47 protein-coding genes (1 of these 47 running past the window's edge) are annotated in these 57,671 nt (G+C 70.3%); 23 read left to right on the forward strand and 24 right to left on the reverse strand.

Annotated elements, in window-relative coordinates; all coding sequences use genetic code 11:
- Positions 1–1,448 precede the first annotated feature (1,448 nt).
- From CHC09_RS35715 to CHC09_RS35745, 7 genes are all read right to left on the reverse strand, one after another.
- Positions 1,449–1,886, reverse strand: coding sequence for a CBS domain-containing protein (locus CHC09_RS35715; RefSeq protein WP_089297702.1), 438 nt, complete (start codon positions 1,884–1,886; stop codon positions 1,449–1,451).
- 466 nt (positions 1,887–2,352) lie between these two features.
- The gene (locus CHC09_RS35720; protein WP_342352367.1) at positions 2,353–3,729 is read right to left on the reverse strand and encodes an STM4011 family radical SAM protein; all 1,377 of its coding nucleotides are present in this window, start codon (positions 3,727–3,729) and stop codon (positions 2,353–2,355) included.
- A complete protein-coding gene (locus CHC09_RS35725; RefSeq protein ID WP_089297703.1) occupies positions 3,726–5,021 on the reverse strand; it encodes an STM4012 family radical SAM protein in 1,296 nt (431 codons plus the stop codon). The genes CHC09_RS35720 and CHC09_RS35725 overlap by 4 nt, the downstream gene beginning before the upstream one ends.
- The gene (locus CHC09_RS35730; RefSeq protein ID WP_089297704.1) at positions 5,018–5,821 is read right to left on the reverse strand and encodes an STM4013/SEN3800 family hydrolase; all 804 of its coding nucleotides are present in this window, start codon (positions 5,819–5,821) and stop codon (positions 5,018–5,020) included. The genes CHC09_RS35725 and CHC09_RS35730 overlap by 4 nt, the downstream gene beginning before the upstream one ends.
- Before the next feature lies 1 nt (position 5,822).
- Positions 5,823–6,740 (reverse strand): STM4015 family protein, encoded by a 918-nt coding sequence (locus tag CHC09_RS35735; RefSeq protein ID WP_089297705.1) that lies wholly within the window; start codon positions 6,738–6,740, stop codon positions 5,823–5,825.
- A gap of 88 nt (positions 6,741–6,828) precedes the next feature.
- The gene (locus CHC09_RS35740) at positions 6,829–7,857 is read right to left on the reverse strand and encodes a M4 family metallopeptidase (RefSeq protein WP_089297706.1); all 1,029 of its coding nucleotides are present in this window, start codon (positions 7,855–7,857) and stop codon (positions 6,829–6,831) included.
- Between the two features lie 222 nt (positions 7,858–8,079).
- Positions 8,080–9,000: a siderophore-interacting protein gene (locus CHC09_RS35745; protein ID WP_089297707.1), complete on the reverse strand. Its 921-nt coding sequence runs from the start codon at positions 8,998–9,000 to the stop codon at positions 8,080–8,082.
- Between the two features lie 135 nt (positions 9,001–9,135).
- Here CHC09_RS35745 and CHC09_RS35750 point away from each other — a divergent pair, with 135 nt between their 5' ends.
- Both CHC09_RS35750 and CHC09_RS35755 read left to right on the forward strand, forming a co-directional pair.
- On the forward strand, positions 9,136–9,588 hold the full coding sequence (locus CHC09_RS35750; RefSeq protein WP_089297708.1) for a response regulator: 453 nt from the start codon (positions 9,136–9,138) through the stop codon (positions 9,586–9,588).
- Between the two features lie 119 nt (positions 9,589–9,707).
- Positions 9,708–11,207: a PP2C family protein-serine/threonine phosphatase gene (locus CHC09_RS35755; RefSeq protein ID WP_089297709.1), complete on the forward strand. Its 1,500-nt coding sequence runs from the start codon at positions 9,708–9,710 to the stop codon at positions 11,205–11,207.
- A gap of 473 nt (positions 11,208–11,680) precedes the next feature.
- On the opposite strand, the gene CHC09_RS35760 is transcribed toward CHC09_RS35755, so the two are convergent.
- From CHC09_RS35760 to glnII, 3 genes are all read right to left on the reverse strand, one after another.
- The gene (locus CHC09_RS35760) at positions 11,681–12,067 is read right to left on the reverse strand and encodes an ATP-binding protein (protein ID WP_089297710.1); all 387 of its coding nucleotides are present in this window, start codon (positions 12,065–12,067) and stop codon (positions 11,681–11,683) included.
- On the reverse strand, positions 12,060–12,398 hold the full coding sequence (locus CHC09_RS35765) for an STAS domain-containing protein (RefSeq protein WP_089297711.1): 339 nt from the start codon (positions 12,396–12,398) through the stop codon (positions 12,060–12,062). Before CHC09_RS35765 ends, CHC09_RS35760 begins: the two co-directional genes overlap by 8 nt.
- 152 nt (positions 12,399–12,550) lie before the next feature.
- Complete coding sequence (glnII, locus tag CHC09_RS35770) at positions 12,551–13,558, reverse strand: glutamine synthetase (protein WP_089297712.1); 1,008 nt, start codon at positions 13,556–13,558, stop codon at positions 12,551–12,553.
- A 282-nt stretch (positions 13,559–13,840) separates the two neighbouring features.
- On the opposite strand from glnII, the gene CHC09_RS35775 reads away from it, so the two are divergent.
- On the forward strand, positions 13,841–14,716 hold the full coding sequence (locus CHC09_RS35775; protein WP_089297713.1) for a universal stress protein: 876 nt from the start codon (positions 13,841–13,843) through the stop codon (positions 14,714–14,716).
- A 94-nt stretch (positions 14,717–14,810) separates the two neighbouring features.
- Here the strand turns inward: CHC09_RS35775 and CHC09_RS35780 are convergent, their stop codons facing one another.
- The 4 genes from CHC09_RS35780 to rho form a co-directional block, all read right to left on the reverse strand.
- Positions 14,811–15,692, reverse strand: a complete 882-nt coding sequence (locus CHC09_RS35780) for a helix-turn-helix domain-containing protein (protein ID WP_089297714.1) — start codon at positions 15,690–15,692, stop codon at positions 14,811–14,813.
- A gap of 39 nt (positions 15,693–15,731) precedes the next feature.
- On the reverse strand, positions 15,732–16,526 hold the full coding sequence (locus CHC09_RS35785; RefSeq protein ID WP_089297715.1) for an SAM-dependent methyltransferase: 795 nt from the start codon (positions 16,524–16,526) through the stop codon (positions 15,732–15,734).
- A gap of 155 nt (positions 16,527–16,681) precedes the next feature.
- Positions 16,682–19,252: a PAS domain-containing hybrid sensor histidine kinase/response regulator gene (locus tag CHC09_RS35790; protein ID WP_143232779.1), complete on the reverse strand. Its 2,571-nt coding sequence runs from the start codon at positions 19,250–19,252 to the stop codon at positions 16,682–16,684.
- A gap of 51 nt (positions 19,253–19,303) precedes the next feature.
- A complete protein-coding gene (gene rho / locus CHC09_RS35795) occupies positions 19,304–20,464 on the reverse strand; it encodes a transcription termination factor Rho (RefSeq protein ID WP_089297717.1) in 1,161 nt (386 codons plus the stop codon).
- Positions 20,465–20,705: 241 nt separating this feature from the next.
- On the opposite strand from rho, the gene CHC09_RS48910 reads away from it, so the two are divergent.
- Positions 20,706–21,107, forward strand: coding sequence for a helix-turn-helix domain-containing protein (locus CHC09_RS48910; RefSeq protein ID WP_179277422.1), 402 nt, complete (start codon positions 20,706–20,708; stop codon positions 21,105–21,107).
- A 39-nt stretch (positions 21,108–21,146) separates the two neighbouring features.
- On the opposite strand, the gene CHC09_RS35805 is transcribed toward CHC09_RS48910, so the two are convergent.
- Positions 21,147–22,007, reverse strand: coding sequence for a L,D-transpeptidase (locus CHC09_RS35805; RefSeq protein ID WP_089297718.1), 861 nt, complete (start codon positions 22,005–22,007; stop codon positions 21,147–21,149).
- Between the two features lie 83 nt (positions 22,008–22,090).
- Between CHC09_RS35805 and CHC09_RS35810 the strand changes: the two genes are divergently transcribed.
- Positions 22,091–23,095 carry an LLM class flavin-dependent oxidoreductase gene (locus CHC09_RS35810; RefSeq protein WP_089297719.1) on the forward strand — a complete coding sequence of 335 codons (1,005 nt, stop codon included), beginning with the start codon at positions 22,091–22,093 and terminating at the stop codon, positions 23,093–23,095.
- Positions 23,096–23,192: 97 nt separating this feature from the next.
- The gene (locus CHC09_RS35815; RefSeq protein ID WP_089297720.1) at positions 23,193–24,860 is read left to right on the forward strand and encodes a methyl-accepting chemotaxis protein; all 1,668 of its coding nucleotides are present in this window, start codon (positions 23,193–23,195) and stop codon (positions 24,858–24,860) included.
- On the opposite strand, the gene CHC09_RS35820 is transcribed toward CHC09_RS35815, so the two are convergent.
- Positions 24,834–25,739: a PfkB family carbohydrate kinase gene (locus CHC09_RS35820; protein ID WP_089297721.1), complete on the reverse strand. Its 906-nt coding sequence runs from the start codon at positions 25,737–25,739 to the stop codon at positions 24,834–24,836. The genes CHC09_RS35815 and CHC09_RS35820 overlap by 27 nt on opposite strands.
- On the reverse strand, positions 25,736–26,368 hold the full coding sequence (locus tag CHC09_RS35825; RefSeq protein WP_089297722.1) for a TetR/AcrR family transcriptional regulator: 633 nt from the start codon (positions 26,366–26,368) through the stop codon (positions 25,736–25,738). Before CHC09_RS35825 ends, CHC09_RS35820 begins: the two co-directional genes overlap by 4 nt.
- A gap of 85 nt (positions 26,369–26,453) precedes the next feature.
- On the opposite strand from CHC09_RS35825, the gene CHC09_RS35830 reads away from it, so the two are divergent.
- From CHC09_RS35830 to CHC09_RS35840, 3 genes are read left to right on the forward strand one after another with little or no spacing between them, the layout of a single operon-like run.
- Positions 26,454–27,602: an acyl-CoA dehydrogenase family protein gene (locus CHC09_RS35830; RefSeq protein WP_089297723.1), complete on the forward strand. Its 1,149-nt coding sequence runs from the start codon at positions 26,454–26,456 to the stop codon at positions 27,600–27,602.
- 20 nt (positions 27,603–27,622) lie between these two features.
- Positions 27,623–28,372 (forward strand): 3-oxoacyl-ACP reductase FabG, encoded by a 750-nt coding sequence (gene fabG, locus CHC09_RS35835; RefSeq protein WP_089297724.1) that lies wholly within the window; start codon positions 27,623–27,625, stop codon positions 28,370–28,372.
- 26 nt (positions 28,373–28,398) lie between these two features.
- Positions 28,399–29,556: an acyl-CoA dehydrogenase family protein gene (locus CHC09_RS35840; protein WP_089297725.1), complete on the forward strand. Its 1,158-nt coding sequence runs from the start codon at positions 28,399–28,401 to the stop codon at positions 29,554–29,556.
- A gap of 387 nt (positions 29,557–29,943) precedes the next feature.
- On the opposite strand, the gene CHC09_RS35845 is transcribed toward CHC09_RS35840, so the two are convergent.
- The gene (locus tag CHC09_RS35845; RefSeq protein WP_089297726.1) at positions 29,944–30,795 is read right to left on the reverse strand and encodes a polysaccharide deacetylase family protein; all 852 of its coding nucleotides are present in this window, start codon (positions 30,793–30,795) and stop codon (positions 29,944–29,946) included.
- A 119-nt stretch (positions 30,796–30,914) separates the two neighbouring features.
- Between CHC09_RS35845 and CHC09_RS35850 the strand changes: the two genes are divergently transcribed.
- The 3 genes from CHC09_RS35850 to CHC09_RS35860 all read left to right on the forward strand — a co-directional run bounded on the left by CHC09_RS35850 (position 30,915) and on the right by CHC09_RS35860 (position 36,988).
- Entirely contained in the window at positions 30,915–31,535 is a 621-nt protein-coding gene (locus CHC09_RS35850; RefSeq protein WP_089297800.1) for a CG0192-related protein, read from the forward strand.
- Between the two features lie 207 nt (positions 31,536–31,742).
- The gene (locus tag CHC09_RS35855) at positions 31,743–35,021 is read left to right on the forward strand and encodes a S8 family serine peptidase (protein WP_373871997.1); all 3,279 of its coding nucleotides are present in this window, start codon (positions 31,743–31,745) and stop codon (positions 35,019–35,021) included.
- Positions 35,022–35,089: 68 nt separating this feature from the next.
- Positions 35,090–36,988 carry a S9 family peptidase gene (locus CHC09_RS35860; protein ID WP_089297728.1) on the forward strand — a complete coding sequence of 633 codons (1,899 nt, stop codon included), beginning with the start codon at positions 35,090–35,092 and terminating at the stop codon, positions 36,986–36,988.
- 29 nt (positions 36,989–37,017) lie between these two features.
- On the opposite strand, the gene CHC09_RS35865 is transcribed toward CHC09_RS35860, so the two are convergent.
- Entirely contained in the window at positions 37,018–37,497 is a 480-nt protein-coding gene (locus CHC09_RS35865) for a carboxymuconolactone decarboxylase family protein (RefSeq protein WP_089297729.1), read from the reverse strand.
- Positions 37,498–37,682: 185 nt separating this feature from the next.
- On the opposite strand from CHC09_RS35865, the gene CHC09_RS35870 reads away from it, so the two are divergent.
- Positions 37,683–38,600, forward strand: coding sequence for an RNA polymerase sigma-70 factor (locus CHC09_RS35870; protein ID WP_089297730.1), 918 nt, complete (start codon positions 37,683–37,685; stop codon positions 38,598–38,600).
- 9 nt (positions 38,601–38,609) lie between these two features.
- Here CHC09_RS35870 and CHC09_RS35875 read toward each other — a convergent pair whose 3' ends face one another.
- Both CHC09_RS35875 and CHC09_RS35880 read right to left on the reverse strand, forming a co-directional pair.
- Entirely contained in the window at positions 38,610–39,269 is a 660-nt protein-coding gene (locus CHC09_RS35875; RefSeq protein ID WP_089297731.1) for a class I SAM-dependent methyltransferase, read from the reverse strand.
- A 56-nt stretch (positions 39,270–39,325) separates the two neighbouring features.
- The gene (locus CHC09_RS35880) at positions 39,326–39,916 is read right to left on the reverse strand and encodes a DinB family protein (protein WP_089297732.1); all 591 of its coding nucleotides are present in this window, start codon (positions 39,914–39,916) and stop codon (positions 39,326–39,328) included.
- A 207-nt stretch (positions 39,917–40,123) separates the two neighbouring features.
- Here CHC09_RS35880 and CHC09_RS35885 point away from each other — a divergent pair, with 207 nt between their 5' ends.
- From CHC09_RS35885 to CHC09_RS45695, 4 genes are all read left to right on the forward strand, one after another.
- Complete coding sequence (locus CHC09_RS35885) at positions 40,124–40,537, forward strand: hypothetical protein (RefSeq protein ID WP_089297733.1); 414 nt, start codon at positions 40,124–40,126, stop codon at positions 40,535–40,537.
- Between the two features lie 1,044 nt (positions 40,538–41,581).
- Positions 41,582–41,950 (forward strand): hypothetical protein, encoded by a 369-nt coding sequence (locus CHC09_RS35890; RefSeq protein WP_089297734.1) that lies wholly within the window; start codon positions 41,582–41,584, stop codon positions 41,948–41,950.
- Between the two features lie 652 nt (positions 41,951–42,602).
- The gene (locus CHC09_RS45690; protein WP_143232780.1) at positions 42,603–43,319 is read left to right on the forward strand and encodes a hypothetical protein; all 717 of its coding nucleotides are present in this window, start codon (positions 42,603–42,605) and stop codon (positions 43,317–43,319) included.
- A 143-nt stretch (positions 43,320–43,462) separates the two neighbouring features.
- Complete coding sequence (locus CHC09_RS45695) at positions 43,463–43,729, forward strand: hypothetical protein (protein ID WP_143232781.1); 267 nt, start codon at positions 43,463–43,465, stop codon at positions 43,727–43,729.
- Between the two features lie 507 nt (positions 43,730–44,236).
- On the opposite strand, the gene CHC09_RS35895 is transcribed toward CHC09_RS45695, so the two are convergent.
- Together CHC09_RS35895 and CHC09_RS35900 are read right to left on the reverse strand one after the other, a co-directional pair.
- Entirely contained in the window at positions 44,237–46,291 is a 2,055-nt protein-coding gene (locus CHC09_RS35895; RefSeq protein WP_089297735.1) for a hypothetical protein, read from the reverse strand.
- A 66-nt stretch (positions 46,292–46,357) separates the two neighbouring features.
- On the reverse strand, positions 46,358–47,719 hold the full coding sequence (locus CHC09_RS35900; protein ID WP_089297736.1) for an FAD-dependent oxidoreductase: 1,362 nt from the start codon (positions 47,717–47,719) through the stop codon (positions 46,358–46,360).
- Between the two features lie 138 nt (positions 47,720–47,857).
- Between CHC09_RS35900 and CHC09_RS35905 the strand changes: the two genes are divergently transcribed.
- The 6 genes from CHC09_RS35905 to yicI all read left to right on the forward strand — a co-directional run bounded on the left by CHC09_RS35905 (position 47,858) and on the right by yicI (position 57,617).
- Entirely contained in the window at positions 47,858–50,755 is a 2,898-nt protein-coding gene (locus CHC09_RS35905) for a glycoside hydrolase family 3 protein (protein WP_089297801.1), read from the forward strand.
- Positions 50,756–50,931: 176 nt separating this feature from the next.
- Complete coding sequence (locus tag CHC09_RS35910) at positions 50,932–51,948, forward strand: LacI family DNA-binding transcriptional regulator (protein WP_089297737.1); 1,017 nt, start codon at positions 50,932–50,934, stop codon at positions 51,946–51,948.
- Between the two features lie 142 nt (positions 51,949–52,090).
- Positions 52,091–53,407: an extracellular solute-binding protein gene (locus CHC09_RS35915; RefSeq protein WP_089297738.1), complete on the forward strand. Its 1,317-nt coding sequence runs from the start codon at positions 52,091–52,093 to the stop codon at positions 53,405–53,407.
- Between the two features lie 57 nt (positions 53,408–53,464).
- On the forward strand, positions 53,465–54,364 hold the full coding sequence (locus CHC09_RS35920) for a carbohydrate ABC transporter permease (RefSeq protein WP_089297739.1): 900 nt from the start codon (positions 53,465–53,467) through the stop codon (positions 54,362–54,364).
- An 89-nt stretch (positions 54,365–54,453) separates the two neighbouring features.
- Complete coding sequence (locus CHC09_RS35925; RefSeq protein WP_179277425.1) at positions 54,454–55,335, forward strand: carbohydrate ABC transporter permease; 882 nt, start codon at positions 54,454–54,456, stop codon at positions 55,333–55,335.
- 32 nt (positions 55,336–55,367) lie between these two features.
- Complete coding sequence (yicI, locus tag CHC09_RS35930) at positions 55,368–57,617, forward strand: alpha-xylosidase (protein ID WP_089297740.1); 2,250 nt, start codon at positions 55,368–55,370, stop codon at positions 57,615–57,617.
- Between the two features lie 38 nt (positions 57,618–57,655).
- Here the strand turns inward: yicI and CHC09_RS35935 are convergent, their stop codons facing one another.
- On the reverse strand, positions 57,656–57,671 hold the 3' portion of the coding sequence (locus CHC09_RS35935; RefSeq protein ID WP_143232782.1) for an NACHT domain-containing protein. Its footprint extends 3,281 nt past the window's final position; the window shows 16 of its 3,297 coding nt (coding positions 3,282–3,297); its start codon lies off the right edge, out of view — the gene reads right to left on this strand; the stop codon is at positions 57,656–57,658.

The following is a 57,671-nucleotide window of genomic DNA, read 5'->3' on the forward strand; positions in this document are numbered from 1 at the left end:
ATGGTACTGCACTCGGGAGGGTGTGGGAGAGTAGGACGCCGCCGGACTTAACTTGAAGAAACGCCCACCCCTCGCGGGGTGGGCGTTTCTTTTTTATGCCCGAAATTCGTCGGGAACTACACGGCAACCGGGGTAGCGGTGCCTTGGGTAAACGCAGAACACCCCGTCCGGGACGGCGATTCTTTTGCTGCCTGGAGATGGGTGGTTCGCGAGCGGGGGCGGTTCGGGCGGGGAGGGCCATTCGAAGGCCGTCAGGCTTGATACCTTCGAATGGCCCTCCCCGCCCGAACCTTGCCTACTTGCCGGGGCTGCCGCGGCTTCAGGTAGTTGGGCGAGGCCGGCCGGGACGCTTTCGAGCATCCGGGAGACGGCCAGGCGCCGTGATGCAAGTAGCCGTAACCGGTCAAGTTCGAGCCCAGGGTGGGGCTGCCACGGGTTCAGGTAGTTGGGCGAGGGCAGGCCGGGACGCTTTCGAGCGTCCGGGAGGCGTCCGGGCGCCGTGATGTAAGCAGCCGCAACCGGTCAAGATCGCGCTCAAGGCGGGGCTGCCGCGGGTCAAGGGTCTGTGGTTGCCGTAGATCTGCAGAGGCGTTGCATCGCACATGCCTCCGCGCCGCCCGGCCCGCCGGCGACTCACATCTGACCTGGCTGGCCCTAGCGCTTGGATCAGCCGTCTCGATACGCGCCTGGTGTCCCGCCAAGCTGGTTCAGCTGGACACCACGCTCGTATCACCAGCCCATGGACCCTAGCCGGGCTGGTTCAGCTGGGACCACGCTTGTATCACCAGCCTCCTGATGGCCATGGGCCCCAGCTGAGCCGGTTCAGCTGGTTGTCATGTTTGTATTGCCAGCATCTCGACAGCCATGGAGTACAGCCGAGCGGGTCCGGCTGGTTGCCGTGGTGGTATCGGCGCCGGCTGATGCCACCGCCCTGGCCAGGCGAGCGCCTGGCGTGGGCCGTCGCCAGGTGGACGCGGAAACCCGCGCATGCGCCACGGCGTCGTATGCCTCCGGAAGCCCGAAGCACCTCTGTGCCGGGACCGTCACCGGGGCTATACGTCCACTTGCCGGGACCACCGTTTCGCCGAAAGCCCACATCCCGGCCCGGCTGGCCCTGGCGCTCGTGTCAGCAGTCTCGATACGAGCGTGGTGTCCAGCCGGGTGGGCTGGGTCGGATTGGGTTGGGCTGGGTCGGGTTGTGGTGTTGGTGGACTGGGTGGGGCTGGGCGTCCAGCTGGGTTGGGTGGGGCTGGGCGTCCAGCTGGGGGGTTGGGTGGGGCTGGGCGTCCAGCTGGGTTGGATGGGGCTGGGCGTCCAGCCGGGTGGGTTGAGGCTGGGCGTCCAGCCGGGTGGGTTGGGCTGGGGGTCGTTGTGGTGTCGGTGGGGCGAGACCACGGGGGTGTGCAGCCGGGCCGGGCTGGGCCGGGCTGTGGCTGGGGTGGGCCGGGTTAGGTGCGGTCGCCGGTGATGTAGTCGGCTAGGGTGCTGCGTTCGGTTTCGAGTTCGTCGATTCGGTTCTTGACGACGTCGCCGATGCTGACGACGCCGGAGAGGCGGCCGTTGACGACTACTGGGACGTGCCGGAAGCGGCGTTCGGTCATCAGGCGCGCGACGTCCTCCAGCTGGGCCTCCGGTGAAACCGTCCGCACCTGGGTGGTCTGGATCGCGCTGAGCGGCTCGCTGAGTACGGCCGGGCCTCGTTCGGCGAGGGCTCGGACCACGTCCCGTTCACTGACAATGCCTTCGACCACGACGCCGTCGCGGGACACCACCGCGGCGCCGATCCGATGCCGGGCCAGCTCGCTGACCAGTCCCTCTACCGGCATGTCCGGCGGGACGGTCACCACGCTGCCGCCTTTGATACGCAGAATGTCTATGATCCGCATTTGCCCCTCCTGTATCGGTCGGCCCCGTGCTCCCCGTGATCTCTCCTGCCTTCTATGCCCAAAAACACCCTCCGAAGTCAAGGGTCTTCGATGTATGCCGAATCAGGCGGACGCTACTGGCGGACAAGGTGGCGCCCCCGCCGGGACGAGGGCAGCGTCGGGTGCTATGCCGTGCTTTATACCCTTCGCAGCTAGAATCCTACCCTTGATGTGACCGAACGTAATCGCACAGTTATTCCGAGCATCCCTTGAAAGCGACAGAATGGACAATGCTGGCAGACGCGGCGGATCCGGCAGTGCTTACGGCGGCGGCAGAAGTGACGGCACCAGCGGAAGCGGCGGGGCCGGCAGAAGCGGCGGGACCGGCGGAAGCGGCGGGGCTGGCGGAAGCGGCGGGGCCGGCGGAAGCGGCGGGGCCGGCGGAAGCGGCGGGGCCGGCAGAAGCGGCGGGACCGGCGGAAGCAGCTTAAGCAGCAGGACCAACGGAAGCGACGGGACCAGCGGAAGCGGCAGGGCTGGCGGAAGCGATGGGACCGGCGGAAGCGGCAGGGTTGGCGGAAGCGGCGGGACCGGCGGAAGCGGCAGGGTTGGCGGAAGCGGCGGGACCGGCGGAAGCGGCAGGGCTGGCGGAAGCGACGGGACCGGCGGAAGCGACGGGGCTGGCGGAAGCGGAGCCGACAGGGCTGGCAGGGGTGCCAGGACCTGCGTTTTCGGCAGGGTGGGCTTGGAGCGGCCAGCCGGCGGGAATCCGTTCCAGCACCCCGCCGGCGAAGACGTCACGCAGGCCGAGCGGTTTCAGGTGGACATACCCGATGTGGCAGTCGCAAATGGAGTTTACGCAGGTCCGGGGCTTCAGGGCGGTTCGCCACGAACCGTCGTACAGGTTGCCGAGATCTTCCTCGATGAAGTGACAACGCCGGACCGTGCCGTCGCCGCGCACCGAGATGGCGGTTTCGCCGGCGTGGCAGGGGCGGTCGAGTGACAGGTGCGGCCGCACGCTGTAGCCGAAGAGCGGGTCCAGGGCGGTCCACTCCGCCTCCTCCGCCGGGGTGTACCGCTTGCCCTCGGCGGCGTTGATCCATAGGTACACCCGCTCCGGAAGCGCGGCGCGCAGAGCCCGCGCCTCGTCCAGATGTTCCGCGAGACCGACAATGCCCACCGAGAACCGCACGCCCAGCCCCAGTAGCGCCGCACAGCGGGCCAGGAAACGCTCCCGGGTGACCTGACCGGGGTGGTAGGTGGCCCAGAGCGCGGCCTTGGCCGGGTCGGCCTCGGCGAGCCAGTCGGGACGGGCGGCCAGGTTCGTCTGAATCGCCACCCGTTCGACGTGCGGCAGGTGTGACAGCGACACCATCGCGTCCCGGTACCAACTGCGGGTGAGGCCCTCGCCCCAGGGGGTGAAGAGAACCGAGAGGCGTACGTCGGTGGTGACGGTCGCCCAGCCGGTGAACCGTTCGAGGGCGGCGCGGTCCTCCCGGAGCAGCTCCGGTGGATCGTGCCGCTTCGCGAACGGGCAGTAGGGGCAGTCGTAGTTGCAACTGGCCAACGGCCCCCGATAAAGCACAGCGAGCGCGGACCGGGGCGCGCCCACCGGGCCTGGCATCCCGATATCGCGCGGCGCGCTCATCGGGCCTGGCGTTCCGCCGTTGTGCGGTGTGGTTACTGGGCCTGGCGTCCCGCCATTGCGTGGCGCGCTCATCGGGCCTGGTATCCCGCCGTCGTGCGGTGTGCTTACTGGGCCTGGCGTCCCGCCATTGCGTGGCGCGCTCATCGGGCCTGGTATCCCGCCGTCGTGCGGTGTGCTTACCGGGCCTGGTATCCCGCCGTTGTGCGGTGTGCTCATCGGGCCTGGTATCCCGCCATTGCGTGGCGGACCGAGACCGAGGTCAGCCAGGGACCGATCGCGTCCGAGCGCTCCAGGCCGGCGGGTGTGAGGCGTAGGCCGTCAGGTTCCGCCAGGCCGGCCGTGGTGAGCTGGGCGAGCTGCGGGAAGTCCTCCTCCGGGCCGGTGCCGAACTGCTTGCGGTAGGCGGACGCGTCGACTCCCTCCGCCCGCAGCAGCGACTTGATCAGCCAGCGGCGCCGTTGTTCGGCGTCGTCGAGCCGGAAGCCGACCTCGGCGTACCCGAAATCGGCCGGAGGCCGGCTCAGGTAGTCGTCGAGGACGGCGCGGACCTCACCGATCCCGACCGCGTAGTCGAACGAGTAGTGCAGGTCGCGTGTGTACGACCGGGCGCCGCAGCCGAGCCCGATCATGCCGTCGTCCTGACAGGAGTAGTCCGGCCCGTCGTCGCGCACCGAGGGGAGCCGGAACTGCCGCATCGACTCCTGCCGGTAGCCGGCCGCCAGTAACGCGTCCCGGCCCTGCCGGTAGAGGGTGAGCCGCTGGGTGTCCCAGTCGTCGCGGCTCACCGCTCGGCGGCCCAGCCCGGTGAGCGGGCGTACGTAGAGCGGGTAGAGGAAGATCTCCTCGGGTCGCCAGGCGAGCGCGGCATCGAGGCTGAGCTGCCAGGACTCCGGGGTCTGCCCGTCGATGCCGTAGATCAGGTCGAGGTTGAGCACCGGCACCCGGGCGTCCCGGATCGCGCCGAGCGCGCGCTCCACGTCGGCGCGGCGTTGTGGCCGGCCGGCCGCGTGTGCCTCGGCGTCGAGGAAGCTCTGCACGCCGATGCTGACCCGGGTGGTGCCGTGCGCGGTCAGCACCGCCAGACGGTCCGGGGTGGCGGTGGCCGGTGACGTCTCGACCGACAGCGGGATGCCGGGCAGGCGGGCGCCCAGCACGGACGTACAGATGTCGAAGAGGTCGGCGAGTTCGTCGGCCTCGAGGTAGGTGGGTGTGCCCCCGCCGAACGCGGCGCGGGCGAAGGTGGCGCCGTCGAAGGCGAGGTGGGCCGCCTGGCGGCGAAGCTGGCGCAGATAGTCGGTGACCATCGAGGCCGGGGCGTTCGCGCGGGTGAACAGGTTGCAGAAGCCGCAGCGCATCTCGCAGAACGGCACGTGGACGTAGAGGAAGAGGGCGTCGAGCGGCTCGTCGCGCCACACGTCGGCGAGGGCGGGCCGCGGCTCCAGCGGCCGGTACGAGGTCTTGTGCGGGTAGGCGTAGAGATAGCCCTGGTAGGGCGAGCCGTCGATCATGATGCTCCCGGAGCCAGGACGAACTGAGCGTAGGGCACGGTCCAGACGATCTCGTGCCCGAATCGGTGACCGGTGTGGCCGTCCTCCCCGTACGCCGTGCCGTGGTCGGAGCAGAGGATCGTGAGGACCGGCCGCCCGCGCCCGCTGACCAGCTCGAAGAGGCGGGCCATCCGCCCGTCCACGTATTCGAGCGCGGCGGCGTGGCTGTCCCGCCCGTCGGAGGGGCAGCCGGGCAGGTAGTGCCGGTTGGGCTGGTGCATCGCGGCGACGTTGAGGAACGTGAACAGCGGCTGCCCGGCGGGGACCGCGGCGATCGAGCGGGACAGGCGATCGAGCTGGGCGCCGAGACAGTCCGGTGCCGTGACGCCGAACGACGGCTCCCAGTGCGCCTCGGTGAACAGGCCCGGCAGCACGTCGCCGAGCGCCGTGCGCCGGTTGAAGAAGCCGACACCGCCGAGGCAGAGCGTGTGATAGCCCTCCTTCGCCAGGGCGGTGGGCAGGTCGGGCGCGTCGAAGACCCAGGTGTCGGGGCCGGCCGTCTCGCTGCCGGGGAACGCCGCGGCGTAGAGCCGCTCGTGGCCGCCGGGAGAGTCGGGGGTGGGCAGGAAACCGGCGAAGAACGCGTGGTGGGCGGCGTAGGTGAAGCTGGCCGGGGAGTGCCGGCGCTCCCAGCGGCCACCGGGCAGGACCCGGGCCAGGGCCGGCGTGCGGCCGGTCGCGGCCAGCTCGGCGGCCACGTCGTAGCGCAGCGTGTCGAGCGTGACCATCAGGATGTCGTGGCTGCCGATCAACGAGCGCATGTCACTCGGACACCTCGGTGTAGCGCTCGCCCTCGTCCTCCTCCTGCGGGTCACTCACGTCGACCTGGACCTCCGGCAGGGCGGCGACCACGGCGGCCGCGACCTCCTCGGACATGTAGTGGTGGGCCAGGTTGAGCTCTTGCAGATGGGTGAGGGGCTGGCCGGCCAGCAGCGCCGCAGCGCCCTGATCGCCGAGGGTGCCCATCGAGAGGTCGAGCGACTCGAGCCGGGCGACGACCGGGGCCTGGGCGACCGCTGCGGCGATCTCGTCGGCGTTCTCGGCGTTGCGCAGTCCGAGCCGGCGCAGTCGCGGGAAGAGTTTGCCGTCGAGCAGCGGCCGCAGGTCGGCGACCGTGGTGTCGCCGCCGTACTCATCCGTCCCGAGCCACAGCTCCAGATCGGTGAGGGCGGGGAACCGCGACGCCAGCACGGCCGTGGTGAAGGACGCCGGTAGGCCGCCGCTCTGCACGACCAGCCGGCGCAGGTTTTCGCTGCCGACCGGGCTGAACCCGAAGTCCTCGCCGCCACGCACCTGCAGCGTCTCCAGCTCCGGGAACGCGGTGATCAGCGGGCTGACGTCGCCCACCTTCATCCAGGAGATCTCGCACTCGTGGAACGGGATGTCGCCGACGAACAGGGACCGCAGCCGGGGCAGGCGCGGGGCGGAGTCACAGAGCTGTTGCAGCGGCGCCGGGCGAAAGGCGGCGTAACCCCACGCGCCGATGACCAGTGCCTCGACGGTGGCGCCCCGGTCGGCGACGAACTCCTCGAACGCGGCTCGGAACTCCTCGGACAGCTCGTCCTGGTGGTCGTCGTCGTCCCGGTAGGCGACCCGCCAGGCGGTCCCGCCGGGTTTGTCCGACGGGTATTCGACGACGGTCTGACCGGCGAAGGTCTCGGCGTGGCTGTTGAAGGTCATCGGCGGCCCCTGTCTCCCGTTCGAACCAGCGGCGCGACCGTAGCAGGAGCCACCGACACAAGTCCGGGGCGACCGCGTGAGCGACGGGTCAGGCGATCCCGACCTCGCGGAACGCCGCGCGGACGGTCTGCGGGGCGTGGCGGCCCACCTTACCGTCCCGGGCCAGGATCCGGGCCTGTTCGGCGCAGAGGTACGCGCAGTCCCGGAACTGCGCCTGCGGCCACAGCCCGAGCAGCGCCGCGTAGAAGACCTTCGCGGCCGGGAACGAGCCGAGGTCGTTGGCGATCAGGTAGAACGCGCGGTTGACGATGCCGCTGTTGATGTGCGGGTCACCGTCCGGCACGTACTGCGACATGTGCGCGGCCTGCGGGTCCTTGCCGAGCACCGGGTTGTCGTAGGCGGTGCCCGGGTGGGCCATCGAGCGGATCGCCTCGCCGTACATCTGCTCGGCCATCACCTCCTCGCCGATCAGCCAGTTGTGCTCGCCTGCGTCCAGTTTCTGCACGTACTGGTCGACGCAGGCGCCGAAGATGTCGGAGAACGCCTCATTCATCGCGCCGGCCTGGTCCGTGTAGATCAGGCCGGCGGTGTACTGGGTGACCCCGTGCGCCAATTCGTGCGCGCAGACGTCCACGTCCCGGGTGAAATCCTGAAAGATTTGACCGTCACCGTTGCCGAAGACCATCCGGGTGCCGTCCCAGAAGGCGTTTCCGTATTTGTCGCCGAAATTGACGTCACCCTGCAGGGTCAGCCCGGCATTGTCGATCGAGTCGCGGCCGAGCACCTCCCGGAAGAAGTCGCGGGTCGCCCCCAGGCCGTCGTAGGCGGCGTTCACGTTCGCCGCCGGGGCCGGCTCGTCGCCCTCGCGGCGGACCAGTCGCACCCCGGTCTCGAACCGGTTCTCGTCGTCGAAGATCTGCCGGTCACCCTTGCCCGGCAGGGGCGCTGTCACCGCGCTGAGGCTGGTCGTGGTCAGCGCGCGGCGCTGTTGCCGTAGGGCCGCCGAGGCCACCGCGGTGCGCTGCGCGGCCTCGGCGTCGAGCCCGAGACGACCGGCGCTCCGTGCGATGTGGTCGGTGATGTGCGATGGAATGTAGAAACAGATCGGTCCGGACATGTTCCCCCCTCGGCTGGGCCCGCGGCTGATGCGCGGACCTCTTCCGGCTGGCCGGCTTTCCGCAGAGATTGGCACCGCTCCGACAGGGTGTCTGTCGATTCTTGAGCAGATACGGGTGCTTTTCTGGGAGAAGGCTATCCGTGCGTCTTCCGCCGCGAAATCACACGATCGCGGCGAATCGAGGGAAGATCCGGAATAGGACCGGAAATGATCGCCGGGTGGTCAGCACTCCGCCTTGCCGAGGCGCCAGTAGCCCATGAAGGCGACCGCGCGGCGGTCGACGCCGCAGGTGGCGACAAGGTGGCGGCGGAGGGTCTTGATGACCGCGGCCTCGCCGGCCAGCCAGGCGTAGAAGCCGTCGGTGGCCGCGCTGCCGTCCGGGACCTCCCAGAGCATCTCCTGGTCGACGTCGACGTCCTCGAGGTCGGCGCAGGTGGCACCGGCGGCGTCGCCGAGCAGGTGGGCGGCGGCGGCCTGGACGGCGGGGATCAGCTTGACGCCGTGGTCGGCGCCGTCGCGCGGCAACCAGGTGACCCGGACACCGGCCGGGACGTCGAGGAGCAGTTGGTCCCCGCTCTCCGGGACCTCGAGCAGGGCCTCGCCGCAGGCGTCGGCGGGCAGGCAGGCGAGGATCGAGGCGATCGCGGGGACGGCGGTCTCGTCGCCGACCAGCAGGACACGGTCGGTGCCGGCCGGCGGGTGGAAGTCGACGCCGCCGTGGTCGCCGGGGAACTCCGCGTTCGGACCGAGCAGGCACGCGATCGAGCCGGGGCGGGCCTCGACGGCCCAGCGGGAGGCGGGGCCGCTCACGCCGTGCAGCACCATGTCGACGTCGACCTCGCGCAGGTGGGCGCGGACGGCGCGGACCGTGTACGTCCGGATCGGGTTGCGCCGGTCGTCGGGCAGCGAGCGCCACTCGGTGAACCAGTCGGCGCCGGTGGGCAGGTGGTCCAGGCCGCAGCCGGCGAGCGGCGGGATCAGCTTGCAGCGCTGGTCGAAGCCGTTGGCGGCGAACTTGTCCAGGTCGTCGCCGGTGAACGTGACGCGCAGGAAGTTGGGGCTGAGCCGGGTGACGCGGGCCACCTCGACCGGGAAGAACCGGAACGGCGCCGTTTGGATCGACGGAACTGCGGTCTGGGTCACGGCGGCCTCCCCGGCGTTTGGTTTGGTAACCCTAACCTAAGCCGCCGGTGGTCTCGCAACCTCCCCGCAACGGCTGAATTCCTGAATGCGGCGGACCGGCTGACGATCCTAGGGTCCTAGCGGAAGGAGTCGGGAATGCAGATCTCGACCACGGCACTGACCTTCAGCGACGCGGAGGCCGCGCTGTCCTGGCCGATGGACGACTGGTCCGCGGCGCTGGAGCCACCGACCGTGTTGATCGCCGGTGCCGGCGAGGACGTCCGTGAGCGGATCGGTAACCGGCTGCGGGCGGAGGGCTACCGGGTCCTGGTCACCTCGGACGGCCGGACCGCGATGTCCCTGGCGGTCGGGGAGCTGCCCCAGCTGGTGCTGCTCGGCATGGGCATGCCCGGGCTGGACGGGCTGGGCTTCTGCTACGAGCTGCACTCGTCCCCGCAGACCGCCGACATTCCGGTGATCCTGATCAGCGGCCGGGACGAGCCGGCCGATATGGACCTGGCCCGGGTGGTCGGCGCCGAGGACTACCTGCCCGAGCCGCTGGACCCGAAAGAGCTGCTGCTCCGCGTCCAGCGCCTGCTGGGTCACTGACGACAGCGGGCGCCGGCGGCGCCTCGAGTCGCCAACGGCACCGGAACGACGCCGACGCGGAAGCGGGAGACCTCCCGGCGCGCCTCGGTAAACCCCGGTGGTGCCGGTAAGCTGCGGAGATGGCCGACGAGGACGTGGTCCGGGAGCTGCTCGCCGCAGCACCGGCCGGCTGCAGTTGGCTGCTTCCGATCACCAGCGACGACGGCCGGACCGTCGACTTCCGCATCGCCGCCACCAGCGACCGGATCCGGGACATCTACGGCCGCGGCACCCAGCGGGTCGACAGCCGGCTCAGCGAGCTGTATCCGTCCATGGTGGACGGGCCGCTCTGGCGGCTCTACCTGGAGGTGCTGGAGACCGGGAAACCCGCCACCATGGACGAGTTCCGGTTCGGCGAGACCCGTCCCGGTGTCGTCGCCGAGTCGCGCTTCGAGGTCAGCGTGAACCGGGTGCTCGGCGGGCTGCTGGTCTGGTGGACGCGGGTCGACGAGCATCGCCGCCGGATGGAGAGCACCGAGCTGCTCGGCAGTCTCGGCTGGGCGGAGTACGAGCTGGCCACCGGCCGCTCCGAATGGTCCCCGGGGATGTACCGGATCTTCGAGCGGGATCCGGCCGACGGCCCGCTGTCCCGGGCCGACCAGGCCGCCGCGATCACACCCGAGGACCGCGCGATCGCCGAGGCCGCCTGGCAGACGCTGGACGTCGGGGCCACCTCCGACGTGACCGTCCGGTTCCGCGTCGGCGACGGGGTCAAGCACCTGCGGATCCTCTCCGACCTGGCCCGTGACGCGACCGGCCTGCCGATCAAGATCTACGCGGTGGTGCAGGACGTGACCGCGCGGGTGGCGACCCGCACCGAGATCGAGCGGCTCAGCGACCAGGTGCGGCTCGGCGAGCTGACCGCGCTCGCCGAGCACCGGCTGGCCCGGCAGCTGCAGCAGATGATCCAGCCGGTGCCGGAAGGCTCGTTCGTGCTGGACGGGCTCGAGGCGATGGTCAGCTACCTGCCGGCGGAGAGCGCCCTGCAGGTGGGCGGTGACTGGTACCACGCGCAGGCCCTGCCGGACGGCCGGGTCGCCCTCGCGGTCGGGGACGTCGCCGGGCACGGCATGGAGGCCGCCAACGGCATGGCCCACCTGCGGTTCGCCCTGGTCGCGTGGCTGTCGGTGGGGATCCGCGACCCGGGTCTGCTGCTGCGCCACCTCAACCGGCTCTGCACCCAGCTGGGCATCACCGGCACCGCGGTCGTCGGCGTCTACGACCCCAGCACCCGGCTGCTGCCCTGGGCGCGGGCCGGGCACATGCCGCCGATCCTGAGCCGGGACGGGCGCAGCATCGACCTGGAACGGCCGCCCGGGCTGCTGCTGGGCGCCGAGGCCGAGGCCGAGTTCCCGGTCGCCAGCGCCGAGTTGCACCCCGGTGACCTGGTTCTCTTCTACACCGACGGCCTGGTCGAGCGGCGCGGCGACGTGGCCCGGCGGTCCGCGGAGGTGCGGCGCCACCTGAGCGTGGTCTCCGCGTCGCCGGGCCTCGACCCGCTGCCGCGGATCCACCGGTTGCTGCACGCGCCGAGCCCCGATGACGACACCTGCACCCTCGCCGTCCACGTCCGGCTCTGAGGCCGTCTCCCAAAGATCAAATTCCTTCTCCGGTACGACCGATGGGGCCCCGTGACCAGGCCTTTCGGCCGAGTCGCGGGACAGTCCCGCGCGAGGTCCCGGCCACTCGAGACCACAACGCGCCGCGCGGTCCCCGGGTGGGCGGGGTCGGCTTGTGACGGCAGGGGCCGGGTGTGATCGGCTTCTGGTGGTCAGCTGGGGCGGTGCGGCTGGGTCTCATGGGGTGTGTCGGTGGGTTGGATCGGCCCCTGGTGACCAGTGTGGTGTGGTTTGTGCGGTGACTGACGCGGTCTTGAGGCGCGTCGGCCGGCTCGGGTGGGGCTGACGTCGCGCAAGGGTGCCACGGGGCTTGGGCCGAGAGGCCCGGCGGCGGGACTCCATCGGTCGTACCACGTCAGGATCTTGAATTTGATCTTGGAAGTTCGGAGGGCTGGGCAGACATCTGCAAGCTCAGGGGCCGGGCTCCGGCGGGTTCAGAGGTTGAGGCAGATTCGGACCAGGGTGCCGCCCGGCACCGAGGCGGTGTAGACGGCGTCGCAGACGCGTTCCACGATGGCGAGGCCGCGGCCGCGGATCGCCTCGGCGGACGGCATCTCGCGGCCGAAGGGTCGTTCGCCGCCGCCGTCGACCACGTCGCAGACCAGCCGGCCGTCGTCGGCCCAGACCCGGATGTGGCCGCCGCCGTCGGTGTGTTGCAGCGTGTTGGTGGTCAGCTCGCTGACCGCGAGGGTGAGCAGGTCGATCCGGGCGGCCGGCAGGCCCAGGGCGCGGGCGCGCTCGGCGACGAAGGTGCGGACGGTGCGCAGGTCATCAGGATCGGTGTACGACATGCCGTCGGCGCCGGAGGGCTGCTCAGGCATGGCGCCGCTCTTCGGCCTTCGTGACGGGGGCCTGGAGCAGCGTGTCCAGCCCGGTCAGCTCGAGGACCACGGCGACCGCACCGGCCGCGTTGAGCACGTAGACCCGGCCGCCCCGGGCCAGCGCCGCGTGGTGGGCGGTGACCAGGGAGTGCACACCGGTGGAGTCGAGGAAACCGACCCCGGCCAGATCGACGAAGACCGCGCCGGAACGGCTCACCGCGTCCAGCAGCACCGTGGTGAGCCGGTCTCTGGCGGCGAGGTCGCAGTCTCCGGTCAGGAACACGGTCACCCGGCCCTGTTCGGCGACGGTTCTCGCTTCGAAACTCGCCATCGACCGTCGTACCTTTCCCTGCGGCGCGGAAGCCTGCCCGGCCATCATGACACCCGGCGGCACAAAGCGCGCCTCCGGGAGTGATCCCGGTCCGGAAAAGGAACACGCGCGGGCGCCGTTCGACCGGCACCCGCGCGTATGTCCGATGCTGGTCAGGCCTGGGCCAGCGCCTCGCAGCAGGTGTCGATCAGCAGGCGGGTCACCACGTACGGGTCGACGTTGGCGTTCGGGCGGCGGTCCTCGATGTAACCCTTGCCGTCCTTCTCCACCTGCCACGGGATGCGCACCGACGCGCCGCGGTCGGAGACGCCGTAGCTGTACTCGGTCCACGGGGCGGTCTCGTGCAGGCCGGTCAGGCGCTGGTCGATGCCGGCGCCGTAACCGTCGATGTGCTCCTGGCGCTTCTTGCCGAGCGACTCCGCGGCGGTGATGATCGCGTCGTAGTTGTCGCGCATCGCGTTGGTGGAGAAGTTGGTGTGCGCGCCGGCGCCGTTCCAGTCGCCCTTGACCGGCTTCGGGTCCAGGGTGGCGGAGACGCCGTGGTCCTCGGCGATGCGGTAGAGCAGCCAGCGGGCGACCCAGATCTCGTCGGCGACCTGCGGAGCGGCGACCGGGCCGATCTGGAACTCCCACTGACCGGGCATGACCTCGGCGTTGATGCCGCAGAAGTTCAGGCCGGCCGCCAGGCAGGCGTCCATGTGCTCCTCGACGATCTCGCGGCCGAAGACCTCGTCCGCGCCGACGCCGCAGTAGTAGCCGCCCTGCGGGGCCGGGTAGCCGCCGCCGGCCGGGAAGCCGAGCGGGCGGCCGTCCTTGAAGAACGTGTACTCCTGCTCGATGCCGAAGATCGGCTCCTGGTCGGCGTACTTGGCGGCGACCTCGCGGCAGGCGGCGCGGGTGTTCGTCGGGTGCGGGGTGCCGTCGATCAGCTCGACCTCGCACAGCACGATGATGTTGTTGCCGCCGCGGATCGGGTCCGGGCAGGTGAAGACCGGGCGGAGCACGCAGTCCGACTTGTCACCGGGCGCCTGGTTCGTGCTGGACCCGTCGAAGCCCCACAGGCCCGGCTCGGCGCCGTCGGCCAGGATCTTGGTCTTCGACCGCAGCTTCGCGGTGGGCTGGGTTCCGTCGACCCACAGGTACTCGGCCTTGACTGGCATGAAATCTCCTCAGACGAAAACAGCACCGGACACGGCGTTGCCGGACGACCCTGGCGCGGCGCGAGGAGGCTAACGGCCGAAGATCAAATCCATGTTTCCGATCCCGAACAACGAGAGGCACGACACGGAGGTGCCCGGGCGGGATCCCCGTTCTCGCGGAGGCGGCGATGACCTGCTGCCCGCACGAAGCAATAGTTCATAATGTGACGGGCCCCACAATCTTGCCCGGGGCGAGTCGAGCAACGACGATCAGGGAGTGCAAGCGCGGAAGGAGGCGACGCCGTGCAGACCCAGAAGATCGTGGTGGGCTACGACGGCTCGGCGGAGGCGCGCAAGGCGGCTCGCTGGGCCCTGGACGAGGCCGAGCGGAGCGACGTGCCGGTCGAGCTGGTGTACGCGTACGAATGGCCCAGTTATGTCCCGGCCGCCGCGATGATGCCCGCCGCGGCGGTCTACCCGGACCTCGACACCGACCTGGCGGTCGCCGACATGCTCGGCCGGGCCGTCGACACCGCGACGATCACCCACCCCGGGGTGCGGGTGTGGGCCCGGGTCGAGCACTCGACGGCCGCGGTCGCCCTGATCCAGCGGACGGCCGACGCGTCCCTGGTGGTGATCGGCGGTCGCCGGCTCACCGGGTTGCGCGCCTGGCTCGGCTCGACCAGCGGCTCGGTCAGCGCACACGCCCGCTGCCCGGTGGTGGTGGTCCGCGGTGAGCCGCGGGTCACCGACCCGGTGGTGGCCGGGGTGGACGAGTCGGAGAGCGCCGGCCTGGTGCTGAGCTTCGCCTTCGAGCAGGCCGCGGTCCGGGGCGTGGCGGTCCGCGCGGTGCACGGCTGGACCCCGCCGGACGGGCGGGACCTGCTCTGCGACACGAACCTGCGGGCGGTCGCCGAGGAGCGTGGCCGCCTGGAAACGGTGGTGGGCTGCTGGCGGCGGCGTTTCCCGGGCGTTCCGGTCAGCTCCGAGGTCATGGTGGGCCCACCGGGCGAGGTCCTGGCGCAGGCGGCCGCCGGGGCGCAACTCGTGGTGGCCGGTGCTCGCACTCGCCGCGCCCTGCGGCTGGCCCTGCGCCCGTCGGTCGGCCGTCACCTGCTGCATCGCGCCCGGTGCAGCGTCGCGCTGATCAGCCGGGCTCAGGCCGCGATCCGCTACTGATCGCGTCGTTCGTCCGTTCCGGGCGGCCCGGGCTCGGGCCGTGATCCGCTGCTGGTGGTGGGGTTTGTCCGTTCCGGGCGGCCGGTGGCGGAGTTCAGATCTTTCCCGAGTCGAGCTCGTCGAGGATCTTCTCGAGGAATCGCGGGGTCTTCGCCGGCGGGTCCGCCTCGATGAAGAGGCGGCCGATCGCCGCCGCGTACTGGTCGACCTCCTCCCGCCTGTCCAGGTACAGGGCGCTGGTCAGGTGCTCGATGTAGACCACGTCCGGCAGTTCGTCGTGCGGGAACCGCAGAATGCTGAACGCACCGCCGGCAGCCGCGTGCCCGCCCGACCCGAACGGGACGACCTGCAACCGTACGTTCGGTGACTCGCACGTCTCGATCAGGGCGAGGATCTGCTCCCGCAGCACGTCCCGGCCGCCGATCGGCCGGCGCAGCACCGCCTCGTCCAGCACCGCCCAGAGGCGTGGCGCCTCGGCTCGCCGCAGCAGCTGCTTGCGCCGCATGCGCAGGGCGGCGCGCCGGTCGATCTCGGCGGGCCCGGCGTCGCCGTGACCGAGCCGGATCACCGCCCGGGCGTACGCGTCGGTCTGCAGCAGGCCCGGGACGAACTGCACCTCGTACGTCCGGATCAGCTCGGCCGCCTGCTCCAGATCCAGGTAGTTCTGGAACCAGGTGTCCAGCACGTCGCTGTACGACTGCCACCAGCTCGGCGCGTTCGCCTCCCGGACCAGCGCGAGCACCCGATCCTGCTCGGCCTGGTCGTCGACGCCGTACAGCTTGAGCAGGTCGACGATGTCGCGCTCCTTGAAGCCGACCCGGCCCAGCTCCATCCGGCTGATCTTGGATTCGGAGGCGCGGATGACGTAGCCGGCCTCTTCCCGGGAGAGCCCGCCGGCCCGGCGCAGGGCACGCAGGTGGGTGCCGACCTGAAGCCGGCGGACGGTCGAGCCGCCCAGGTCATGTTCCTCCGCCAAGGAGACCTCCTCGCCAGGGCGGTGATCAGGGGAGCCGGGTCAGGGTTTGCGGCCCACGGCGCAGTACTGGCTGATCTCGGCGGCGTCCGCCGCGTCCGGGCCGGGCCGCCACCGGGTCACCGGGACCACTCCGGGCTCGACCAGTTCGAGACCGTCGAAGAGCGACCCGATCCGTTCCGGCGTGCGCAGGTGGTACTTCGGGTTGGCGGAGATGTTCCAGATCCGGGTGGCCTCGCGGACGGCGGGGTCGGTGTCGCTGCCGTCGTACATCGCGAAGTAGCTGCCGGAGGGGAAGCGAGCCAGCAGCGTGTCGATGATCCGTTTGGCCTCCTCGTCGGACTCCACGTGACCGAGGATGCCCATCAGCATCAGCGCGACCGGCTCCTCCAGGTCCAGCGTTTCGGACGCGCGCTCCAGGATTTTGTCCGGGTTGTGCAGGTCGGCGTCGAGGTACGCGGTCCGGCCCTCCGGCGTGCTGGTCAGCAGCGCCCGGGCGTGCGCCAGCACGAGTGGGTCGTTGTCCACATAGACGATCTTCGCGTGCGGATTGGTGGCCTGCGCGACCTCGTGGGTGTTGTCCGCGGTGGGCAGCCCGGTGCCGATGTCCAGGAACTGCGTGATGCCGGCCTCGCCGGCCAGGTAGCGCACCGCGCGGACGAGATAGCGCCGGGAGAGTCGGGCGTGCTCGGCGAACTGTGGCAGCGACTCGACGATCTGGTCGCCGACCGCGCGGTCGACCACGAAGTTGTCCTTGCCGCCGAGCAGGTAGTTCCAGATCCGGGCGGTCTGCGGAACGCTCGTGTCCAGTTCGGGGAAGTCGGTCGGGTCGGCCACGCGTACATCCTCGCGCTCGAGCGAACCCGCTGTCCTTTGTGGATTCGCGGCGATCGGTTTGGCGTCAGCATACCCACGGAATCTTGGTCATCGCGCACCTCGACTGGGCGACTGTCTAGGGGGTGGGACAGATTTGAATCTGTTGCCGGTCGCTGTCAGCCCACCGGGGCGCCGCTCGCCAGCTCCGCGGCGATCGTCTCGACGGCGACCAGCGTTGCCCGCAGCGGCGTCCTCAGCTCGGTCACCGCGGCGACCGTCTGATCCAGATCTCCTGATCGGGCGGCGTCCTCGACCCGCTCACAGGTCTCCGCCAGGGTGGTCACGCCGAGATTGGCGGCGACCCCCTTCAACTGGTGCGCGGAGTGCTGGACGGCGTCGAGGTCGTCGTGGGCCAGGGCGTCCAGGATCTCGTCGAGCAGCGCCGGTGCCCCGTCGGAGAGCCGCCGCAGCAGCCCGGCCAGGATCCGCGGGCCGAGGTCCGGGCCCGTGCTCCGCAATTGACCGAGCCGGGCCTCGATCTCGGCCCGCAGGTCCGGATCGTCGGCAGGCGGGTGCCCGGCCGTCGCCCAGCCGGTCAGCGCGGCCGCCAGGTCGGCGGCCATGACCGGCTTGGCCAGGTGGTCGTCCATCCCCGCGGCCAGGCAGCGGTCGCGGTCCTCGGCCATCGCGCCGGCCGTCATCGCGATGATCGGGACGTGCCGGCCGCCGGGTTCGGCCCGCCGGATCGCCGCCGTCGCCTGGTAGCCGTCCATCTCCGGCATCAGGCAGTCCATCAGGATCGCCTGGTAGTCGTTGGCGGCGGCCAGTTTCACGGCCTGCAGGCCGTTCGTGGCGATCTCCGCCCGGTAGCCCAGGCCGGACAGGATCCCGGTGGCGACGATCTGGTTGATCTCGTTGTCCTCGACCACCAGCACCCGGCCCTCGCCGTCACCGGCGACGGCCGGTGCCTCCGGTTGCGCCGCGGGCCGGGAAGCCGTGCCTCGTGCCGGCCCGAGCGGCACGGTGAACCAGAAGGTGCTGCCCTGCCCGAGCCGGCTCTCGAACCGCAGTTCGCCGCCGAGCACGGCGACCAGCTCACGGCTGATCGTGAGGCCGAGGCCGGTGCCTTCGGCGGCGGCGGTGGCGTCGCCCTGTGTGAACGGCTCGAAGAGCTGGGTCTGCCGTTTCTCGTCGATACCGATCCCGGTGTCCGTGACGGTGAAGCGAACCCCGGTGGCGTCGGGCGCGTCCTCCGGAGCCGCGGTCAGCACGACCTCGCCCGCGGGGGTGAACTTGACCGCGTTGCCGGCCAGATTCAGCAGGACCTGGCGCAACTTCCCGGCATCGCCGGAGGCCGGGGTGGCCACGCGCGGATCGCACCAGGTCCGGACGGTCGGTCCCGCCTCCCCGGCGGCGCCCCGGACCAGGTCGGCCACCTCGTCGAGGAGCCGGCCCGGCTCGAAGTCGACGGGCTTCGCCACCACCTTGCCGGCCTCCAGCTTGGCGAAGTCGAGGACCTCGGTGACGACGATGAGCAGATTCAGGCCGGCGTCGTGGATGCCGGTCGCGTACTTGCGTTGCACATCGTCCAGCGGGGTGGCGAGCAGCAGGTCACTCAGCCCGATCACGCCGCTCATCGGGGTCCGGACCTCGTGGCTCACCATCGCCAGGTACCGCGACTTGAGCTGAGCCGTCACCACCGCCCGATCCCGGTCCCGCTCCAGGGCCTGCTCGATCCGCCGGCGGGCGGTGATGTCCCGCGCGAGGGCGTGGAAGCTCGGCGGCCCGTCGAGCCGGGTCCGCCACACGGTGATCTCGACCGGGATCTCCTGGCCGGCGCTGTGCCGGGCGAACATCGTGGCCGGCCGGTCGAGTAGCTGGTCCGGGTCTCCGTCGAGCAGGCGTTTGAGCGCCGAGGCGTAGCGGGCGGGCAACACCGTCTCGCTCAGCGGCCGGCCGACGACCTCGTGCCGGGCCCACCCGAGCAGCTGATGGGCCTGCCGGTTCCACTCGGTGATCCGGCCGTTCTCGTCGATGCTCAGGAACGGGTCGCCGGCCTCCGCCATGATCAGGCGGAGCTGCTCGCGTTCGATCCGCAGCCGCCGCGCCGCCTCGACGTCGGCGGTGACGTCGTGCGAGACGGCCGACGCTCCGATGATCTCGCCGGACTCGTTCCGGACCGGTGCCATGCTCAGCGAGACGTCGATGACCGTGCCGTCCTTGCGGACCCGTCGCGTCTCGTGGGGCCGGATCACCTCGCCCCGGCGGACCCGGCCGAGCAGGTCCTGCTCCTCGCCGCCGCAGCCGGCGGGCATGAGCAGGGTGAGGTCCCGGCCCAGCATCTCGGCGGCGGTGTATCCGTAGAGCCGCTCCGCGCCGGGATTCCAGGTGAGGATGGTGCCGTCGAGCGACTTGCTGACGATCGCCTCGGTGGCCGCCGCGACGACGCCGGCGAGCTGCGCGTTGAGCTGCGCCTGCGTAGGCCGGTCGGTGATGTCGCGGGTGTCGCCGAGTTGGGGCTGCTGTGACTCGGGTGAAGTCGCGGGGTCGGCGGACATGAGCCGGGCCATCCGGGCGCCGGTGATCAGGCCGAGCGCGACGACGAGCCCGGCGTTGACGGCGCCGAGCAGCGCGTAGCGGTACCAGCCGGTGTCCTGTCCCGCGGCGAGCAGCAGGCCGACGACCGCGAGGACGCTCACCGCGAGCGCGGGCCCGATGGAATGTCGCCTTGCTCCGGAGCGAGCCACGAGACCTCCCCAGAAACCGAGAGCACCCCCATTCTCGCGCCGAAAAACCGTTCAGCGGGGTGATTCCGGGCGTACCACCCGCCGCAGGAACTCCGCGTTCGTCGCGGTCGTGCCCAGCTGGGCCAGCAGTTGCCGCATGCCGTCACGCCGGTCCTGGCCGGCGAGGGCGCGCCGCACCTGACCGATCACGGCCAGCTCGGCCGGTGCCAGCAGCAGCTCGTCGTGCCGGGTGCCGGTCGCGGTCAGATCGATCGCCGGGAAGACCCGGGCCTCGGCGAGCGAACGGTCCAGCTTCAGCTCGGCGTTCCCGGTGCCCTTGTACTCCTCGAAGATCAGCGTGTCGAGCGCCGACCCGTTCTCCACCAGGGCGGTCGCGATGATCGTCAGCGAGCCGCCGCCCTCGATGTTGCGGGCCGCGCCGAGCAGTCGCTTCGGCGGGTGCAGTGCGGAGCTGTCCAGGCCGCCGGAGAGGGTGCGGCCCCGGCCGGCCGGCGCGATCAGGTTGTACGCACGTCCCAGCCGGGTGATCGAGTCGAGCAGCACCACGACGTCCTCGCCCTGTTCCACCAGGCGTTTCGCGCGCTCGACCGCGAGTTCGGCGACCGCGGTGTGCTCGTGCGGCGGCCGGTCGAAGGTGGCCGCGCAGATCTCCGCCTTGGTCGTCCGCTGCCAGTCGGTGACCTCCTCGGGCCGCTCGTCGACCAGCACGGCGATCAGGTGGCACTCCGGGTGATTCCGGGTGATCGCGTTGGCGACCTGGTGCAGGATGACGGTCTTGCCGGCCTTCGGCGGGGCCACGATCAGCGCACGCTGCCCCTTGCCGATCGGCATCGCCAGATCCATCACCCGGGTGGTGAGCGGCTCGCGGCCGGTCTCCAGGCGCAGCCGCTCCTGTGGGTAGAGCGCGGTCAGCCCGTAGAAGTCCGGGCGCGGGCCGGGCCGGCGGCCGTTGACCGAGGTGACCTGCAGGCTCACCGGCTTGCCGGGCCGGCTGATCCGGGCGAAACCGGTCACCCGGTCGCCGCGGCGCAGGCCGAGCCGCCGCGCCTCGGCCGGGGTGAGCGGCAGGTCGTCGCGGCCGGGCAGGTATCCGTCGGCGCGCAGCCAGGCGCGGTCGTCGACGAGGTCGAGGATGGCGTCGACCGCGACGGTCTCCTCGGCTTGCGGTTGCGGCTCCTGCCGCGTTCTTTTCTGGGTACGGACATCCGTCATGGAGGGTCCTCCTTAGGTGGCCGGAAGCGGCCCGGGGAACGGGGTTACGGCACCGGGCTGTGGCAGCGGCCGGTGTCGTGGACCAGCGACGACATCGATAGCGCGTCGCGAAGGAAAAGAGTGGATCAACAACCCGGGCGGGGAATGCCACCGACTTCCGGGATTTGCCTACCGTAGCACCATTCGAGGATTCGGCCCAGTAGGGCAGGATGGGTGTCACAGCTCGCGGGGAGGGGACGGCATGCCACTGTTGCGCCGGGTCATCGGAGCGGTGCTGCGCCGAGTGCGTCAGCGCCAGGGCCGCACCCTGAAGGAGGTCGCGGCCGGAGCCGGGGTGTCGCTGCCGTACCTGTCCGAGGTGGAGCGTGGCACCAAGGAGGCGTCGTCGGAGATCCTGGCGGCGATCTGCCGGGCGCTCGGGTTGCCGATGACCGACCTGCTCGACCTGGTCCGTCAGGAGCTGCTGCGCCAGCCGGTGGCACGTCAGGAGCTGCCGCGCCAGCCGGTGCGGCCCGCCGGTCGCTACGAGATCGCGCGGCCGCACAGCGCGGCGCGCCGTGGCCCGACGTGCTCGGTGAGCGGGCGGCGCCCACGCACCGGCCCGGCGGCGCGCCGGTCCGCCCGGTTCCTCGTCACCTGCTGAGCGGTCCGGGCCGGCGGAGCCGCCGAGCGGCCCGGGCGGTCAGGCGAGGACAGTGAGGGTGGTGCCGGCCGGGATCTCGGCGAGCAGCTTCTGCTGGGCCGCCTTCGGCATCCGCAGGCAGCCGTTCGAGACGCTCTGGCCGAACACGCTCTCCTTGTACCAGGCGTGGATGCCGGTGTGCGCAAGCTGGAACGCCGACGCCATCTTCTCCGGCTCCTCCGGGATCGAGCCCAGCACCAGCGCGTCCAGGTTGAAGTAGATGTCGCCGCGCATCCGGGTCTTGCCCATCACGTACGTCCGCCCGACCGGGGTCGGGGTGCTCTTCGAGCCGGTGGCGACGGTCCAGCGCTGCTGCTCCCGGCCGTCCCGCAGCCAGACCAGCGCGTGCTCGGAGAGGTGGGCCACCAGCTGGTCCCGCAGCGTCTCGGTGGTCCAGCCGCCCGGCGGCACCCAGCCGATCCGCCGGTTGACCGACGGCACCAGCACCGCCACCCAGCCGCCGCGCTCCTCGACGATCGGCACCACCGTGCGCAGGCCGCTGATGGCCGACGGCAGGTAGGCGCGGGGCTTTCCGCCCGGCGCGTCGTAGAGCGCGACCCGGCTCTCCGGATGCAGTCCCCGGGTCAGCGCCTGGGTGGAATCCTGGTCCGGGTCGGCGGGCAGCCCGGCCGGCCCGCTCGAGTACTCGATCACCGGCAGCCCGGCGGGCGGTTTCGCGGCGACGAGCGGGGGTGCCGAGACGCTGGGCGACGGGGCCGGCGCGGACGCGGAGGGGCTGACCCATCGGTCGGCGGTCGCGTCCGGGTCACCGTCTCTGGCGAAGCCGACCACCGCGCCGGTGGCCAGCACCGCTGCGACGGTCGTGGCCGCCAGGTACGCACGGGTCCGGGGGCTGGGCATCGGCTCAGACTAGTCACCGCCCGCCGAATGGGAAGGATCTTGTGAACGGCGAGTGGTTCACATCTCCGGGATAGGGTGCGGGCATGCTGCGCAAGCTGGGTTTCCTCACCATCGGCCTGTTCGACGAGGCGGATCCCGGGCGTGGCCACGAGTCCACCCTCGAGATCATCGAGCTGGGTGAGCGGCTCGGCTTCGACAGCGCCTGGCTGCGCCACCGGCACCTGCAGTTCGGCATCTCCTCACCGGTCGCGGTGCTGGCCGCCGCTTCCCAGCGCACCAGCCGCATCGAGCTGGGCACCGCGGTCATCCCGCTCGGCTGGGAGAACCCGTTGCGCCTGGCGGAGGATCTGGCCACAGTGGATCTGCTGAGCGGTGGGCGGCTCAACCCGGGCATCAGCGTCGGGCCGCCGATGAACTTCGACCGGGTCAAGGACGCGATCTATCCCGACACGGCCGACGCGGAGGACTTCAGCTACGCGCGGGTCGAGAGGCTGCTTGCTTGCGTACGGGGTGAGCCCGTCACCGATCTCGAGGGCGCGCTCGGCTTCGAGCAGTTCTCCAGCCGGGTCCAGCCGCACTCACCCGGCCTGGCGTCCCGCCTCTGGTACGGCGGCGGTTCGTTGCGCTCCGCGCGGTGGGCCGGCGAGCACGGCATGAACTTCCTGACCAGCAGCGTGGTGAAGGCCGAGGAGTCGGAGGACTTCGCGCGGATCCAGCTGTCGCACGTGCGCGCCTTCCGGGCCGCCCACCCGGACGGTGAGAAGGCCCGGGTGTCGCAGGGCCTGGTGGTGATCCCGACCGACTCGGCGACGGCGGCCCAGCGAGCGAAGTACCTCGCGTACGCGGAGCAGCGCACCCCTCGTACGAGAATTCCGCAGGGACCCGCCCGGATGATGTTCGCGCCGGACCTGGTCGGCACCGCCGCGCAGATCGCGGAAACGCTCGAGGCGGATCCGGCCTTCCGCGAGATCGACGAGGTCGCCTTCGCCCTGCCCTTCACGTTCGAGCACGACGATTACGTGCAGATCCTCACCGACATGGCCGAACGCCTCGGCCCGGCCCTGGGCTGGCGGCCCGCGACGCCCTAGCGTCGGTCGGCTGGTTTTTCATGTTCTGCCCCGCGTGTCGGGTACCGGCGCCGATGATGAGGTCCGACCGAACTTTCACCTGCGTCGGAGTGCACTCATGAGCACGGCCTCGTCAGACGACGGCGTCGCGACCCAGCGCGACCCGAGCCCGGCACGCCTCAGCGGCGCCCAGACGCCCTTCACGCGGTGGTTCGCCAATCTGAGCGTGTACGCGAAGGTCCTGATGACGGTCGGGATGGCCGGGCTGGTCGCGATCGCGGTCGGGATCACCGGGCTGATCGGGCTGCACCGGACCAGCGATGCCGCCGCACGGATCGCCGGGGGCAACGTCGCGGGCATCAAGGCACTCGGCGGGCTGAAGACCGCGGCGGCGCAGGCCCAGGTCGACTCGGCCAATCAGGCGCTGTCGCCGGATCCGGCCGTTACGCAGAGCTCCGCCGAGGCCTTCGAAGCGGACCTGGCCGCGTTCGCCGACGCGATGGCCGCCTACCGGGCCAGTGATCCGGCGAAACCGGCGACCGTCGATGACCTCGACGCCAAGTGGCAGGCGTACGTCAGCATCGCGAAGAGCAAGCTGCTGCCCCTGGGCGCCACCGACCGGCTCGCCGGGTGGACGGTGGTGCGCGACACGGAGGCCCAGCCTCTGCTCGACAAGATCAACGTGGATCTGGCCGAGCTCGATGCCGCCGAGACCGCGGACGCCGTCACGAGCGCCGACGCGGCGCGTTCGACATACACGTCCAGCCGTACGCTGACGATCGTCATCCTGGTCGGCGGGCTGGCCCTCTCGCTCGGCCTCGGCGTGCTGGTCGCCCGCAAGATGGTGATGCGGCTGCGGGAGATCCAGGCGGTCTGCGACGCGCTGGCCGTCAATGACCTGACCCGGACCAGTGGCCTCAGCTCGAAGGACGAACCGGGCCAGATGGGTCAGGCGCTGGACGCCGCGATCGGTGCGTTGCGGCTGACCGTTAACACGATCGAGCAGTCCGCGGCCTCGCTGGCGGCCGCCTCGGAGGAGATGACGGCCACGGCCGGGCAGATCGCGGAGTCGGCGCAGACGGCGTCCACCCGGTCCGACGACGTGTCGGCTGCGGCCGAGGAGATCTCGCGCAGCGTGGAGACGGTCTCCGCGGGCAGCCAGGAGATGGGCGCGTCGATCCGGGAGATCGCCGTGAACGCCACCGAGGCCGCGCGGGTCGGCGCGGAGGCGGTGTCGGTCACCGAGGCCACCGCGGCGACGATGAACAAGCTGGGTGAGTCGTCGGCGGAGATCGGCAACGTGATCAAGGTGATCACCTCGATCGCGGAGCAGACGAACCTGCTGGCGTTGAACGCGACGATCGAGGCCGCCCGGGCCGGCGACGCGGGCAAGGGGTTCGCCGTCGTGGCGTCCGAGGTGAAGGACCTGGCGCAGGAGACGGCCCGGGCGACCGAGGACATCTCGGAGCGGGTGCAGGCCATCCAGGCCGACACGACCGGCGCGGTCCACGCGATCGAGCAGATCACACAGGTCATCGCGCGGATCAACGACATTCAGACGACGATCGCGTCCGCCGTGGAGGAGCAGACCGCCACCACGGTGGAGATGAACCGGAACGTCACCGACGCGGCCTCGGGCACCGGCCGGATCGCGCAGAACATCAGCGAGGTGGCGCAGGCCGCCGCCGAGACCCGGCAGGGCATCGAGGAGACCCAGCACGCCACCGAGGAGCTGGCCCGGATGTCGGCGGAGCTCAGCTCACTGGTCGGTACCTTCCGTACCTGAGCGGACCCCCTCCAGGGGGCTCGTGGACATCCAGGCGCGGGTGCCGAAGGAGGCGCAGGACCTGGTGGCCACCGCGGCGGCCTCGTCGAGGGCCTCCGCGAACGTCGCGTCGGTGAGCGGCCAGTGCCGGGCGACCGCGAGGGTGAGCGCGCCGTGCAGTACGTCGCCGGCGCCGAGCGTGTCGACCACTTCCGTCCGCGGCACCGGCTGCTCCACGAAGCCGTCGCCGGTCCAGCGCAGCAGCGGTTCGGCGCCGCGGCTGACGGCGATCCAGCGGACGCCGTGGCCGGCCAGGAAGGCGGCGACACCGGTGACCCCCGGCGGGCGGAAGTCGGCGGAGCAGACCACCACGTCCAGCAGCGGCAACAGCGACGGGATGACCGGTTTCCAGCTGCCGGCGTCGAGCAGGGCCGGGATCCCGCGCCGGCGGGCCTCGGTCAGCACCGCGGTCGCCAGCTCCGGATAATGGCCGTCGACCTGCACGGCCTCGACCCCGGAGAGCAGCGGCCCGAGGTCGGGAACGGCGAGCATCCGGGCGGCGCCGTTCGTCGAGACCACCGTGCGGTTCCCGGTGCCGGCGCTGACCACGATGCTGGAGACGGGCGGTGCCCCGGCGTCGTCGGCGGCGAGATCGACGAGGTGGACGCCGAGCCGGTCCAGGTCGGCGTGCAGGCCGGCGGCCAGCGGATGCCGGCCGGCGGCGGTGACCAGCACGGGCTCTCCGCCGAGGTGGGCGACGGTCGCCGCGGCGTTGGTGGCCGGGCCGCCGGCGGCGACGGTCTGGGCGCGGGCGGTGACCTTCTCGTTCTCCGCCGGGTACTCCTCGACGAGCTGAAGGATGTCCAGGGTGCACAGGCCGGCGAGGAGAACCCGGGTCATCCGGGCGGCTCCGCGCGGGCGAGCCGGGCGGCGAGCCCGTCCACGAAGGTGAGCAGCGCGAACTCGAAGCTGTCCCGGTCGACCGCGTCGGCGTGCTCGCGCAGCCGGTGCGCGTCGCCGAGCGCCGGGTAACGGTCCAGGTAGACCTGCACGTCGTCGACGAAGCCGCGCGAGAACGAGCCCATCGCGGCGCCGACGACCAGGTATTTCGTCGAGGCGCCGATCATCGTGGCGTCGCGGGCCGGCCAGCCGGCGGCGACCAGGCCGCCGTGCACCGTGTCGGCGCGGCGCAGCGAGGCGTCACGCTGGCCGGGGCCGTGGGCCAGGAACGGCACGATGTTCGGGTGCTCGGCGAGCGCCGCGCGGTAGGACCGGGCCCAGCCGAGCAGCCCCGCCCGCCAGCCCTGGGCGAACGCCCCGACGTCCACCTTCTCCATGATCTCGCTGGCCACGTCGTCGAGCAGTTGCTCCTTGGTGGGGTAGTGGAAGTACAGCGCGGGGGCGCTGACGTTCAGCGAGGTCGCTATTTTTCGCATGCTGAGGCCGTCGAGGCCCTCCCGGTCGACGATCTCCAGCGCGGCCGCCCGGATGCTCTTCCTGCTGAGCAGCGGGGTGGTGGGCCGGGCCATGGCTCCTCCCGGGGATTGAGATGACTAACGCTGTTAAGTTAACATGGCGGAGGAAACCTGACAGCGTTCAATTTAGGAGTGGGCCGTGGACCTCACCCTCTCGGAGGAACAGCAGCAGCTGCGGGACCTCGCCCGGGAGTGGGTCGAGCGTGAGGTCGTGCCGCACGCCACCGAGTGGGACCGGGTCGAGCAGGTCGACCCGAAGATCGTCGGGAAGCTCGCCGAGCTGGGCTTTCTCGGGTTGGGAATCGCCGAGTCGGATGGTGGCTCGGGCGGCGACTTCCTGGACTACGCGCTGGTGATGGAGGAGCTCGGCCGCGGCGACACCTCGGTGCGCGGCATCGTCTCGGTCACCCTCGGCCTGGTCACCAAGACCGTCCAGGCGTACGGGACCGAGGAGCAGAAGCGGCACTGGCTGCCCCGGCTCTGCTCCGGCGAGACGATCGGCTGCTTCGCGCTGACCGAGCCGGGGACCGGTTCCGACGCCGGCAACCTGGTCACCAGGGCGGTCCGGGACGGCGACGACTGGCTGATCAGCGGTGAGAAGATCTTCATCACGAACGGGACGTGGGCCGGGGTGGCGCTGGTCTTCGCCCGTACCGGCGATCCTGGTCCCAGGGGTGTCTCCGCCTTTCTCGTCCCGACGGATCGGGAGGGCTTCGGCCGGCGGGAGATCAAGGGCAAGCTGGGGCTGCGCGGGCAGGCCACCGCGGAGTTGAGCCTCGACCGGGTGCGCGTCTCGGACAGCGAGCGGCTGGGCCCCGCGGGCGACGGCTTCAAGATCGCTATGAAGGCCCTGGACAAGGGGCGGATCGCCGTCGCGTCCGGCTCGGTCGGCCTGGCCCGGGCCTGCCTGGAGGCCGCCGTGGCATATGCGGGGGAGCGCACCCAGTTCGGCAAACCGATCGCCGCGCACCAGCTGGTGCAGGAGATGATCGCGGAGATGGCGGTCGAGACCGACGCCGCGCGCCTGCTCGTCTGGCGTGCGGCGGACCTGGTCGATCGCGGGCAGCCGTTCCGCACCGCGGCCTCGATGGCCAAGCTGTTCGCGAGCGAGGCCGCCGTCAAGGCCGCCAACCAGGCGATCCAGGTTTTCGGTGGGTACGGGTACGTCGACGAGTTCCCGGTCGGCAAGTTCATGCGCGACGCCCGCGTGCAGACCCTCTACGAGGGCACCAGCCAGATCCAGAAACTGCTCATCGGCCGGGCGCTGACCGGGATCAGCGCGTTCTGACTGAACAAAGGAGTTCATCCATGAGTCGGGTAGCCATCGTGACCGGTGCCGCGCGCGGCATCGGGGCGGCCACCGCGCTGCGGTTCGCGTCCGAGGGCGCGGCCGTCGCCGTGCTCGACCTCGACGAGGCGGACTGCGCCGACGTGGTCGGCCGGATCCGGGCCGCCGGCGGCACGGCGATCGCGCTGGGCTGCGACGTGGCCGACGAGGCCCAGGTCGACGCCGCGATCGACAAGGTCGCCGCCGAGCTGGGCGGGGTCGACGTGCTGGTCAACAACGCCGGCGTGACCCGGGACAACCTGCTGCACAAGATGTCCGGCGCGGACTGGGACATCGTGATGAACGTGCACCTGCGCGGCGCGTTCCTGTGCAGCCGGGCCGCCCAGCGCCACATGGTGCCCAAGCGCTCCGGCAAGATCGTCAACACCTCCAGCGTCTCCGCGCTGGGCAACCGCGGCCAGGCGAACTACGCCGCGGCCAAGGCCGGCATCCAGGGCCTGACCCGGACGCTCGCGATGGAGCTGGGCCCGTTCGGGATCAACGTCAACGCGGTCGCGCCCGGGTTCATCGCCACCGAGATGACCGATGCCACGGCTGCTCGGATCGGCCTCTCCGCCGCCGATATGCAGGCCAAGGCGGCCGAGATCACCCCGCTGCGGCGGGTCGGTCAGCCGGAGGACATCGCCAACGTCGTCGCGTTCCTGGCCAGTGACGCCGCGTCGTTCGTGACCGGCCAGACCCTGTACGTCGACGGCGGGCGCCGTCTCTAGTCTTCGGTTTTTCGGAAAGGGAAACGATGCGCCGCACCATTTTCAACGAGGACCACGAGGCCTTCCGGGTGACCCTGCGTGACTTCCTCGCCGCCGAGGTCGTCCCGCACTACGACGAGTGGCTGCACGCCGGTGAGGTGCCGCGCGAGTTCTACAAGAAGCTCGCCGAGCTCGGCCTCTTCGGCATCGAGGTGCCGGAGGAGTACGGCGGAGCCGGCATCGACTCGTTCAAGTTCGCCGCCGTCCAGTACGAGGAGACCGCCCGCGCCGGCGTCTCGTTCGGCGGCTCCGGCGTGCACGTCGCGCTCTGCCTGCCGTACCTGCTGAAGCTCGCCACGCCGGAGCAGAAGCAGCGCTGGCTGCCGCCGTTCGTCAGCGGCGACATGATGTTCGCGATCGCGATGACCGAGCCCGGCGCCGGCTCCGACCTGGCCGGCATGAGCACCACGGCCCGCCTCACCGAGGACGGCAAGCACTACGTGCTGAACGGCGCGAAGACCTTCATCACCGGTGGCGTCCTCGCCGACCGGGTGATCGTCTGCGCCCGCACCGCGCCGCCGAAGCCGGACGACCGGCGCTTCGGCATCTCCCTGCTGGTCGTCGACACCACGCTGCCCGGATATTCGGTCGGCCGCAAGCTCGACAAGCTCGGTCTGAAGACCTCGGACACCGCGGAGCTCGCCTTCTCCGACGTGCTGGTGCCGGTCGACGACCTGCTCGGTGCGGAGAACGAGGGCTTCTCGTACCTGGGGCAGAACCTGCCGCAGGAGCGGCTGGGCATCGCCTACGGCGCGTATGCGCAGGCGGCGGCCGCGGTCGAGTTCGCGAAGGCGTACACCCGGGACCGTAAGGTGTTCGGGCAGGCCGTCGCCTCGTTCCAGAACACCAAGTTCGAGCTGGCCGCCTGCCAGGCCGAGGTGGACGCGGCGCAGGCGGTGGCCGACCGGGCCCTGGAGGCCCTCGACGCGGGCGAGCTGACCCCGGCGGAGGCGGCCTCGGCCAAGCTGTTCTGCACCGAGGTGGCGCACCGGGTGATCGACCGCTGCCTCCAGTTGCACGGTGGCTACGGCTTCATCAACGAGTACCCGATCGCGCGCCTCTACGCGGACAACCGCGTCAACCGCATCTACGGCGGCACGTCCGAGGTCATGAAGATGATCATCGCCAAGGATATGGGGTTGTAAATTCGGACGTCGCTTTTTGGTCGCTAGGTTGGGGTTCCGGGCGGGGGCCGCTACGAAGGCCGTCAGGCTTGATACCTTCGTAGCGGCCCCCGCCCGGAACCCGCCTGGTCGCGGGGAGTGCCGCGACGCCGGCTTCGGTGGGGGTCAGCGAGGGCCGGGGGTGGTCCGGGGCGTCCCAGAGTTCCGGGTTCGCTCGTTTGAAAGAGCTTTCCGGTACGAGTACGGAGTTTAGTTTCCGGGCCTTTCGGCCTTGCCCCGTGCCGGACTCGCGCGGCGTTGGCGGCGCTCACTACCGCCCCGCGCCTCCAGGCCGCTGCGGCTGGCTCCGGTGGTGGTGTCTGCTGTCCGGTCAGACCGGGGGAGCCGGCCGCGTGGTCGCGGCCGGCGTCAGGGGATGTAGTCCTCGAGGCGGGCGGGGGTGAGGCCGGCCTTGTCGATGGCGTTGAGAACGGCCAGGAAGTCGTCCACGAAGCGCGGCCGGAAGTGCATCAGGATGATGTCGCCCGGCTGGACGACCCTTGTCGGCCCCTGGAAGAAGACGATGCCGTGGTCGGTGGTCTGGGTCCAGGTGAAGGACGCCTTCATCCCGCAGGCCTTGGCCGCGCGCAGCGTGGTGCCGTTGAAGGCGCCACCCGGCGGCCGGAACAGGGTCGGGCGGGGGCCGAAGAGCTTCGCCAGGCGGTCCGCACCGCCGCAGATCTGGCGCTTCTGCCCCTCGTAGGACAGCCGGGTCATGGTCGGGTGGCTGATCGTGTGGTTCTGGATGGTGACGCCGGCGGCCTGCATCGGGATGAAGTAGCCCGGGTCGGACTTGACCGCGTCGACCTCCAGGAAGAGCGTGACCGGCACGTTCGCGGCCTGGAACAGCTGCAGCGCGAGCGGGTTCTTCTCCCAGCCGTCGTCGATGGTGATGAAGGCGATCTTCTCGGTCGTCGGGATCCGGGTGAAGTTCGGGGCCTTGTCGCCCTTGGGGAGCGTCACCTTGGCCGGGGCGGGCGGCGGGGCGAACCGGGGGACCCGGGAGCGCAGCTTCGCCGGCAGGGCGGCCAGTGCGGCGGCCTCGGTCGGCGGCGGCGTGGTGACCGATTCGGTGATCGGCGCGGTGCTCGGCGGGGCGACCGGCTGAGAGGCTCCGGCCGAGGGCGGGCTCGTCGTGCCGGCGGTGGGACCGCCGCACCCGGCGAGAATCGTCAGCAGCACCCCTGTGGCTACTGCGCGTGACAGTCTGCTCGTCGTCATGCCTTCGCTCTCACGTTCGGTGATCCTCAGACCAGGTGACGCTGGGGATCGCTGAAATGTTGACATGGACGGGCAACTGTGTGGTTCGCCACATATAGGCTGAGGTTAGGGTGCTCGGCATGGCGTTGTTGCACAAGGCGGAAATCCGACCGTCCAAACTCGAACTGCTCAGCGGCTGGCTGCCCACCCTGAGCTGGTCTTCCGTGTCGTCCGGGACCGAGGTGAGCCGGGTGGCGGCCGCCCGGTTCGACGATCCGGCCGGCGCGGTCGGGATCGAGATCCTGCTGGTCCGGGCCGGTGACGGTCCGGTGCTGCAGGTGCCGCTGACCTATCGGGGCGCGCCGCTCGCCGGGGCCGAGCGGTTCCTGGTCGGCACGACGGAGCACAGCGTTCTGGGGCCGCGCTGGGTCTACGACGCGTGCGGGGATCCGGTCTTCGCGAGCGTGCTGGGCGACGTGATCCGCACCGGTGCCGGGCAGGCGGCCGAGGAGGTGCACGGGGACGGCCGGGTGGTCGTCCGGCAGCCGAATCTCGTGCTGCTCGGCAGCGGCTGCGACGCGCCGCCGGTCGGCGAGATCCGTCAGGTCAGTGACGGGGAGGTGACCCGGATCGGCACGACCGCCGGCACGCTGGAGATCCTCCGCACGCCGTCGTCCCCGGCCGTCGCGGGCGAGGCCGTCCTGACCGGGAAGTGGGCGGACGTCGAGACGCCGCTCGTGCTCGCCCGCCTGACGAGCTGATCAGCCGGACACCTCCCCGGTCAGCCGGGTGGACGCGGCCGGGTGAGGTGCCGGGGTGAGCCCGCTGACCAGTGGCTGAGTCCACAATGGTCACGGGAAGGTCACGAAGCCTATCGAGCGTAGTGACTTCCATGCAGATCGATCGGAGACTCCCGGGAGGAGCGTTCGGACACCCCTCCGGGCGCCATGCCTCCGGAGGATCCGCACGTGAGACAGCCATCCCGCTGGGGCCGGCGAACCCTCAGCTCCGTCCTGGCGATCGGCCTGACGGCCGGTGTGACGACGATGAGCGGCTCGCTTCCGGCCGTCGCCGCCCCGTCACCGGTCAACCAGGACGACGCACCGGCCATCGAGACCGTCGCACCCAAGGACTCACCCGCGGACACGCTCGGCGCGCACGACGCCGGCCTGCTCGCCGAGGCCCAGGCCGAGCGCCGGGCGAGCGTCACCCTGATCATCGCCACCGACCAGGGCCGGTCCGCCGACGTCGCGAAGCGGCTCGAGGGGCTGGGCGGCACCGTGGCCCGGCGCTTCGACCAGGTCGGCTACGTGCTGGCGACGGTGCCCATCGGCAAGGTGGTCAGCGCCGCGAAACTGCCCGGCGTCGCCGGCGTCGACCTGGACGAGACGGTCGAGGTGCCCGAGCCGGACCTGTCGACCGGCGCCCGGACCACCACTGCCTCCGGGCCCGGGGCGGACACCCCGGCCGACAACCCGTACCTGCCGGTCGGCGAGACCGGGTCGGTGGACTTCAAGCGCAAGCATCCGACGTACGACGGACGCGGCGTGACCATCGGCGTCATGGACACCGGCGTGGACCTCGCCCACCCGGCCCTGCAAACGACCACCACCGGCGAGCGGAAGATCGTCGACTGGGTCACCGCGACCGACCCGCTGCTCGAGAACGACCTCACCTGGCGGGCGATGCGCACCACCGTGACCGGGCCGGCCTTCACCTACCAGGGTGCGACCTGGACCGCACCGGCCGGGACCTGGCGGATCAACCGCTTCAGCGAGGCCATCACCGCCAGCTCCGAACCGGCCGGCGACGTGAACCGGGACGGCGACACGACCGACGTCTGGGGCATTCTCTACGACCCGGTCACCCACGACATCCGGGTCGACGTGAACCAGAACCGGGACTTCACCGACGACACCGTGATGCGGCCGTACAAGGAACGCTTCGATGTCGGATATTTCGGCACGGACGACCCGGCGACCGCGATCGCCGAGCGGATGCCGTTCGTCGTCGAGTACCGCGAGGACGTCGACCTGACCCCGGCCGGCCTGCCCGGTGAGGTCGCCGACTTCGTCAACATCGGCATCCCGGAGGGCCTGCACGCCACCCACGTGGCCGGCATCGCCGCGGGCAACGACCTCTTCGGCAACCGGAACTTCGACGGCCAGGCGCCCGGCGCGAAGATCGTCTCCGCGCGGGCCTGCTCGTGGGGCGGCGGCTGCACCGCGGCCGCGCTGACCACCGGCATGGTCGACCTGGTGGTGAACCGGCACGTCGACGTGGTGAACCTGTCGATCGGCGGCCTGCCCGCGCTGAACGACGGCAACAGCGCCCAGGCACGGCTCTACCAGCAGCTGATCACCGAGTACGGCGTCCAGCTCTTCATCTCGGCGGGCAACTCCGGCTCCGGCGTCAACACCATCGGCGACCCGTCGGTCGCCACCGACTCGGTCAGCGTCGCGGCCAGCGTCTCCAAGGAGACCTGGCTGGCCAACTACGGCTCGGTGACCCGTAAGCCGGAGCAGCTGTTCCCGTTCTCGTCGCGTGGCCCGCGCGAGGACGGCGGCTTCAAGCCGAACATCGCCGCGCCCGGCTCGGCCATCTCCGCGACCCCCACCTGGGAGGTCGTGGCCGGCCTGGACACCGTCGGCTACCAGCTGCCGATCGGGTACGGCATGGCGAACGGCACCTCGATGGCCGCCCCGCAGGCCACCGGTGGCGCCGCGCTGCTGCTCTCGGCCGCGAAGCAGACCCGGCGCACGGTCACCCCGGCCCAGCTGCGCCGGGCGATCTACTCGACCGCCGATCGGATCCCCGGCGAGCAGGCGTACGAGCAGGGTTACGGCAAGTTCGACGTGCCGGCCTCGTGGAGCCTGCTCACCCGGATCTCCGAGACGCGCACCTACACCTCGGCGGCCCCGGTCTGCACCCCGCTCGCGCAGTACCTGACCACGCCCGGCTCGGGCACCGGCATCTACAGCCGGTGCACGGCCGCTGAGGGCGGCTACACGGCGGGCCGGAGCAAGGTCGTGACGATCTCGCTGACCCGGACCAGCGGCCCGAACCGGACCGTCCTGCACACCCTCTCCTTCCAGGGTGATCGTGGAGCGTTCTCGACGGTTCCGGTGATCGGCCTTCCGCTGAACAAGACCGTCAAGATCCCGGTACGGGTCACCGCCGGCCACGGCGTCACCAGCGCCCTGCTCAAGGTGGACGACCCGCTCACCCCGGCGATCGACTTCGAGGTGCTCAACACGGTCATCGCCGCGGCGGAGGCGAAGTCGCCGTCGTACGCGTCGACGTACTCCGGCGCCGTCGACCGCAACTCCACCACGTCGTTCTTCGTCACCGTGCCGGAGGACGCCACCTCGCTCCAGGTGGAGCTGGGCGGTGTCGCGGCCGGCTCGCAGACCCGGTGGATCGCGATCAACCCGTACGGCGTGCCGGCCGAGTCGACATCCAGTCCGTACTGCTACACCAACTACTCCGACGCGGCGACATGCAAACCGGAGGAGCGGTCGTACGACAACCCGCTCCCGGGCGTCTGGGAGTTCGAGGTGGAGGCCCGCCGGACCTCGCCGGTGCTGACCAACCCGTTCACCCTGACCGCGAAGGTGCAGGGCGTGACGGTCTCGCCCGAGACGGTCACGCTGCCCAGCGTCCAGGTCGGCACGGCCACTCCGGCGGCGTGGACGGTCACCAACCGGTTCGGCCCGATCAGCGTCACCCCGAAGGGCGGCCCGCTGGGCAGCTCGCTGAGCCAGCGGCCCAGCATCGGGCAGGGCGCCGTGCAGGACTACACGGTCACCGTGCCCGAGGGTGCCGTCCGGCTGAACGTCGCGATCGGTAACCCGGCCGACCCGGCCGCCGACCTGGACCTGTTCGTCTACGACACGAACGGCGTGGAGGTCGGGCGGTCCGCGGACGGCGACTCGGAGGAGGCGGTCTCGATCGCCTCGCCGGCCGCCGGGTCGTACACAGTGGAGATCCAGGGGTACTCGGTGCCCAGCGGCACGACCGCGTACGACTACCGGGACGTGTACTACAGCCCGGTCCTCGGCGGCCTGACGGTGCCGAACACCCCGACGTCGCTGGCGGTCGGGGCGAGCGCCACGATCACCGGATCGGTCACCGCGGCCGCGGCCCCGCCGGCCGGGCGGCACCTGGCCGGCGAGGTGACGTTCGTGACCGACCTGGGCGCGGTCGTCGGCCGCGGCTCGGTCGAGATCGGGAACGTCACCGAGTAGTCGTGCTGTCCTGATCGGGGGTGGGCCGTGCCGGTCCACCCCCGATCTTCTTGGCTCAGACTGATCGCATGACAGCTCTGACGGCCGAACTCGTGGTAGACGGCCGAGCGCCACGGACGCCGGCCCTCGCCCCGGACGGGCGGCTGCTCAGCTACGTTCTCGCCACCACGAGCCGGACCGGTGACCACCTCGACACCGAGCTTTGGCTCGTCGACCTCGTCGGCGGCGGATCGCGCCGGGTGACCGCCGGCACCGCGACGGAATCTCTGCCCCGCTGGTCCGGGGACTCGGGAACGCTGTTCTTCCTCTCCGATCACGCCGAGCGCGGTGTCCCGCAGGTGCACCGGTTCGCCCTCGCCGACGGTACGGTGACCGCCCTGACCAGCTGGCGGGCCGGCATCCTCGACCATCTGCCGCTCGCCGGCCCCGGCCCGGTCGCCCTGCTGGCCGAGGATGAACCCACCGAGCAGGACGCGCGCCGCGCCCGGGACCGCGACGACGCCGTCGTCGCCGGCGAGCGCGAACCGCGTGCCCGGTTACGCCTGCTCGACCCGCGTACCGGCCGGATCACCACGCCGGACGTGTTCGGCGACCGGCACGTCGTGGAGCTGCGGCAACGGCCCGACGGTGGCCCGCTCGCCGTGCTCACCCGGGCCGGCGCCGACAACGATCACGGCCCCCGCACCGGCTGGCTGCACCTGTTCGACCCCGTCACCGGGACCACGGAGGAGCTCGGGCCGGTCGAGGTCGACGCGCGTTTACCGGCCTGGTGGCCCGCGCCGGACGGTTGGCACCTCGGCTACATCGCGCTCACCCCACCGGGTCTTCAAGCCGGCACCGCCGTGTTCGACCTGGCCCTGTCCGACCGGGTCACGCGCAACCGCACCGCCGACCTGCCGATGTGCCCCACCGAGTTGTGCCAGACCGGGGCCGCTGCGCTGGTCGTGTTCGCTGACGGGCTGAACACGACCCTGGCCCGGCTCGACCCCGCCGGCCTCACCACGCTGTCACGGCACCCCGGGCGCCTCGACGAGCTCACCGCCACGAGCGGCGGTGAACAGATCGCGGTGCTGGCCGGCGGCCGTTACGAGCCCGTCGATGTTCATTTCGGGCCGTCGGCCGGGCCGCTGCGAAAGCTCACCGACACCCGCCCGGAGTGGAACGGCATCACCTTCGGCACGCAGCAACCGCTGGCCTACCGTGCCGCCGACGGCCTCGACCTTGACGGCCTGCTCGTCCTCCCGGTCGGGCAGACCGCGCCCGACGGCCCGTTTCCGCTGGTCACGATCGTGCACGGAGGCCCGTACGACCGCTACGCCGACCGTTGCCAGCTGTTCTGGTTCCCCAGCGCGCAATGGCTGGCCGCCGCCGGGTATGCGGTGTTCCTGCCGAACCCGCGCGGCGGCCAGGGCCACGGCCACCGGTTCGCCGCGAGCGTCGCCGGCCAGGTCGGCCGGCAGGAGTGGACCGACATCCTGACCGGCATCGACCTGCTCGTCGCCCAGGGTGTCGCCGATCCCGACCGGCTTGGCATCGCCGGCTGGAGCCACGGTGGCTTCATGTCCGCCTGGGCCGTCGGGCAGACCGAACGGTTCCGCGCCGCGCTGGTCGGCGCCGGTGTCGTCGACTGGGGCATGCTCGCCGCGACCGGGGAGAACGGGCAGTTCGAAGCCGCGCTCGGCGGCAGCACCGGGTGGTCCGGCATCGGCCCGCACCCGCATGACGCGGTCAGCCCGATCTCCTTCGCCGGCCGGATCCGCACCCCGGTGCTCATCCTGCACGGCGCTGAGGACACCAACGTCCCCCTCGGGCAGGCCGTTTACCTCCACCGGGCGCTACGCCACTTCGGCGTCGAGCACGAGTTCGTGATCTACCCGAGAGAGGGCCACTCGATCCGGGAACGCAATCATCAGCTGGACGTCCTGCGCCGGACCCGGGCCTGGTTCGACCGCTGGCTCCGCCCCTGACCGCGGCCGGGTGCCATGCCGCGCCGGGGTCAGCCGGTGTAGTTCTGTCCCGGCGGCATCCCCGGGATCGGCTTGGCGACGAGCGCGACGGGAATGAAGTAGCAGATCTGGCTGATCGCCAGGGTGAGCGTCCACAGCGCCTTGTCGTCGTAGTGGACGGCGGCCTCGGCGTACAGCTCGTCGGAGACCCGCTCTCCGGACGGATTCGCGGTCAGGACGGCCTCGACCAGCTTCAACGCGACCCGTTCGGCATCGGTGAAATACGGCGCGTCCTGCCAGGAGGCCACGGCGGTGATCCGCTCCTCCGTCTCTCCCGCCTTCCGAAGCTGCTCGGCCTGCCCGACGGTGTGATAGGTGCTTCCGGCGATCTGCCCGGCGCGCAACTGCACCAGGTTCATGGTGGTCTGCGGAACCGAACCGTTCTGGACGGCCTTCACCATCCTGCCGACGATCGCCACGAGATCGGGGAAGAAGCGGGTGGGGTCGGGCAGACGTGACTGTGTGGACATGATGCGCTTTCCCTTCTGAGGTCACCGGTTGTTCGCGGTGTGACGAACATGGAGATGCCGAGGACACGAGCCCTGTGACGGCACGGCGGTGTGGTCCACGCCACTGAAGGCGGGTGTCACGAAACCGCGGGGTGCGGCATCTGGTGTGTGCCAGAGTCGAAAGCGAACGGGCAGGAGCCGGCTTGATGAGCGAGCGAACCATGGACCCGACCGGTGACGGCCGGCTGGACTCCGCCACCGAGGCGTTCGTCGCCCACCGCAAACTGCTGTTCACCGTCGCCTACGAGATGCTCGGCTCGGCCGCCGACGCGGAGGACGTCCTGCAGGAGACCTGGCTACGCTGGGCGGGCGTCGACCTCGAACTGGTCCGGGACCCGAGGGCGTTCCTGGTTCGCGTCACCACCCGCGAGGCGCTCATGCGGCTGCGCACCCTCGGCCGGCGCAAGGAGTCCTATGTCGGCCCCTGGTTGCCGGAGCCGCTGCTGACCGCCCCCGACGTGGCCGACGACGTCGAACTGGCCGACAGCGTGTCGCTGGCGATGCTGCTGGTCCTGGAGACCCTCACCCCGACCGAGCGGGCGGTGTTCGTACTGCGTGAGGTCTTCGGTCTGGATTACGACGAGATCGCCGAAGCCGTCGAGAAAACCCCTGCGGCGGTACGCCAGATCGCCCACCGGGCACGGGCGCACGTCGCCGCGCGCCGGCCACGCGGGGCCGTTTCACCGGCACAGACCCGGGAGACCATCGTGGCCTTCCAACGGGCGGTCGAAACCGGCGATCTGCAGGGCCTGCTCGACATCCTCGCGCCGGACGTCGCCTTCCTGGGCGACGGCGGTGGGGTCGTGCAGGCCGCGCCGGCGCCGATCGTGGGAGCCGAACAGGTGGCCCGCATCCTGATCGCCGGGCTCGGCCGGGTCGCCGACGCGGCATCACTGCGGCCGGCGCAGATCAACGGCCACCCGGCGCTGCTGCTGCGGCTCGACGGCGAGATCGACACCGTCATCGCCGTACGCATCGATGACGGCCTCGTGACCGGGCTCTATGCGGTACGCAATCCCGGCAAACTGTCGTACGTACAGCGGGAGACCGATCTCCGTCGTTGAGCCCGGCTTTCATTGCTCCTGGGGGGCTTTGCGGGCGAGCAGGTGAACCTCCTGGAACTGTCGCCGGTCGGTGGGCTCCGGCTCGCGCACCATCCGGGCGACCTCGGCCAGCCCGGACCCGCGCAGCATCGCGGCGAGATGATCGGGCCACCACCGGTAGGCCGGTGCGACCGTGTGGTCGTAGACCTGCGTCGGATGGGACGGGCCCTCGCTTGCCGAGAACCCGATCAGGAGGTGCCCACCCGGTGCCAGCACGCGGTGGAACTCGGCCAGGATCGCGGCGACCTCCCGTGGCGGAGTGTGAATGATGGACCAGCGCGAGAGCACGCCGCCCAGCACGCCGTCGGCGATGTTCAACGCGGTCATCGAGCACTCGTCGAACCGCAGGCCCGGATAGGCGGAACGAGCCAACTCGATCATCGTGGGGGAGACGTCGACGCCGAACGCCGCCAGCCCCAGCTCATCGAGGTGAGCCGTGACATAGCCGGGGCCACACCCCAGATCCGCGACCTGACGGTTTCCGCTCGCGCGTACGGCCTCCGCGAACACGCCCAGCATCGCGCGGTCCAGGGGGCTGTCCGGCAGCGAATCACGGAACAGCTGCGCATAGGTGGAGGCGGCGGCGTCGTAAGCCTCGCGGGTGACACTGAGGGCATCGCGTTCGACCATGGCCGCGACAGTAGTTCCCCGGCCCGAGGCGAGCCGGGGGCGTCACGTCACCAGGGCTATCCGAACCGGTCCGCCAGCTTCGTCAGCTTGGCGACGTAGGCCGGCCAGTCGTAGCCCTCCGGGATGCTGGTGTACTCCCGGTTCAGGCCGATCGTCGTGTCATGCTGCTCGCGCAGGATGTCGGCCTGCCCCGCGTGCCGGGCGAGGTCGGTCGTCACATGGACGATGATCCGCTGCAACGTCACGACCTGCCTGTCCGGCCCCCACCACGACACCCGCCCCGGCGCGTCAAGCGGCAGCTGTTCGATCGTCTGGTCCGCGAAGATGCCGACCCTTCGGTACAGGTCGATCAGCCCGTCCTTCGTCTCGTCCTCCCGGGCGTACCAGTCCGCCTGCGGATCCTCGTCGTACGCGGAGAGCGGGACCAACTCCTCAGGCGTCGGGAACTCACGACCGAAGGTCGGCCCGAAGTAGCCGGCCTCGACATTGAGGCAGTGCTTGATGATCCCCAGCAGGTTGTTGCCGGTCGCGGTGCGGGGAAGCCTGGCCTCGCGCTCGCTCAGCCCGTCGAGCTTCCAGATCAGGTCGTCGCGAGCCCCTTGGAGGTAGTGCCGCAGTGCGGTCTTCGGATCGCCTAGATCAGCCATGCCCGCAAGTCTTCCTCACGCACCGCCGACCTCGCGCATGGTCGGCTCTCGCTTGGTTGACCTCGTGCAGGGGTTGGCTCTCGCTTGGTTGACCTCGTGCAGGGGTTGGCTCTCGCTTGGTTGACCTCGTGCAGGGTTGGCTCTCGCTTGGTTGACCTCGCGCGGGGTCGGCTCTCGCTTGACCGACCTCGCGTAAGGTCGGCCCTCGTGAGTGACCTGAAGGCGTTCCGCCGCGTCTGCTATGAGGCCGCACGCCTGACCGGCGGCACGGTGACCGAATTCCGGATCAGCACCGGAGTCACGCCGAATTTCCACCAGGGGATCATCGCCTTCTCGGACCGGTTCGTCTCGGTGCTCTGCGTCCGCGACGCTTCACTTCTGGCCGTTGCCGTTCCACGCGTCATCGAGCCCGGCCAAGCAACTGAATGCGGCCCGCTGACCTTCATCGACTCTCCCGAGTTGGCAGCGGTCCTGGCGCAGACCCCGGGCTTCCGGTTGCTCACCACCGCCGAGTTGAACGGTCCGGTCGACGTGGCGCGGTGGCCCGGGATCTGCTTGACCGATATGCGTTATTGGCGGCCCGGATCGCTGGGCGAAGCGCTCTTCAACTACTGGGACTGACCCTCATGCACGCCGGAATGCGACCTCGTTGCGGTAGGAGGTCCGCTTCATGCGCCTGTGGCGGGTTTTGAACTGCCCGCGAGCGCGCGAGGTTGGTGCTCTCGGTCGTCGCCGGGTGGTCCACCGTGTGTGAGGTTGGCGCTCTCGGTCGCCGCCGGGTGGTCCACCGTGTGTGAGGTTGGCGCATTCGGTCGCCGCCGGGTGGCCGACCGTGTGTGAGGTTGGCGCCCTGCGCCGCTGCCGGCGGGCCCACGCGCATGTGATCTCCGTGCCCTCGGCCGCCGCCGGATGGCCCACCGCAGGAGCCGTCATTACGCTGCCGCCATGCAAGGTGGAAGCACGATCGCATGGGCGGCGAACTGGCGCACGATATGTGGCTGGCTTGCTCAAGTCGCGCTGCTGGCGACCATGGCGTCGTGTATGACCACTTCGCCGAGGGGACGGCCTGGCCCAGGGCGCTCCGCGCCGGCCTCTTCTTCGGCCTGTTCACTCAAGCACTGATTTCGCTGGTGGATGCGGTGTACTGGTACCGCGCCCGAGCCCCGCGTCGAACTGCCGCCGCGCCACCAGTCCGCAGGGACGACGACCCGAGCCGAACTGCTGCTGCCCTGGCGCTCCGCAGGGACGACGACTCGAGGCGAACTGCTGCTGCCCTGGCGCTCCGCAGGGACGGGGACTCGAGGCGAACTGCTGCTGCGCTGCCGGTCTGCAGGGACGACGACTCGAGGCGAACTGCTGCTGCCCTGGCGCTCCGCAGGGACGGGGACTCGAGGCGAACTGCTGCTGCGCTGCCGGTCTGCAGGGACGACGACTCGAGGCGAACTGCTGCTGCCCTGGCGCTCCGCAGGGACGGGGACTCGAGGCGAACTGCTGCTGCGCTGCCGGTCTGCAGGGACGAGGACTCGAGCCGAACTGTCGCTGCGCTGCCGGTCCGCAGGGACGATGATTCGAGTCGGCGAAATTCGACAGCATTCAGCTGAATCCGCGTTGCCGAGCAGGATCCGAGCGTTTCCGGGAACGGGCGGCACCAGGTACGGTCCGGCTGTGGAGATCACGAACCTGTGTGTCGACCAGGTCGACGTCCGCGAGACCGACGACGAGCTGACGCTGATCCTCAGCGCCGCGGGCGCCCACATCATGGCGATCCGGGTGCGGTACGACGGCTGGGTGGACGAGGTGATCAACAGCGCCGGAGCGACCGCCCCAGGTCCCGGCGCCTGGACCCTCATCGACCATGAACTGTGCCTCGAAATGGACTCAAAGGCCGTAGCGATTTTTGGCTTCTCACGCGACTGCCGCATCCACCTCGACGTCGACGACGCTGGGATCCGGCGGGTCCGAGCGGCTCTCCTTGAGATCCTGCAATGCTCCTGCTTCGTGGTCGACACCGCCGAAGGCCGCGTGACCAGCTGAAGTTCTCGATCGCCGCGCTGACGATTCGGACTGCCTCGGAGGCCAGCTTCGTATGCCTGTGGCCGGCATCCTGAACTGCCGGTCAGACCCGTTGGACTGTCGGCCAGGCCCAGCACACCCACCGCAGCCGTCCCGATCCGTGCATAGTCCGGGCAGAATCGACCTACGCGCGCCGACGAGAACACGCATGTCGCGTCGACAAATCCCGGCCCAGCACCCGAACAAAAACCGTCACCCCGACCACCCCGAAACCCCGCAGCGCCGACATCCAGACAGCGAACGACTTCAATATCCCATTCATGCGAAACGAATCGCCCACGAGGCAGAAGCGAATACCGACATGGAAACAAGTGACTTCTGCCTGATGTGACCCCAGCCATCGCACGGTGACCAGTGCGGACCCGCGCATGCCGGATATCGCCGAATGTCACCGAAACCACCGATCTGCAATGCCCACCCTCATTCAGTAAATATCCACCGCAGATCGCTCGCGGCAGCGGCGGCCCCTGCGACTCTGGCCGAAAACCGGATCGCAAACTCCCCGCCTGAGTCGCCCCCGGCCGCTGCCTCGTTGTCGCCGCTCCCGGCACACGCCGTGCCGGCAAGGGAGCGATCCGCGATGACGGCATAGCTGCCGCCTGCGACTGCCGGCGTGATCTCCGCGGCCGCGGCGCGTGCGGCGATGCGGCGCTGGCCGGCTGTGGCGCGCAGACTTTCGGCTGCGGCGCTGGCAATTGCCGAATCGGTGCCACGGGCGGCGCCGTCTGCAGCGCTGTCGCCTGCCGTGATGGTGGCGTTGTTGGGTGTTGGTTGGCGGCTGGTTGTGGTGCTGGTGATTGTCGAATCGGTGCGACGGGTGGCGCTGTTTGCAGCGCTGTCGCCTGTGGTGATGGTGCCGCCTGTCGTGATGGTGGCGCTGTCTGCAGTGCTGCCGCATGTCGTGACGGTGCCGCCTGTCGTGATGGTGGCACCTGTCGTGATGGTGGCACCTGTCGTGATGGTGGTGTTGTTGGGTGTTGGTTGGCGGCTGGTTGTGGTGCTGGTGATTGTCGAATCGGTGCGACGGGTGGCGCTGTCGGCTGTTGCGACGGTGCCGCCTGTCGCGACAGCGGTGTTGCCGGAGGCGGGATGGCGGCCGACTGCGGGGCTGGGGCCGGCAGGGGAGCAGCCGGAACCGTCAGCGGTGCAGCGGATGCTTCGGGGCGGGCTTGAACGCTATTGGAGATGGCAGCCGAGCGGCTCTGTCGGAGCCGGCGAAGCTTCGTGGCATGGCGTTGCTGGAGGCCCCAAGCGCGATGACGTTCGTGCTCACGGCGAAATTCGTCACGCTCGGCGGAATAGTTTCGCGCCTTGGTCCGGTCGCGCATAGCAGCGATTTCCGCCCTGGCGAACAATGACAGCTGCCTCATGCATAAATTCTCTCGCAACCCCATCCGGAACTGTCAGTGCTGGAGCGTGCCAACCTTTATTTCCGCAATAACATATGCCAGCTCTTGCGTAACCTGTCGCAGCGTGATGCTCGTCGAAAGCTTCCGGCGAAAAGCGCAGCCGATCTCACATTTTACGATCCGATGGCACCGTGCGATGGCGGTCACGCAAGTGGTTAATTCGGTGGTCGTCCAACCCGGCAACTCCTTCTTCAGCAGGCCCGCTCGCCTCGTCAACGCACACCGGCAGCGGCGGACGACGGACGTCGCTTGGGGTGGAGGAATCGTGGATGGTCGGGGTCTGCGCTGGCAGGTCGCGGTGTCGGTGACGGATGTCGTGGGGGCGTGGTGAGGGCGCGGACGATGAGGGTTTGCGGCGTCGGGTGACGGAGGTCGTTTGCGTGGTGAAGTCGCGGGAGGTCAGGGTTTGCGGCGTCGGGCGATGGGCGTTGTTTGGGCGTGGTGGGGTTGCGGAGGGTCAGGGTTCGGCGGCGGTGGCGGGCGGTGGGCGTGGTGGGGTCGTGGATGGTCGGGGTCTGCGCCGGCAGGTCGTGGTGTCGGGTGACGGATGTAGTGGGGGTGTGGTGAGGGCGCGGGAGGTCAGGGTTCGCGGCGTCGGGCGATGGGTGTCGTCTGGGCGTGGTGAGGTTGTGGATGATCACGGTTCGCGGCGCTGGGTGACGGGCGGCGCTCGGGAGAAGTGAGGCCGCGCACGATCAGGACCCGCGCCGGGGCTGTGCGACGCCTCGGACCGGGTAGCCGGACAGATGCGGAACCTGGCTGGCAGAGGTTCCGCAAACCCGGCCGGCAGGGTGCCGCATCCGGTCGCCGGTCATCGGGCGCATCCAGGGCGCCGACCTCAAACGCCGCGCAGAGCGCCGGCAAGCTCCCGCAACAGTTCCTCATCCGTGTCGATGTATCTGAACGGATCCCCGTCGAACGCCTCGCCGGTCTCGAGCCGGGCGAGTTCCGCGAGGATCTGCGGCAAGGCCGGTGCGGCGGCCGTGCCCATCCGTTTCAGGCAGGCCGCGACATGGTTACCCGTCACGGAGTTCTCTTGCCAGGCCTGGAGCAGAGTGTCCAGCACGACCGGCGCCTCCGGCTCGCCAGCGATGTCCCAGATCGCCGCGGCGGCGTGTACGCGGTTCCATTCGTAGTCGGCCGCCAACAGGGTCCGCAGGCGGGGCAGCGCCACCGCTGCCGCCGGACCGATCTGGCCGAGAACATCAGCCGCCTCCCGGAGCGCGAAGGTTTCGAGCAGTGCGAGAGCGAGCGGCATCACCTCGTCACGGTCACCGCCGATGGCCCAGAGGGTCGTGACAGCCTCTGCCCGGGTCCAGGTGTCGTCGGCGGTGACCAACGACCTGATCTCAGCGAGCGCGGGTGCCGCCGCCGGACCGAGGGCCCGTAACGCCGCCAGCGCGGGCTTCGCCACGTCCCACTTCTCTCGCGCGGCAGCGGCGGCGAGCGTGTCGGTGATCAACGGCAAGGTGGCGGGGTCGCCGAGTTTCGCCAGGGCGGACAGGAGGCCCTGCGGGTTCGACGGCCACTTCTTGGACAGGTCGGCCCGGCGCAACCGGTCGGAGAGACGGGGCACCAACTGATCCGCGGCCTGCGGTAGCTCTCCCGCGACCTGGACGGCGAGCCAGGCGTCGACGTCGCTGTCCAGGGCCACGAGCAGGCTCGGAAGTGCTCGTCCGTCCCCGAGCCGAGCCAACGCCATGACGGCTTTCTGGTGCACCCGGCGCAGGTGCCGTCGCGGGGTCGCCCACACGTCCGGCCCGTGGGCGGCGACCAGGGCTGCCAGGGCCTCCCGGGCTGGTGCCGCGATCGATGGGTGGCTCTCCAGCAGTGCTGCCGCCTCGGCCGCGACTTCCAGGTTGCTCGCGTCGACTTGGGTGGCGACGAGCCGGATCAGGGCGCTGTGGTCACCGCGCCTGGAGCGAAGCAGGTCGTTCGTCATCCGGATCGCGTCCAGCCGGACGCCGGGCTCGGGACTGCTCAGCTGCTCGACCAGCAGGTCGGTGCGCTGTGAGACCCGCGGGCCCAACAGTTCGTGCAGCGTGCGCAGGAGATCCGTGGTCAACGAGTACCGCAGGTCGGCGCGGGCGAGATCCTCGAACGCGGCGGCGACGAACGGCGGCACACCGGCGGCCGGCGGCTCGACCGGCGGTGGCTCCGGCCAAGGCTGCTCCGGCGGGGCGGCGTCGGCGATCTCGCGCAACAGCCCGATCGCGGCCGGTACGAGGTCGTCGCTGATCGTGTCCGGGGTGCACCGGGCCCGGTGGATCAGCGCGGCGAGCCGGAACTCCGGTTCACCGGCCGGGTCCACGGCGAGGCCGGCGAGCCAGGCCGTCGCGGCCGGCACGATCGCCGGGAGTCGTTCGGCCAGGGTGGCCGTCGTCCGCGTCACGAGAAGGCGTTCGGCCAGACAGAACTCCCTCGCCGAGCGGTCCTGGAGCGAGTTGAGGGCCCGGTCGGCATCGTCGACGAGCAGTCCGAGGCCGGGGATGGCGGCCTGACGCACCCGGCAGGCGGCGTCTCCGGCGAGATCGACGAACGTATCCGCGTGCGACCGCAGGAACACCGCGGCGCCCGCGTAGCCCGCGTCGGTGTATCCGATGTCGTAGCGTGCGACCGCAGCCTCGGCGATGCTGATCAGCAGTGCGACGATCTTGTGACGGTCCGGTGTGGCCGGATCGCCGACCAACTCGAGCAGAAAGGGCAGGCTCGCCGCAGTGCTGGGGTAGACGCCACCCTGATGGTGAACGCTGCCGTAGAAGTCGCCGAGCGCCCGGCTCCGCTCGTCGGCGTCCGGAGAGCGCATCGCTTCCAGGAGTGCCGGTATCTCCTCGGCTGAACCGTGGGCATGGTGCATCGACGCCCAGTCGATAGCGTGCAGTCCGCTGAACATGCCCGGCACTATGCCCGGACCCACCGACATTTTCGGCGTGTGCCGGCAACCGACACCACGGACCGTTCAGGGCCGGTGCCGGTCCAGCTCCTGCTCCGCCTTACGGGCGGCGACCAGGATCGGATCCCAGACCGGGGCGTACGGCGGCGCATACCCCAGATCGAGTCCGGTCATCTCACCCACTGTCATCCGATTCCAGATCGCCACCGCGAACGCGTCGATCCGTTTCGCCGCCTCGGTCCGTCCGACGATCTGCGCGCCGAGCAGCATCCCGGTCTCCCGCTCGGCGATCACCTTGACCGTCATCGGCACCGCCCCGGGGAAGTAGCCGGCCCGGTTCGTCGACTCGATCGTGGCGGTCACCGTCTCGAAGCGGGCGCGGGCGGCTTCGGCGGAGCTCAGGCCGGTCCGGGCGACCTCCAGGTCGCACAGTTTCGTCACCGCGGTTCCGATCACGCCGGGGAAGGTGGCGTGACCGCCGCCGATGTTGATCCCGGCGACCCGGCCCTGCTTGTTGGCGTGCGTGCCGAGCGGCACGTGCACCTGGCCGCCGCTGACCCGGTGGTGCACCTCGGTGCAGTCGCCGGCCGCCCACACCCCGCCGGCCACCTGTTGCCGCTGGTCGGTCCGGAGGCCGCCGGTCGCGCCGAGCGGGAGGCCGGCGGCTTCGGCGAGCGCGGTGTTGGGTCGTACGCCCAGGCCGATGACGACGACGCCGGCCGGGAGTGGCCCGGCGTCCGTGGCCACCGCCCTGATTTTGCCGTTCGCGGTCTCCAGGCCCTGGACCGTGACGCCGGTGCGCAGGTCGATGCCGAGGTCCCGGATCGTGGTGGCGAGCAGCGCCCCCATGTCGTCGTCGATGGTGCCCATCGGCTGCTGGGCCCGTTCCACCAGGGTGACCCGCAGACCACGTTTGATCAGCGCCTCGGCTATCTCGACGCCGATGTAACCGGCCCCGATCACCACCGCGGTCTCCGGTTTCTCGGTGGCCAGCCACTCGCGCAGCGCGTCGCCGTCCTCCAGGGTCTGTACCCCGAAGACGCCTTTCCCGGTGATGTCGGCCCACGGCGGGCGGACCGGGGTCGCGCCGGTGGCGTAGACCAGTTCGTCGAAACCCTCGCGGCGGGTGGAGCCGGCGTCGAGGTCACGCACGGTTACCGTGCGGGCGTCCAGGTCGATGCCGGTCACCTCGTGCCGGGTGTGCACCTCGATCCCGGCCTTGCGGAACTCGGCGGGGGTCCGGGCGATCAGCCGGTCCCGGCCGTCCACCACGCCGCCGATCCAGTAGGGGATGCCGCAGGCCGAGTACGACACGAAGCGCCCCAGCTCGAAGGCGTGGATCTCCAGCTCGTCCGGGCCACGCCCGCGGCGTGCCTGGGCGGCCGCCGACATGCCCGCTGCGTCACCACCGATCACGATCAGTCGCATCCGGCCATTGTGCCCGGATTGGGAAACCTGTTTCCGGCGGATTTCCAGAAGGTGTTGCCGCAGGCATCGGGCTGAATCTATGGTGACCCCACGTTGTCGAAGCGCTTCGATGTCTCGCAGTCACCGAGGGAGATCACCATGCGCAAGAGACGCGGCCTGGCCCTGCTGGCCGCCGCCCTGCTCACCGTCCCCCTGGCCGCCGCACCCGCTCGCGCCGACGAGTCCTTTCCGTTCCGCGATCCGAACCTGCCGCTGCAGGCCCGCATCGACGACCTGGTCGGCCGGCTCACCATTGACGAGAAACTCTCCCTGCTCCACCAATATCAACCCGCCATCCCGCGCCTCGGCATCGCCGTCTTCAAATCGGGTACCGAGGCGCTGCACGGCGTGGCCTGGTCCAACGACTACGACGCGGGCGGCGCCAAGATCGACGCGACCGCCACGGTCTTCCCGCAGGCGGTCGGCCTGGCCAGCACCTGGGATCCCGCGCTCATCGGGCGGGTCGGCTCGGCGGTCGGCGACGAGGCCCGCGGCCTGCACGCGCAGGACCCGACGGTCTGGGGGCTGAACCTCTGGGCGCCGGTGGTCAACCTGCTGCGCGACCCGCGCTGGGGCCGCAACGAGGAGGGGTACTCCGAGGACCCGCTGCTGAGCGGGGCCATCGCCACGGCGTACGGCAGGGGTCTGCAGGGCGACGACCCGGACCGGCTGAAGACCGCGCCGACGCTCAAGCACTACGCGGCCTACAACAACGAGACGCTCCGCGACCGTACGTCGTCGAACGTGCCGCAGCGGGTGCTCAACGAGTACGACCGGAAGACCTTCGAGATCCCCCTGCGCAACGACGCGGCGACCGGCGTGATGGCCTCGTACAACCTGATCAACGGGCGGCCGGCCACGGTCGACCCGGACCTCGCCGGGCTGGTCCGCGGCTGGAGCGATCAGCGGCTGTTCAACGTCACGGACGCCTGGGCGCCGACCAACCTGACCGGCTCGCAGGGCTACTTCGCCACTCAGGCCGAGGCGAACGCGGCCGTGGTCAAGGCCGGTCTGGACAGCTTCACGGTCAACGACGCCAACGGTGCGCCCACCGTCGAGGCCCTGCGGCAGGCGCTCGACCACGGGCTGCTCACCGAGGCCCAGGTGGACACGGCGGTCGGGAACGCGCTGAGCATCCGGTTCCGCCTCGGCGAGTTCGATCCGGACGGCGGGCCGTACGCCGGGATTCCCGCCTCGGTCGTGGACAGCCCCGCGCACCGGCGGCTCGCCCGGGAGGCCGCCGCCGAGGCGATGGTGCTGTTGAAGAACTCCGGGGGAGCGCTTCCGCTCAAGGCCGGCGGTTCGGTCGCGGTGGCCGGCCCGCTCGGGGACACGATCTACACGGACTGGTACGGGGGACAGCTCCCGTACCGGGTGACCGCCCTCGACGGACTCTCCGCCCGCGGGCCGGCCAGCTACTCCGCGGGCGCCGACCGGATCGCCCTCAAGGACGTGACCACCGGACGCTACGTCACCGCCGCCGACCCGGACGCCGTCGCCGCCACCGCCACGACCGCGGAGAGCGCCGCGCAGTTCGATTCGGTGGACTGGGGCGACGGGGTCTCCACCCTGCGCAACGCCGCCAACGGCAAGTACCTCGGCTACAACTGGGGCCCGTTCGTCACCCACGAGACGGCGCCCACCGGCTGGTTCGTCCAGCAGCAGTTCAAGGTGGAGGATCAGGGCGACGGCACGGTCGTGCTGCACTACGCCGGTTACGAGACGCAGGAGAGCTGGTTCGGCTCCAACATCTACGTGACCGTGGGCGCGGACGGCAAGCTCGGTCTCGGCGCGTCGACCGCGGCCGGCGCCGCCCGCTTCGCCAAGGAGGTTCTCGCCGACGGGGTCACCGCGGCCGCGGCCGCCGCCCGCAAGGCGGACACGGCGGTCGTGGTCGTCGGGACGAACCCGTTCGTGGCCGGGCGGGAGGCGCACGACCGGACCGGGCTGAGCCTGGGCGCGCGGCAGGAGGCGCTGATCGAGGCGGTCCGGGCGGCCAACCCGCACACCGTGGTGGTGCTGCAGAGCAGCTACCCGGAGGCGATCAACTGGGCCCAGCAGCACGTGCCGGGCATCGTGTGGACCACCCACGCCGGCGCCGAGACCGGGAACGCCCTGGCCGACGTCCTCTACGGCGACGTCAACCCGTCCGGGAAGCTGACCCAGACCTGGTACCGCTCCACGGCCGACCTCCCGGCGGACCTCAACCAGTACGACATCATCAAGACGAAGCAGACGTACCAGTACAGCTCCGCGAAGCCGCTCTACCCGTTCGGCCATGGACTGTCGTACACCGACTTCCGTTACGGATCGTTGCGGGTCGCCGATGGCCGGGTCAGCCTGACCGTCACCAACACCGGCCGGCGCGCCGGCGACGAGGTGGTCCAGCTCTACACCCACCAGCGCACCTCCCGGGACGCCGTCGCCACCGAGCAGCTGGAGGGCTTCCAGAAGGTGCATCTCGCCGCCGGGCAGTCGAAGGTGGTGACGTTCTCGCTGACCCCGCGTGACCTGGCGCGGTGGGACGTGACCCGGCAACGCTGGGTCACCGAGACCTCGGTCTACGACCTCCTGGTCGGCTCGTCGTCCGCCGACCTCCGGCAGCGGGCGTCGCTGCCCGTGCGGGGCGAGACGATCCCGGCGCGGGACCTGTCGAAGACCACGCGCGCGGAAACCTTCGACGACTACTCGGGCGCGCGGTTGCTGGACGAGAGCAAGGCGAGCGGCACGGTCGTCGCCGGGGACTGGATCGCCTTCGAGGACGCCGCGCTGCGCGGCGGCCGGACCCTGACGGTACGGGCGTCCGGCGCCGGGTCCGTTCAGGTCCGGGTGGGTTCGCCCACCGGGCGGCTGCTGGGCACGGCCACGGTGGGTGACACCGGCGGGATCTACTCGTACGCGGACGTCACCGCACCGTTGTCGGCCGTGAGCGGCCGTCAGGACGTCTACCTGGTGCTGAGCTCCGGGCTGAGACTGGCCTCGTTCAGCATCCGCTGAGACTCGCGGCGGGGGGCCGACTGGGAGCGGGCCCTCCGCCGCGACCCCCCGCGTGTGCGGGAACTTGAATCCATCGGCAAGCCTGACCCCGCGTGTGCGGGGCGTGACCAGGCAGGTAGTTAGGATCGAGGAGGGGAGCGGTCTTGGGTGGGGACCGGCAGACGTGGGGAGGCGCAGTGCCGACGATCAATGACGTCGCCCGGGCAGCCGGTGTTTCGCCCAGCACGGTGTCGTACGTGTTGAGTGGCCGCCGCCCCATCTCCGCCGAGACCCGGGCCCGGGTCCAGGCCGCCATCGCCGAGCTCGGCTTCCATCCGCACGCCGGGGCACGGGCCCTGGCCAGCAGCAAGACGAACGTGCTCGCGCTGGTCGCGCCGCTGCGGGTGGACGTCAACGTGCCGGTCATCATGCAGTTCGCGACGGCGGTGGTGACCGCGGCCCGGTCGTACAACCACGACGTTCTGCTGCTGACCAAGGACGAGGGCACCGCCGGGCTGGAGCGGGTGGCGCACAGCACGATGGTCGACGCGCTGATCCTGATGGACATCGAGCGCGACGACGTGCGCCTGCCGGCCATCCGGCGGCTCAAGCAGCCCTCGGTGCTGATCGGCCTGCCCGTCGACCACGCCGGCATCGCCTGCGTCGACCTGGATTTCGAGGCCGCGGCCGGGCTCGCGCTGCGGCACCTGGCCGGTCACGGCCACCGGCGGATCGGCCTGGTCGGCCCGTCGCCGTCGGTCTACCGGCGGCAGACGACGTACGCGGACCGGTTCCTCGCGGGGTTCCTCCAGGTCTCCGGCGAACTGGAGCTGCGGACCGCGACCCACCCGTGCGAGCCGGGCGTGGATGGTGCCCGGGCCGCCCTCGCCGACCTCGACACCGAACTGCCCGGCCTGACCGCCCTGGTGGTGCACAACGAGGAGGCGCTGCGGCCGTTGCTCGATCTGCTGCGCGCCGCCGGGCGCCGGGTTCCGGAGGACATCTCGATCGTCGCCGTCTGCCCGCGGGACGTGGCGGTCGCGATGCCGGTCAATCTGACCTCGATCGACATCCCGGCGCACGACGTCGGGACTCTCGCGGTGGAGACCGCGATGCGGCTGCTGGACAACCGCCGGGTCGACTTCACGCGGCTGCTGGAGCCGAGCCTGGTCGAGCGGGACAGCTGCCGCGAAATCGGGCCGTCACACCGTTGACATCTCCCGCACTGGTTCCCTAGCGTCTGCGACAAGGCAGTTGTCGAAGCGCTTCGACGGTTCGCGTCGATTCGTCGAAGCGCTTCGACAGATTCGCTTTTCTGTTTGCGTACTCCTTGACCAGTCCCCCTGGGAGGACGATATGGCAGTTTCCCGGCGCGGCCTGCTGGCCGGCTCATTGTTGATGACCGCGTCGCTCGCCCTGGGCGCCTGCGGCGGCGGTGGCGGCGACTCCACCTCGGACGAGGGCGCCGACGCCAAGTCCCTCACCCTCTGGCACTACGAAGGACCGACCAGCGCGATGGGCGTCGCCTGGAACAAGGCGATCGAGATCTTCAAGCAGAAGCACCCCGGCGTCGAGGTGAAGTTCGAGGAGAAGGGCTTCGAGCAGATCCAGCAGAACGCTCAGATGATCCTGAACTCGGACAGCGCACCCGACATCCTCGAGTACAACAAGGGCAACGCCACCGCCGGCCTGCTCTCCAAGCAGGGCCTGCTCACCGACCTCTCGGAGCAGGCCACCAAGCGCGGCTGGGACTCCAAGCTCAGCGCCAGCCTGCAGACCACGGCCAAGTACGACGAAGACGGCATCATGGGCAGCGGCAAGTTCTTCGGTGTGCCCAACTACGGCGAATACGTCATGGTTTATTACAACAAGGCGATGTTCGACAAGTACAAGATCGCCGTGCCGGCCACACTGGACGAATTCACCGCCGCGATGGACACGTTCGTCAAGAACAAGGTCACCCCGCTCGCGGTCGGCGGCGCCGAGTACCCCGCTCAGCAGATCTTCTACGAGCTCGCGCTCTCCAAGGCCGACCGCGCCTTCGTCGACGACTACCAGCTGTACAAGCACAAGGTCGACTTCAACGGCCCGGTGCTCAGCTACGGCGCGCAGACCTTCGCCGACTGGGTCCAGAAGGGCTACATCGCCAAGAACTCGGCCAGCATCAAGGCCGAGGACATGGGCACCTCCTGGGAGCAGGGCAAGTTCCCGATCCTGATCTCCGGCAGCTGGTGGTACGGCCGGTTCGCCAAGGAGATCAAGAACTTCGAGTGGGGCACCTTCCTGTTCCCGGGCAACAACCTGCACCCGGGCTCCAGCGGCAACCTCTGGGTCGTCCCGGAGAAGAGCAAGGCCAAGAGCCTGGCGTACGACTTCATCGACATCACCATGTCGCCCGAGGTGCAGAACCTGCTCGGCAACAGCGGCGGTGTCCCGGTCGCGGCCGACCCGTCGGCGATCACCGACCCGAAGAACAAGGAGCTGATCGAGAACTTCAACAAGATCTCGACCTCGGACGGCCTCGCGTTCTACCCCGACTGGCCCGCCCCGGGCTACTACGACGTGCTGGTCGCCGGCGTGCAGGGCCTGATCAACGGCTCGAAGACGCCGCAGGCGTTCCGCGACGAGATCGCCAAGCCGTACAACGAGAACCTGGCCGACCTGGGCAAGTGATCTTCGTTGCGGGCGGCGGGACTCCGCCGCCAGCAACGGGTGGAAAGGACCGGGCACATGGCCGGCAGCACCAAGAACCGCGGCTACGCGGTCTACCTCATCCCCGGGATCGTCGCCTCGACCGCGGTGATCATCGTTCCGCTGGTGATGACGGTCTACATCAGCTTCACCAAGTGGACCGGGATCGGTAGCCCCCGCTGGGTCGGCTTCGACAACTACACCCGGCTCTTTCAGGACGCCAACTTCTGGGCCTCCTTCGGGCACATCATCCTGCTGATCCTCGCGATGGCGGTGGTGCCGACCTTCCTCGGCCTGGTCCTGGCCGCGGTCCTGTTCGACTACATCGCCAAGCGATTCGGCGACCGCTGGGCGTCCGTGCTGCGCTCCGGCTACTACCTGCCGCAGGTGCTGCCGGTCGCGGTCACCGGCATCATCTGGGGCTGGATCCTGCACCCCAGCTACGGCGCGCTGAACAGGATCCTCGAGTCGGTCGGGCTCGGCTCGCTCGCGCACAACTGGCTCGGCGACCCGCAGTACGCGCTCTACAGCGTGATGGGCGTGATGATCTGGTTCCAGCTCGGCTACCCGATCGTCATGTTCATGTCCGGGCTGCAGCGCATCGACCCGGAGCTCTACGAGGCGGCCGATCTGGACGGCGCGACCTGGTGGCAGCGGTTCCGGAAGATCACCATCGCGATGATCCGGCCCGAGCTGTACGTGGTGCTGGTGACGACCACCATCGCCTCGCTCAAGATCTTCGGGCAGATCTTCGTGCTGACCCGCGGCGGGCCGAGCAACGCCACGCTCGTGCCGTCGTACTTCGCCTACAAGAACTTCTTCGAGAAGGCCCAGGTCGGGTACGGATCGGCGATCTCCACGGTGCTCACCGTCCTGATCGTCGTCCTCGCGATCGTCTTCCTGCGCCTGCAGAACCGTGCCGAGCGGACCTCGTCATGACCGACCGCACCGAGCGACGCCGCGCCGCGCCGATGAGCGACCTCGCAGGCGAGGGCCAGGAGGGCATGACAACGGAGACACAGGACCCGATGACTCTCACCGCCACTCGCGCACCCCAGCGTCGTACCGCCGAGAAGCCCGCCCTCCGGGAGCGCAACCCCGGCCGCTTCCTGATCCTGACGATCCTGCTCGTCCTGCTCCTGCTGATCGTCGCGCCGCTGCTGGTGGTCGCCGTCAACGCGGTCAAGAGCCCGGCCGACTACGCCGCGAACGGCCCGCTCTCCCTGCCCGGGAAGCTGCACTGGCAGGGCATCGTCGACTTCTGGAACCGGGTCGACTTCGGACTCAAGCTCTGGAACAGCTTCATCACCAGCCTCGCGGTGGCGGTGCTGGGCGTGATCCTCTCGGTGCTCAACGCGTACGCGCTGGGCATCGGCCGGGTCCGGGGCCGGCTCTGGTTCCTGGTCTTCTTCCTGATCGCCAACCTGCTACCCCAGGAGGTGCTGGTCTACCCGCTGTACTACCTGTCGAAGCAGTTCGGCCTCTACGACAGCCTGTTCTCGATCATCATCATCTTCACCGTCATCCAGAGCGCCTTCGGCACCTACCTGCTCACCTCGGTCTACACCGAGTTCCCCAAAGAGCTGCTGGAGGCCGCCGCGATCGACGGCGCGGGGAAGTGGCGCGCGCTGTGGCGGGTGGTGGTCCCGGTCAGCCGGCCGACCCTCGCGGTCCTGTTCACGTTCTTCTTCATCTGGACGTGGAACGAGTTTTTCCTGCCGCTGATCTTCCTGATCTCCAACGACAACCAGACCGTCCCGGTGGCACTCGGCGTGCTCCAGGGCGACCGGATGATGGACGCCACGACCACCAGCGCCTCCGCGCTGATCGGCATCATCCCGGCGATGGTCTTCTTCCTGATCTTCCAGCGGACCCTCACGCGCGGCATCGCGGCCGGCGCCATCAAGTGACCTCCGCCTTCAGTGACTCGTAAAGGACGCACATGAAGTTCACCGACGGCTATTGGCGTAAGCGCGACGGCCTCACGGTGGTGCACCCCGCGCACCACCTGGACAGCGCACCCGGGCCCGACTCGCTGACCGTGTACGCCGCGACCAGGCGGATCCACGACCGCGGGGACACGCTGGACGCGCCACTGATCACGGTCACCCTAACGGCGCCGATGGACGACGTCATCCGGGTCACGGTCGAACACTTCCAGGGTGTCGCGGCCAAGGGCCCGGACTTCCGGATCGGCGAAGGGCCCGCCGAGATCGCGGTCTCCCCGTCGACGTTCACCTCCGGCGCGCTCACCGCGCGGGTGAACACCGGCGACAACTGGGGACTGGACTTCCTCGCCGACGGCAAGCGGATCACCGGGAGCGGCTGGAAGGGGATGGGCGTCGTCTCCGGGGACGCCGGAGACTTCGTGCACGAGCAGCTGGATCTCGGGGTCGGTGAGGTCGTCTACGGCCTCGGCGAGCGCTTCGGGCCGCTGATCAAGAACGGCCAGAGCATCGACATCTGGAACGAGGACGGCGGCACCAGCAGCGAACAGTCCTACAAGAACGTCCCGTTCTACTTCACCAGCGCCGGGTACGGCGTCCTGGTCGACCACCCCGGCAGGGTCTCCTTCGAGGTGGCCTCCGAGATGGTCACCCGCACCCAGTTCAGCGTGGCCGGGCAGGCGCTCTCCTACCTGGTGATCCACGGGCCCACGCCGGCCGACGTACTGCGTAGGTACACCGCGCTGACCGGGCGGCCGGCGCTGCCCCCGGCCTGGTCCTTCGGCCTGTGGCTGACCACGTCGTTCACCACCTCCTACGACGAGGAGACGGTGAACAAGTTCGTCGACGGGATGGCCGACCGGGATCTGCCGCTGAGCGTGTTCCACTTCGACACGTTCTGGATGCGCGAGTTCAACTGGTGCGACTTCGAGTGGGACACCCGGATCTTCCCGGACCCGCCGGGCATGCTGAAGCGGCTCGCCGGGAAGGGACTCAAGGTCTGCCTCTGGATCAACCCTTACATCGCGCAGCGCTCACCGCTCTTCACCGAGGGCAAGGCCAACGGCTACCTGGTCAGGACCGTCGGCGGGGACGTCTGGCAGTGGGACCGCTGGCAGGCCGGGATGGGACTGGTCGACTTCACCAACCCGGAGGCCCGCGAGTGGTACGCGTCGAAGCTGCGGCCTCTGGTCGAGATGGGGGTCGACGCGTTCAAGTCCGACTTCGGCGAGCGGATCCCGGTCGACGGCATCGTCTGGCACGACGGGTCCGACCCGGAGCGGATGCACAACTATTACACGCAGCTGTACAACCAGGTCGTCTTCGATGTGCTGAAGGAGGCCCGCGGCGAGGGGGAGGCGGTGCTGTTCGCCCGCTCGGCCACGGTCGGCGGCCAGCAGTTCCCGGTGCACTGGGGCGGCGACAACACCGGCACGTTCGAGTCGATGGCGGAGAGCCTGCGCGGCGGGCTGTCGCTGATGTCGTCCGGGTTCGGGTTCTGGAGCCACGACATCGGCGGCTTCGAGGGCCTGCCCGACCCGGCGGTCTTCAAGCGCTGGGTGGCGTTCGGCCTGCTGTCGTCGCACAGCCGCCTGCACGGCTCGAAGTCCTACCGGGTCCCGTGGAACTTCGACGAGGAGTCCGTGGACGTGCTGCGGACGTTCACGCACCTCAAGTACCGGCTGATGCCCTACATCTTCGGGGCGGCCCGGGAGGCCCACCTGTCCGGGCTGCCGGTGATGCGGCCGCTGATCGTCGAGTTCCCCGACGACCCGGCGGTGGCCTATCTGGACCGGCAGTACATGCTCGGCGGTGACCTGCTGGTCGCCCCGGTCTTCAGCGCCGGCGGTGAGGTCTCCTACTACGTCCCGGCCGGCCGCTGGACGCACTACCTGAGCGGTGAGGTGGTGGAGGGACCCGGCTGGGTCCGGGAGACCCACGACTTCAGCAGCGTGCCGTTGTTGGTCCGGCCCGGAGCGGTGATCCCGGTCGGCGCCCGCCAGGACCGCCCGGACTACGACTACCGCGACGGGATCACGCTGCGCCTGTTCGAACCGGCTCCCGGCCGCACCGCGGTGATCGTTCCCGGACCGTCCGGCGCCGACACGGTCTTCACCGTCGAACGCGACGGCACCGAGATCCGGATCGGCCGCGCCGGCGACGCCCTCCCATGGCGGGTCCAGCTCGGCACCGGCGTCATCGAACTCGCCGCCGACCAGGACAGCTGCACCCTCACCCTGGGCTAGCAGCCCCGATGACCGGCGGGACCCACCAGGCCCGCCGGTCACTCAGGCTTGGGC

It is taken from the genome of Actinoplanes regularis (assembly GCF_900188005.1).
Lineage (GTDB): Bacteria > Actinomycetota > Actinomycetes > Mycobacteriales > Micromonosporaceae > Actinoplanes > Actinoplanes regularis.

What these genes read in the sequence shown, in the direction of transcription:
- CHC09_RS48910 (WP_179277422.1), top strand. Translation starts at nt 20,706, where the DNA reads ATGCCACTGTTGCGCCGGGTCATCGGAGCGGTGCTGCGCCGAGTGCGT.
- CHC09_RS35860 (WP_089297728.1), top strand. Translation starts at nt 35,090, where the DNA reads ATGACAGCTCTGACGGCCGAACTCGTGGTAGACGGCCGAGCGCCACGG.
- yicI (WP_089297740.1), top strand. Translation starts at nt 55,368, where the DNA reads ATGAAGTTCACCGACGGCTATTGGCGTAAGCGCGACGGCCTCACGGTG.
- CHC09_RS35765 (WP_089297711.1), bottom strand. Translation starts at nt 12,398, where the DNA reads ATGGCGAGTTTCGAAGCGAGAACCGTCGCCGAACAGGGCCGGGTGACC.
- CHC09_RS35925 (WP_179277425.1), top strand. Translation starts at nt 54,454, where the DNA reads ATGACTCTCACCGCCACTCGCGCACCCCAGCGTCGTACCGCCGAGAAG.
- CHC09_RS35850 (WP_089297800.1), top strand. Translation starts at nt 30,915, where the DNA reads ATGGCGTTGTTGCACAAGGCGGAAATCCGACCGTCCAAACTCGAACTG.
- CHC09_RS35825 (WP_089297722.1), bottom strand. Translation starts at nt 26,368, where the DNA reads ATGGCCCGGCCCACCACCCCGCTGCTCAGCAGGAAGAGCATCCGGGCG.
- CHC09_RS35875 (WP_089297731.1), bottom strand. Translation starts at nt 39,269, where the DNA reads ATGGTCGAACGCGATGCCCTCAGTGTCACCCGCGAGGCTTACGACGCC.
- CHC09_RS35865 (WP_089297729.1), bottom strand. Translation starts at nt 37,497, where the DNA reads ATGTCCACACAGTCACGTCTGCCCGACCCCACCCGCTTCTTCCCCGAT.
- CHC09_RS35730 (WP_089297704.1), bottom strand. Translation starts at nt 5,821, where the DNA reads ATGCGCTCGTTGATCGGCAGCCACGACATCCTGATGGTCACGCTCGAC.
- CHC09_RS35900 (WP_089297736.1), bottom strand. Translation starts at nt 47,719, where the DNA reads ATGCGACTGATCGTGATCGGTGGTGACGCAGCGGGCATGTCGGCGGCC.
- CHC09_RS35755 (WP_089297709.1), top strand. Translation starts at nt 9,708, where the DNA reads ATGGCCGACGAGGACGTGGTCCGGGAGCTGCTCGCCGCAGCACCGGCC.
- CHC09_RS35810 (WP_089297719.1), top strand. Translation starts at nt 22,091, where the DNA reads ATGCTGCGCAAGCTGGGTTTCCTCACCATCGGCCTGTTCGACGAGGCG.
- fabG (WP_089297724.1), top strand. Translation starts at nt 27,623, where the DNA reads ATGAGTCGGGTAGCCATCGTGACCGGTGCCGCGCGCGGCATCGGGGCG.
- CHC09_RS35805 (WP_089297718.1), bottom strand. Translation starts at nt 22,007, where the DNA reads ATGCCCAGCCCCCGGACCCGTGCGTACCTGGCGGCCACGACCGTCGCA.
- CHC09_RS35905 (WP_089297801.1), top strand. Translation starts at nt 47,858, where the DNA reads ATGCGCAAGAGACGCGGCCTGGCCCTGCTGGCCGCCGCCCTGCTCACC.
- CHC09_RS35915 (WP_089297738.1), top strand. Translation starts at nt 52,091, where the DNA reads ATGGCAGTTTCCCGGCGCGGCCTGCTGGCCGGCTCATTGTTGATGACC.
- CHC09_RS35895 (WP_089297735.1), bottom strand. Translation starts at nt 46,291, where the DNA reads ATGTTCAGCGGACTGCACGCTATCGACTGGGCGTCGATGCACCATGCC.
- CHC09_RS35840 (WP_089297725.1), top strand. Translation starts at nt 28,399, where the DNA reads ATGCGCCGCACCATTTTCAACGAGGACCACGAGGCCTTCCGGGTGACC.
- CHC09_RS35740 (WP_089297706.1), bottom strand. Translation starts at nt 7,857, where the DNA reads ATGTCCGGACCGATCTGTTTCTACATTCCATCGCACATCACCGACCAC.
- CHC09_RS35920 (WP_089297739.1), top strand. Translation starts at nt 53,465, where the DNA reads ATGGCCGGCAGCACCAAGAACCGCGGCTACGCGGTCTACCTCATCCCC.
- glnII (WP_089297712.1), bottom strand. Translation starts at nt 13,558, where the DNA reads ATGCCAGTCAAGGCCGAGTACCTGTGGGTCGACGGAACCCAGCCCACC.
- CHC09_RS35750 (WP_089297708.1), top strand. Translation starts at nt 9,136, where the DNA reads ATGCAGATCTCGACCACGGCACTGACCTTCAGCGACGCGGAGGCCGCG.
- CHC09_RS35725 (WP_089297703.1), bottom strand. Translation starts at nt 5,021, where the DNA reads ATGATCGACGGCTCGCCCTACCAGGGCTATCTCTACGCCTACCCGCAC.
- CHC09_RS35735 (WP_089297705.1), bottom strand. Translation starts at nt 6,740, where the DNA reads ATGACCTTCAACAGCCACGCCGAGACCTTCGCCGGTCAGACCGTCGTC.
- CHC09_RS35715 (WP_089297702.1), bottom strand. Translation starts at nt 1,886, where the DNA reads ATGCGGATCATAGACATTCTGCGTATCAAAGGCGGCAGCGTGGTGACC.
- CHC09_RS35815 (WP_089297720.1), top strand. Translation starts at nt 23,193, where the DNA reads ATGAGCACGGCCTCGTCAGACGACGGCGTCGCGACCCAGCGCGACCCG.
- CHC09_RS35880 (WP_089297732.1), bottom strand. Translation starts at nt 39,916, where the DNA reads ATGGCTGATCTAGGCGATCCGAAGACCGCACTGCGGCACTACCTCCAA.
- CHC09_RS35760 (WP_089297710.1), bottom strand. Translation starts at nt 12,067, where the DNA reads ATGCCTGAGCAGCCCTCCGGCGCCGACGGCATGTCGTACACCGATCCT.
- CHC09_RS35820 (WP_089297721.1), bottom strand. Translation starts at nt 25,739, where the DNA reads ATGACCCGGGTTCTCCTCGCCGGCCTGTGCACCCTGGACATCCTTCAG.
- CHC09_RS35870 (WP_089297730.1), top strand. Translation starts at nt 37,683, where the DNA reads ATGAGCGAGCGAACCATGGACCCGACCGGTGACGGCCGGCTGGACTCC.
- rho (WP_089297717.1), bottom strand. Translation starts at nt 20,464, where the DNA reads ATGACGGATGTCCGTACCCAGAAAAGAACGCGGCAGGAGCCGCAACCG.
- CHC09_RS35720 (WP_342352367.1), bottom strand. Translation starts at nt 3,729, where the DNA reads ATGAGCACACCGCACAACGGCGGGATACCAGGCCCGGTAAGCACACCG.
- CHC09_RS35845 (WP_089297726.1), bottom strand. Translation starts at nt 30,795, where the DNA reads ATGACGACGAGCAGACTGTCACGCGCAGTAGCCACAGGGGTGCTGCTG.